The sequence below is a fragment of the Pseudomonas sp. BCRC 81390 genome (genome assembly GCF_030341915.1).
Taxonomy (GTDB): domain Bacteria; phylum Pseudomonadota; class Gammaproteobacteria; order Pseudomonadales; family Pseudomonadaceae; genus Aquipseudomonas.
This window is the reverse complement of record NZ_JATAAG010000083.1, coordinates 258,394-314,622: the sequence shown is the minus strand read 5'-3', so window position 1 is coordinate 314,622 and position 56,229 is coordinate 258,394. Positions and strand designations below refer to the sequence as shown.

49 protein-coding genes and 1 pseudogene (2 of these 50 cut by a window edge) are annotated in these 56,229 nt (G+C 64.6%); 28 read left to right on the top strand and 22 right to left on the bottom strand.

From position 1 onward, the window contains the following. On the bottom strand, nt 1-949 hold the 5' portion of the coding sequence (locus QSV36_RS24590; protein WP_289135533.1) for a LysR substrate-binding domain-containing protein. Its footprint begins 2 nt before the window's first position; the window shows 949 of its 951 coding nt (coding positions 1-949); its start codon is at nt 947-949; the stop codon is cut by the window's left edge — 1 of its three bases falls inside, at nt 1. Between the two features lie 146 nt (nt 950-1,095). On the opposite strand from QSV36_RS24590, the gene QSV36_RS24585 reads away from it, so the two are divergent. After that, entirely contained in the window at nt 1,096-2,472 is a 1,377-nt protein-coding gene (locus tag QSV36_RS24585; protein ID WP_289135530.1) for an L-serine ammonia-lyase, read from the top strand. Nucleotides 2,473-2,629: 157 nt separating this feature from the next. On the opposite strand, the gene QSV36_RS24580 is transcribed toward QSV36_RS24585, so the two are convergent. From QSV36_RS24580 to QSV36_RS24565, 4 genes are all read right to left on the bottom strand, one after another. Further along, nucleotides 2,630-3,310, bottom strand: coding sequence for a DUF3313 domain-containing protein (locus tag QSV36_RS24580; RefSeq protein WP_289135526.1), 681 nt, complete (start codon nt 3,308-3,310; stop codon nt 2,630-2,632). 108 nt (nt 3,311-3,418) lie between these two features. Then, a complete protein-coding gene (locus QSV36_RS24575; protein ID WP_289135523.1) occupies nt 3,419-4,714 on the bottom strand; it encodes an NAD(P)/FAD-dependent oxidoreductase in 1,296 nt (431 codons plus the stop codon). Between the two features lie 12 nt (nt 4,715-4,726). Then, entirely contained in the window at nt 4,727-5,815 is a 1,089-nt protein-coding gene (locus QSV36_RS24570; RefSeq protein WP_289135520.1) for a polyamine ABC transporter substrate-binding protein, read from the bottom strand. 183 nt (nt 5,816-5,998) lie between these two features. Further along, complete coding sequence (locus QSV36_RS24565) at nt 5,999-7,357, bottom strand: glutamine synthetase family protein (protein ID WP_289135517.1); 1,359 nt, start codon at nt 7,355-7,357, stop codon at nt 5,999-6,001. A gap of 181 nt (nt 7,358-7,538) precedes the next feature. On the opposite strand from QSV36_RS24565, the gene QSV36_RS24560 reads away from it, so the two are divergent. After that, a complete protein-coding gene (locus QSV36_RS24560; protein ID WP_289135514.1) occupies nt 7,539-8,435 on the top strand; it encodes a helix-turn-helix domain-containing protein in 897 nt (298 codons plus the stop codon). A 94-nt stretch (nt 8,436-8,529) separates the two neighbouring features. Next, on the top strand, nt 8,530-10,440 hold the full coding sequence (locus tag QSV36_RS24555; RefSeq protein ID WP_289135511.1) for an ATP-binding protein: 1,911 nt from the start codon (nt 8,530-8,532) through the stop codon (nt 10,438-10,440). A gap of 37 nt (nt 10,441-10,477) precedes the next feature. On the opposite strand, the gene QSV36_RS24550 is transcribed toward QSV36_RS24555, so the two are convergent. After that, the gene (locus QSV36_RS24550) at nt 10,478-11,863 is read right to left on the bottom strand and encodes an aldehyde dehydrogenase family protein (protein WP_289135508.1); all 1,386 of its coding nucleotides are present in this window, start codon (nt 11,861-11,863) and stop codon (nt 10,478-10,480) included. 107 nt (nt 11,864-11,970) lie between these two features. Here QSV36_RS24550 and ptrR point away from each other — a divergent pair, with 107 nt between their 5' ends. From ptrR to QSV36_RS24530, 4 genes are all read left to right on the top strand, one after another. Further along, nucleotides 11,971-12,837 (top strand): putrescine utilization regulator PtrR, encoded by an 867-nt coding sequence (ptrR, locus tag QSV36_RS24545; RefSeq protein ID WP_289135740.1) that lies wholly within the window; start codon nt 11,971-11,973, stop codon nt 12,835-12,837. 125 nt (nt 12,838-12,962) lie between these two features. Then, entirely contained in the window at nt 12,963-13,406 is a 444-nt protein-coding gene (locus tag QSV36_RS24540) for a carboxypeptidase regulatory-like domain-containing protein (RefSeq protein ID WP_289135505.1), read from the top strand. Nucleotides 13,407-13,460: 54 nt separating this feature from the next. Then, nucleotides 13,461-14,207, top strand: a complete 747-nt coding sequence (locus tag QSV36_RS24535; protein ID WP_289135502.1) for a phytanoyl-CoA dioxygenase family protein — start codon at nt 13,461-13,463, stop codon at nt 14,205-14,207. Nucleotides 14,208-14,401: 194 nt separating this feature from the next. Then, nucleotides 14,402-14,923, top strand: a complete 522-nt coding sequence (locus QSV36_RS24530; RefSeq protein WP_289135499.1) for an acyloxyacyl hydrolase — start codon at nt 14,402-14,404, stop codon at nt 14,921-14,923. A gap of 216 nt (nt 14,924-15,139) precedes the next feature. Here QSV36_RS24530 and QSV36_RS24525 read toward each other — a convergent pair whose 3' ends face one another. Both QSV36_RS24525 and QSV36_RS24520 read right to left on the bottom strand, forming a co-directional pair. Next, nucleotides 15,140-17,281 (bottom strand): TonB-dependent siderophore receptor, encoded by a 2,142-nt coding sequence (locus QSV36_RS24525; protein ID WP_289135496.1) that lies wholly within the window; start codon nt 17,279-17,281, stop codon nt 15,140-15,142. Nucleotides 17,282-17,460: 179 nt separating this feature from the next. Further along, nucleotides 17,461-18,351, bottom strand: a complete 891-nt coding sequence (locus QSV36_RS24520; RefSeq protein WP_289135493.1) for a universal stress protein — start codon at nt 18,349-18,351, stop codon at nt 17,461-17,463. 126 nt (nt 18,352-18,477) lie between these two features. Here QSV36_RS24520 and hisN point away from each other — a divergent pair, with 126 nt between their 5' ends. The 8 genes from hisN to QSV36_RS24480 all read left to right on the top strand — a co-directional run bounded on the left by hisN (nt 18,478) and on the right by QSV36_RS24480 (nt 26,490). After that, nucleotides 18,478-19,269, top strand: coding sequence for a histidinol-phosphatase (gene hisN, locus QSV36_RS24515; RefSeq protein WP_289135491.1), 792 nt, complete (start codon nt 18,478-18,480; stop codon nt 19,267-19,269). Between the two features lie 172 nt (nt 19,270-19,441). Then, nucleotides 19,442-20,173, top strand: coding sequence for a hypothetical protein (locus QSV36_RS24510; RefSeq protein WP_289135488.1), 732 nt, complete (start codon nt 19,442-19,444; stop codon nt 20,171-20,173). A gap of 268 nt (nt 20,174-20,441) precedes the next feature. Then, nucleotides 20,442-21,398: an AraC family transcriptional regulator gene (locus tag QSV36_RS24505; RefSeq protein WP_289135485.1), complete on the top strand. Its 957-nt coding sequence runs from the start codon at nt 20,442-20,444 to the stop codon at nt 21,396-21,398. Between the two features lie 113 nt (nt 21,399-21,511). Next, a complete protein-coding gene (gene benA, locus QSV36_RS24500) occupies nt 21,512-22,870 on the top strand; it encodes a benzoate 1,2-dioxygenase large subunit (protein ID WP_289135482.1) in 1,359 nt (452 codons plus the stop codon). Continuing rightward, on the top strand, nt 22,867-23,352 hold the full coding sequence (gene benB / locus QSV36_RS24495; RefSeq protein WP_170029966.1) for a benzoate 1,2-dioxygenase small subunit: 486 nt from the start codon (nt 22,867-22,869) through the stop codon (nt 23,350-23,352). The genes benA and benB overlap by 4 nt, the downstream gene beginning before the upstream one ends. Before the next feature lie 73 nt (nt 23,353-23,425). Further along, nucleotides 23,426-24,436, top strand: a complete 1,011-nt coding sequence (benC, locus tag QSV36_RS24490) for a benzoate 1,2-dioxygenase electron transfer component BenC (protein WP_289135478.1) — start codon at nt 23,426-23,428, stop codon at nt 24,434-24,436. A 147-nt stretch (nt 24,437-24,583) separates the two neighbouring features. After that, on the top strand, nt 24,584-25,345 hold the full coding sequence (locus QSV36_RS24485) for a 1,6-dihydroxycyclohexa-2,4-diene-1-carboxylate dehydrogenase (RefSeq protein ID WP_289135476.1): 762 nt from the start codon (nt 24,584-24,586) through the stop codon (nt 25,343-25,345). Between the two features lie 74 nt (nt 25,346-25,419). Beyond that, nucleotides 25,420-26,490 carry a metal-dependent hydrolase gene (locus tag QSV36_RS24480; RefSeq protein WP_289135475.1) on the top strand — a complete coding sequence of 357 codons (1,071 nt, stop codon included), beginning with the start codon at nt 25,420-25,422 and terminating at the stop codon, nt 26,488-26,490. Between the two features lie 44 nt (nt 26,491-26,534). Here QSV36_RS24480 and QSV36_RS24475 read toward each other — a convergent pair whose 3' ends face one another. The 3 genes from QSV36_RS24475 to QSV36_RS24465 form a co-directional block, all read right to left on the bottom strand. Further along, nucleotides 26,535-27,545, bottom strand: a complete 1,011-nt coding sequence (locus QSV36_RS24475) for an aldo/keto reductase (protein ID WP_289135473.1) — start codon at nt 27,543-27,545, stop codon at nt 26,535-26,537. Between the two features lie 71 nt (nt 27,546-27,616). After that, nucleotides 27,617-29,137 carry an FAD-dependent oxidoreductase gene (locus QSV36_RS24470; protein ID WP_289135471.1) on the bottom strand — a complete coding sequence of 507 codons (1,521 nt, stop codon included), beginning with the start codon at nt 29,135-29,137 and terminating at the stop codon, nt 27,617-27,619. 234 nt (nt 29,138-29,371) lie between these two features. Beyond that, the gene (locus tag QSV36_RS24465; RefSeq protein WP_289135469.1) at nt 29,372-30,700 is read right to left on the bottom strand and encodes an MFS transporter; all 1,329 of its coding nucleotides are present in this window, start codon (nt 30,698-30,700) and stop codon (nt 29,372-29,374) included. 164 nt (nt 30,701-30,864) lie between these two features. On the opposite strand from QSV36_RS24465, the gene QSV36_RS24460 reads away from it, so the two are divergent. Then, nucleotides 30,865-31,962, top strand: a complete 1,098-nt coding sequence (locus tag QSV36_RS24460; RefSeq protein ID WP_289135467.1) for a sugar diacid recognition domain-containing protein — start codon at nt 30,865-30,867, stop codon at nt 31,960-31,962. Nucleotides 31,963-32,104: 142 nt separating this feature from the next. Next, on the top strand, nt 32,105-33,244 hold the full coding sequence (locus tag QSV36_RS24455) for a glycerate kinase (RefSeq protein ID WP_289135466.1): 1,140 nt from the start codon (nt 32,105-32,107) through the stop codon (nt 33,242-33,244). A 39-nt stretch (nt 33,245-33,283) separates the two neighbouring features. Here QSV36_RS24455 and QSV36_RS24450 read toward each other — a convergent pair whose 3' ends face one another. The 4 genes from QSV36_RS24450 to QSV36_RS24435 all read right to left on the bottom strand — a co-directional run bounded on the left by QSV36_RS24450 (nt 33,284) and on the right by QSV36_RS24435 (nt 41,204). Beyond that, nucleotides 33,284-34,234: a site-specific integrase gene (locus QSV36_RS24450; protein ID WP_289135463.1), complete on the bottom strand. Its 951-nt coding sequence runs from the start codon at nt 34,232-34,234 to the stop codon at nt 33,284-33,286. A 76-nt stretch (nt 34,235-34,310) separates the two neighbouring features. Continuing rightward, nucleotides 34,311-36,635 (bottom strand): putative bifunctional diguanylate cyclase/phosphodiesterase, encoded by a 2,325-nt coding sequence (locus QSV36_RS24445; protein WP_289135460.1) that lies wholly within the window; start codon nt 36,633-36,635, stop codon nt 34,311-34,313. Nucleotides 36,636-36,716: 81 nt separating this feature from the next. After that, nucleotides 36,717-37,700, bottom strand: a complete 984-nt coding sequence (locus tag QSV36_RS24440) for an SCO family protein (protein WP_289135457.1) — start codon at nt 37,698-37,700, stop codon at nt 36,717-36,719. A gap of 111 nt (nt 37,701-37,811) precedes the next feature. Next, complete coding sequence (locus QSV36_RS24435; RefSeq protein WP_289135454.1) at nt 37,812-41,204, bottom strand: Ig-like domain-containing protein; 3,393 nt, start codon at nt 41,202-41,204, stop codon at nt 37,812-37,814. Nucleotides 41,205-41,651: 447 nt separating this feature from the next. Between QSV36_RS24435 and codB the strand changes: the two genes are divergently transcribed. Together codB and codA are read left to right on the top strand one after the other, a co-directional pair. Beyond that, nucleotides 41,652-42,917 carry a cytosine permease gene (codB, locus tag QSV36_RS24430; RefSeq protein WP_289135452.1) on the top strand — a complete coding sequence of 422 codons (1,266 nt, stop codon included), beginning with the start codon at nt 41,652-41,654 and terminating at the stop codon, nt 42,915-42,917. Between the two features lie 116 nt (nt 42,918-43,033). Then, complete coding sequence (codA, locus tag QSV36_RS24425; protein ID WP_289135449.1) at nt 43,034-44,275, top strand: cytosine deaminase; 1,242 nt, start codon at nt 43,034-43,036, stop codon at nt 44,273-44,275. Nucleotides 44,276-44,287: 12 nt separating this feature from the next. Here the strand turns inward: codA and QSV36_RS24420 are convergent, their stop codons facing one another. From QSV36_RS24420 to QSV36_RS24410, 3 genes are all read right to left on the bottom strand, one after another. Then, entirely contained in the window at nt 44,288-45,235 is a 948-nt protein-coding gene (locus QSV36_RS24420) for an ornithine cyclodeaminase family protein (protein WP_289135445.1), read from the bottom strand. After that, nucleotides 45,232-46,230, bottom strand: a complete 999-nt coding sequence (locus QSV36_RS24415) for a threonine/serine dehydratase (protein WP_289135443.1) — start codon at nt 46,228-46,230, stop codon at nt 45,232-45,234. Before QSV36_RS24415 ends, QSV36_RS24420 begins: the two co-directional genes overlap by 4 nt. 141 nt (nt 46,231-46,371) lie before the next feature. After that, complete coding sequence (locus QSV36_RS24410) at nt 46,372-46,977, bottom strand: helix-turn-helix transcriptional regulator (RefSeq protein WP_289135441.1); 606 nt, start codon at nt 46,975-46,977, stop codon at nt 46,372-46,374. Nucleotides 46,978-47,217: 240 nt separating this feature from the next. On the opposite strand from QSV36_RS24410, the gene QSV36_RS24405 reads away from it, so the two are divergent. Beyond that, nucleotides 47,218-48,204 carry a DNA-binding protein gene (locus tag QSV36_RS24405; RefSeq protein ID WP_289135439.1) on the top strand — a complete coding sequence of 329 codons (987 nt, stop codon included), beginning with the start codon at nt 47,218-47,220 and terminating at the stop codon, nt 48,202-48,204. A gap of 57 nt (nt 48,205-48,261) precedes the next feature. Beyond that, on the top strand, nt 48,262-48,426 hold the full coding sequence (locus tag QSV36_RS24400) for a DUF6021 family protein (protein WP_289135436.1): 165 nt from the start codon (nt 48,262-48,264) through the stop codon (nt 48,424-48,426). A gap of 77 nt (nt 48,427-48,503) precedes the next feature. On the opposite strand, the gene QSV36_RS24395 is transcribed toward QSV36_RS24400, so the two are convergent. Together QSV36_RS24395 and QSV36_RS24390 are read right to left on the bottom strand one after the other, a co-directional pair. Continuing rightward, nucleotides 48,504-48,755, bottom strand: coding sequence for a hypothetical protein (locus tag QSV36_RS24395; RefSeq protein WP_289135434.1), 252 nt, complete (start codon nt 48,753-48,755; stop codon nt 48,504-48,506). A gap of 8 nt (nt 48,756-48,763) precedes the next feature. Continuing rightward, a complete protein-coding gene (locus tag QSV36_RS24390) occupies nt 48,764-49,264 on the bottom strand; it encodes a DUF4142 domain-containing protein (protein WP_289135431.1) in 501 nt (166 codons plus the stop codon). Between the two features lie 152 nt (nt 49,265-49,416). Between QSV36_RS24390 and QSV36_RS24385 the strand changes: the two genes are divergently transcribed. Further along, nucleotides 49,417-50,985 carry a sensor domain-containing diguanylate cyclase gene (locus QSV36_RS24385; protein ID WP_289135429.1) on the top strand — a complete coding sequence of 523 codons (1,569 nt, stop codon included), beginning with the start codon at nt 49,417-49,419 and terminating at the stop codon, nt 50,983-50,985. Between the two features lie 22 nt (nt 50,986-51,007). Here QSV36_RS24385 and QSV36_RS24380 read toward each other — a convergent pair whose 3' ends face one another. Beyond that, complete coding sequence (locus tag QSV36_RS24380) at nt 51,008-51,517, bottom strand: GNAT family N-acetyltransferase (RefSeq protein WP_289135425.1); 510 nt, start codon at nt 51,515-51,517, stop codon at nt 51,008-51,010. Nucleotides 51,518-51,690: 173 nt separating this feature from the next. Here QSV36_RS24380 and QSV36_RS24375 point away from each other — a divergent pair, with 173 nt between their 5' ends. Continuing rightward, entirely contained in the window at nt 51,691-52,158 is a 468-nt protein-coding gene (locus QSV36_RS24375; protein ID WP_289135423.1) for a sterol desaturase family protein, read from the top strand. Between the two features lie 30 nt (nt 52,159-52,188). Here the strand turns inward: QSV36_RS24375 and QSV36_RS24370 are convergent, their stop codons facing one another. Further along, nucleotides 52,189-53,082: a bile acid:sodium symporter family protein gene (locus tag QSV36_RS24370; protein WP_289135419.1), complete on the bottom strand. Its 894-nt coding sequence runs from the start codon at nt 53,080-53,082 to the stop codon at nt 52,189-52,191. A gap of 181 nt (nt 53,083-53,263) precedes the next feature. On the opposite strand from QSV36_RS24370, the gene QSV36_RS24365 reads away from it, so the two are divergent. The 5 genes and pseudogenes from QSV36_RS24365 to QSV36_RS24345 all read left to right on the top strand — a co-directional run. After that, on the top strand, nt 53,264-54,145 hold the full coding sequence (locus tag QSV36_RS24365) for a Dyp-type peroxidase (RefSeq protein ID WP_289135417.1): 882 nt from the start codon (nt 53,264-53,266) through the stop codon (nt 54,143-54,145). Between the two features lie 305 nt (nt 54,146-54,450). Next, a pseudogene (locus QSV36_RS24360) lies at nt 54,451-54,570 on the top strand (KGG domain-containing protein); the annotation flags it as partial. 61 nt (nt 54,571-54,631) lie between these two features. Then, nucleotides 54,632-54,829, top strand: a complete 198-nt coding sequence (locus QSV36_RS24355) for a hypothetical protein (RefSeq protein WP_289135414.1) — start codon at nt 54,632-54,634, stop codon at nt 54,827-54,829. 21 nt (nt 54,830-54,850) lie between these two features. Further along, nucleotides 54,851-56,185, top strand: a complete 1,335-nt coding sequence (locus QSV36_RS24350) for an iron-containing redox enzyme family protein (protein ID WP_289135413.1) — start codon at nt 54,851-54,853, stop codon at nt 56,183-56,185. Beyond that, a protein-coding gene (locus QSV36_RS24345) for a N5-glutamine methyltransferase family protein (RefSeq protein WP_289135411.1) crosses the window boundary here: on the top strand, nt 56,185-56,229 show its 5' end (the start). The gene runs 909 nt beyond the window's last position; only the first 45 of its 954 coding nucleotides appear in the window; its start codon is at nt 56,185-56,187; its stop codon lies off the right edge, out of view. Before QSV36_RS24350 ends, QSV36_RS24345 begins: the two co-directional genes overlap by 1 nt.

Below are 56,229 nucleotides of genomic sequence, written 5' to 3'. Positions count from 1 at the left end.
AGGTGGCTTGGTCCTTGCCCAGCGGGTGCAACTCCCTGAACCCCCGTGCTTCTTCCACCAGCCAGTCATGCACCGCCCGTGCGCCCGGCTGGTTCAGCCCGCCCGGCGGGTAGTGCACCACGTAGCGTTTGTGGTTGGCAATCGGCACCCCGAACGGCACGATCAGCGCACCGCGCTCCAGTTCGTCGTTGAGCAGGGTGCGCCGCGCGATGGCCACGCCACTGCCGGCGATCGCCGCCTCGATGGTCAGGTGGTTGCGGTTGAAGGTATGCCCGCGCCGTACATCGAGACCGGCGGCACCGATGCTTTCCAGGTAGAACTCCCATTCAGCGTATTCCGAACTGCCACGCCAGGCGGTGATGTCGTGCAGCAGCGGGTAGTGCGCCAGGTCCGCCGGCCCGTGCAGCGGCGGGCGCCCGCGCAGCAGGGCGGGCGAGCACACCGGGAAGATCTGCTCGTCCAGCAGCGGCGTCGACAGCATGCCCGGGTAGCTGCCGTCGTTGAGGTCGATGGCCAGGTCGAAATCACCGGGGTTCAATGCCTGGGCACTGTCTTCGGCCACCAGCCGCAGTTCGATGTCCGGGTAGCGTTGCTGGAAGCGCGGCAGGCGCGGCGTGAGCCATTTGGCCAGGAACGACGGGATCGAACGCAGGCGCAAGGTGCCACGGATTTCACCCGCGTCCAGGCGCAGCAGTTCAGCTTCGATGCTGCCGTAGGCTTCGGCCACCGTCTGCGCCAGGCGCTGCCCCTCGGCGCTCAGTTCCACGCCCCGCGCCCGGCGCAGGAACAACCGATAGCCCAGGCGTTCTTCCAGCTGGCGCATCTGTTGGCTGACCGCACCCGGGGTGATATGCAGTTCCTCGGCACAGCGGGTGAAGGACAAGTGCCGGGCCGCACAGGCGAACACATGCAGCCAGACGAACATCTGGCCATTGAGTTGTCGACGCATCGTTTAGTACCGCTAAAGCCTTGCTTAGAAAGTTTCGTTGGTCATCCGTAAGCCAGCGCGGCAGTATCGCGCAAAATCGCAATACCGCTCAATTTTTTCAGAGAACCGTGCTGCGGGTTCACACCGCTTAACGGTCAGGCATTAGCATGGCTATCAGTGTTTTCGACCTTTTCAAAATCGGCATCGGCCCGTCCAGCTCCCACACCGTCGGCCCGATGCGGGCGGCGGCGACCTTTGCCCAGGCCCTGCGTGAGCAAGGGCTGCTGGGCCGGGTCAGCCGTGTCGAGGTGCGGCTGTATGGCTCGCTGTCAGCCACCGGCGTTGGCCACGCAACCGACCGCGCCTGCTTGCTCGGCCTGATGGGGCAGTGGCCGGACCGTATCGACCCGGCCACCATCGAGTCGCGCATTGGCCAGGTCATGCAGGAGCATTGCCTGATGCTCGATGGCAGCCACCCGCTGGCGTTCGAGTACAGCCGCGATCTGCTGCTGCTCGACGAAAACCTGCCGTACCACCCCAACGCCATGAGCCTGGAAGCCCTCGACGGGCAGGCCAGCCTGTTGCGCCAGACCTACTATTCGGTAGGCGGTGGTTTCATCGTCGAGCAGGCCGAGATCGATGCGCCGCGCGGCGAAGCGAACGCGGTGCAGCTGCCGTACGAATTCGACAGCGCTGCGCAGTTGCTGGCCTTGTGCAAGGCCCATGGTTTGAGCGTGGCGCAATTGATGATGGCCAACGAGTGTGCCTGGCGCCCGGAGGCCGAAGTCCGTGAGGGCCTGCTGCGGATCTGGGCGGCCATGCGTGAATGCGTCGACAACGGCCTGCGCAACGAAGGCATCCTGCCTGGCGGCCTGCACGTCAAGCGGCGTGCAGCGCGCTTGCATCGCAGCCTGCAGGAGCTGGGCAAGCCCAACGTGATCGGTTCCACCCTCAGTGCCATGGAGTGGGTCAACCTGTTCGCCCTGGCGGTGAATGAAGAGAACGCCGCCGGCGGGCGCATGGTCACCGCGCCCACCAATGGCGCCGCCGGGATCATTCCTGCGGTGTTGCACTACTACATGAAGTTCAACCCCGGCGCCTGCGATGCGGACGTGGTGGACTTCCTGCTGGGCGCAGCGGCGGTGGGGATCCTGTGCAAGAAGAACGCGTCGATCTCCGGGGCGGAAGTCGGCTGCCAGGGCGAGGTGGGTTCGGCCTGTTCGATGGCCGCTGCCGGCCTGGCGCAGGTGCTTGGCGCGACCCCGCCGCAACTGGAAAACGCCGCCGAGATTGCCCTGGAACATAACCTCGGCCTGACCTGCGACCCGGTCGGCGGCCTGGTCCAGGTGCCCTGCATCGAGCGCAACGCGATCGCGGCGGTGAAAGCGATCAACGCCGTGCAGATGGCCTTGCGCGGGGATGGCGAGCATTTCATCTCGCTGGACCGGGTGATCCGCACCATGCGTGATACCGGGGCGGACATGCATGCCAACTACAAGGAAACCTCGCGCGGCGGTTTGGCTGTTGCGTTCGTGGAATGTTGAGTAACCCCATCGCTTGACGCGGTCTTGCAGGAGCGGCCTTGTGTCGCGAAAGGGCCGCAAAGCGGCCCCAGGCTTTCAATGCAGGTAGATGAAACGGGGCTGCCTTGCAGCCCCTTCGCGACACAAGGCCGCTCCTGCGACTCCTGTGTACGGGCGGTTATTGGCGGGCTTTCTGTTTCGCTTCGAGGAAGCTCGCGCGCATGTCCTTGGCCCAGCCATCCAGCACCGGCTTGACGTCGTTCAGGGTCAGCTTGGTGGTCTTGTTCTCCAGTTCCTGCCCTGTGCCCTTGCGCACTACCTGGGCCAGCACCTTCTGGCTGGCACCATCCAGGAACGCAGCCTCCACACCGACATCCACCTCCTGGTCGCGACCACCCATGGCCGTGTTGACGCCGGCCGAGATCAACGCGATGGGAATGACCTCGTAAGGCTTGAGGCCTTCGTTGCTGGTGGACACCGCCGTGATCGCAGGACGCACCACGAGCACCCCGGGGCCGGGGCCCTTGGCCAGGGGCACGACGCTGCCCATTTCGCGACGCAGGGCCTCATTGAAGTAGCGGGTGATGTCCTGCAGCGTCTGCGCCGAGATGACCTCCGTCGGCTGTGGGCGGGGGTAGAACTGGCTAGGCTCGATGAATACCTGGCTGTACTGGTTGACGTTGACCTTGGGGTCGATCCAGCGCATCACCGGGTCGCCTGAAGGGCTCTTGGTTTCTGCCAGCCGGCTGTAGTCCTTGAGGAAGCCGGAGTAGTCCTTGGGGTCCACGCGGTTGCTAGAGCAGGCAGCAACGGCGAGCAATGCGGCGCACAACAGGGTAATGCGGGGCAATGATTTCATGATGAAAACGCATCCATGATGGGTCGGCCAGAACAACGCTAGCAGGTGCACGACAGATGGCCAGTCCCAGAGTTCAATCGACCTGAAATGGTCATCTGTCGTGGCTGTTCAGCCCAGTGCCTCACGCAAGCGGTACCACAACATGCCCAGCGCCAGCAGCGGCGAGCGCAGTGCCTTGCCGCCGGGGAAGGTCAGGTGCGGAACCGCACTGAACACGTCCAGCCCGCGGCTGTGGCCGAGTGCAATGCTTTCGGCGAGCAGCCTGGCGGTCCAGTGCGTGACGTTCAGCCCGTGCCCGGAGTAGCCCTGGGCGTAATACACGTTGCGTTGCTGGCTGAGGCGACCAACCTGAGGAAAGCGGTTGGCGGTGATGCCGATCATGCCGCCCCATTGGTAATCAATCCGCACCTCGGCCAGTTGCGGGAATACCTTGAGGACCTTGGGCCGCATGTAGCCAGCGATGTCTTTGGGGTCACGGCCGGAATAGTGGCAGGCGCCGCCGAACAGCAGCCGGCGGTCTGCCGTGAGGCGGTAATAGTCCAGGCCGACCTTCTGGTCGCACAGCGCCATGTTCTGCGGGATCAGCTGGCTGGCCAGCGCTTCAGGCAATGGCTCGGTGGCCACCACGTAACTGCCGGCCGGCAGCACCTTGCCGCTCAGCCGCGGCTCCAGTTCATCGAGGTGGGCGTTGCAACCGAGCACCAGGTTACCTGCGCGCACCTTGCCATGGGCGGTGTGTAGCACCACCTCGTTGCCATGCTCGATGCGCAGCACCGGGCTCTGCTCGAAGATGTGCACGCCCAGGCCTTGGGCGGCACGCGCTTCACCCTGGACCAGGTCGAGCGGGTGCAGGTGGCCCGAGCCCATGTCGACCAGGCCGCCGGCGTACTGGTCGCTGGCCACAATCTCGTGCAGCTGGTCGGCGCCGACCAGGCGGGTTTCAGGGCGATAGCCGAGGGCGGCCAGGTCGTCCAGCTCACCCTCGAACGCGGCGAACTGGGCGGCGGTATTGGCCAGTTCGCAAAAGCCCCAGCGCAGGTCGCAGGCAATGCCGTACTGGGCGATGCGGCTGGCCACCAGCGCGACCGAATCGATGCCGGCCTGCTTGAGATAACGCACGCCGTCCTGGCCGACATGCCGGGCAAAACCGCTGACGTCATGACCGATGCCACGGATCAGCTGGCCGCCGTTGCGCCCGCTGGCGCCCCAGCCGATGCGCCGGGCTTCCAGCAGTACCACCGACAGGCCGCGCTCGGCCAGTTCCAGCGCCGTGTTGACGCCGGTCAGCCCGCCACCTACCACGCATACGTCGGCCGTCAGTTCGCCGTCCAGGCTGGGGTAGGGCGCCGCATCGCGTGCCGTGGCGGCGTAGTACGAGGCGACGTGTTGGGTTGTGAAGGACATGGGGTTCTCGGCTCAGCGGTTGGACTTGATCTTGCTCCAGGAGCGGGTCATGACGCGCATGATCTTCGGGCTCGGAGTGCTGGAGATATACAGCTTGTCGAGCACGTCCTGGGGCGGGTAGACCTCGGGGTTGTCGACCAGCGATGCATCCATGTAGGCCTGGGCATCGGGGTTGGCATTGGCGTAGCCGACCGTGGTACTGACCTTGGCGATCACCTTCGGGTCCAGCAGGTAGTTGATGAATGCCAGGGCCTGTTCAGGGTTGTTGGCGTCCTTGGGGATGGCCAGCAGGTCGAACCACAGGTTGCTGCCCTCCTTGGGAATGCTGTACGCGACCTTCACGCCGTTGTTCGCCTCCACGGCGCGGTTGGCGGCCTGGAACACATCGCCGGAATAACCGAAGGCCACGCAGACATCGCCATTGGCCAGGTCGGCAACGTACTTGGAGGAGTGGAAGTAGGTGATGTAGGGGCGCAGCTCGAGCAGTCGGGCTTCGGCCTTGGCGTAGTCGGCCGGCTTTTCGCTGCGCGGGTTCATGCCCAGGTAGTTGAGCACGGCCGGGAACAGCTCGTCGGGCGAGTCCATGAATGCTACGCCGCATTGCTTGAGCTTCTTCAGGTTCTCGGGCTCGAACAGCACGGCCCATGAGTCGACATGATCGACGCCGAGGGCCGCCTTGACCTTGTCGACGTTATAGCCGATGCCGTTGGTGCCCCACAGGTAGGGCACGGCATAGCGGTTGCCGGGGTCGTTCTGTTCAAGCTGCTTGAGCAGCTTGGGGTCCAGGTGCTGCCAGTTGGGCAGCTTGCTGCGGTCCAGCGGCAGGAACGCACCGGCCTGGGCCTGGCGCGCGAGGAAGTGGTTGGACGGTACTACCACGTCATAACCCGTGCGCCCGGCCAGCAGCTTGCCTTCCAGGGTTTCGTTGGAGTCGAACACGTCATAGACCACCTTGATACCGCTGCTGGCCTGGAAGTCGGCCAAGGTGGTGTCGCCGATGTAGTCGGTCCAGTTGTACACGCTGACCGAGGGGGTGGCGTGGCTGGTGCTGGCGAACAGCAGGGTGAACGCGGCGGGTATCAAGGTTTGCAGATGACGCATGGGGACACCTCGTTGGTCTTGTTTTTCGAGTTCGCTGGGGTGTTGCTGTGTGTGCAGGAGCGGCGTTGCGTCGCGATGGGCTGCAAAGCAGCCCAAGGCCTCGGCGCATAGGCACAGATTGTTGGGGCTGCTGCGCAGCCCATCGCGGCGCAAGGCCGCTCCTGCATAGGCGGCATAGGGTTTTCAGACGCTGAGCATCAGGAACTCACGCTCCCACGAGCTGATCACCCGCTTGTAGTTCTCGTGCTCGGCACGCTTGACCGCCACGTAGCCCTGGACGAACTGCTTGCCCAGGTACTGCTGCACGGTCTCGCAGTCTTCCATGTGCTGCAGGGCGTCTTCGATGGTGATCGGCAGGCGCAGGCTGCGCCGTTCGTAGGCACGGCCCTGCACCGCTGCGCTGGGTTCGATTCGCTCGACCATGCCCAGGTAGCCGCACAGCAGGCTGGCGGCAATGGCCAGGTACGGGTTGGCATCGGCACCGGGCAGGCGGTTTTCCACACGCATCGACTCGGGGCTGGAGGTGGGCACGCGCAGGCCGGCGGTGCGGTTTTCCTCACCCCACTCGACGTTCACCGGGGCCGAGGTGTCCGGCAGGAAGCGGCGGAACGAGTTCACGTTGGGGGCGAACATCGGCAGCAGCTTGGGGATGTACTTCTGCAGGCCACCGATGTGGTACAGGAACAGTTGGCTCATGCTGCCGTCTTCATTGGCGAAGATCGGCTTGCCGCTGGCGATGTCGACCACGCTCTGGTGCAGGTGCATGGCGCTGCCCGGCTCGTCGGTGATCGGCTTGGCCATGAAGGTGGCCGCCACATTGTGCTTGAGCGCTGCCTCGCGCATGGTGCGCTTGAACACCGTGATCTGGTCGGCCAGGTCCAGCGCGTCGCCGTGACGGAAGTTGATCTCCATCTGCGCGGGGCCGTCCTCATGGATCAGCGTATCCAGGTCCAGGCCCTGGATCTCGCACCAGTCATAGACATCTTCGAACAGCGGGTCGAATTCATTGGCGGCATCGATCGAGAACGACTGGCGTCCGCTTTCGGCACGGCCGGAACGCCCCAGGGGTACCTGCAGCGGCAGGTCCGGGTCTTCGCAGCGCTGGGTCAGGTAGAACTCCATCTCCGGCGCCACGATCGGCTGCCAGCCTTTGTCGGCATACAGCTTGAGCACCTTCTTCAGGACGTTGCGTGGCGACAGTTCGATGGGGTTGCCCTGCTTGTCAAAGGTGTCGTGGATCACGATCGCGGTCGGTTCGATCGCCCACGGGATCTGGTACACCGCAGTCGGGTCGGGGCGGCAGACCATGTCGATGTCGGCGGCATCGAGCAGGTTGTAGTAGATGTCATCGTCGACGTAGTCGCCGGTAACCGTCTGCAGCAGCACGCTCTCGGGCAGGCGCATGCCGCGCTCGTGGAGAAACTTGGCGGTGGGCGCGATCTTGCCGCGGGCGATACCGGTCAGGTCGCTGATCACGCATTCGACTTCGGTGATCCGGTGTTCTTTCAGCCAGGTGGACAGCTGATCGAAGGGGGCGTTCATACGGACCTCTTGGTTGGGTTTCAGTGTGGGAGCGGGTTTGCGCTGAAACCCGTTACAGGTTTCGAAGCCGTTGCGCTTCCCAGTTGACGCGCTGGAGACTATCTTGGTCGCAGCCCCAGTGGCCGATCTATCCACTTTCTCCGGCAATCAATGCACCAAAAGAGTGCAACTAGGACCGCGCGTGACAACCGCCAATGCCCTGCAAGTCCAGGCCTTCCATACCACCGATGTCACCGAACAGGTGCGTGCCACCCCGGCGTGGCAGCAGCAATACCGGCAGATGTCGCCCGGGCATTTCAGCGGTGAACTGCGTTGTCTGGGGCTGGAGGGGGTGGAGGTGTACGAGGAGCGGCTCAACACCCGGGTCGAGCAGTTTTTCCGCGCACCGAGCGGTTCGCTGGCGTTCTGCTTCGACCGCAGCGAGAACAGCCTGTACCTGTTGAACGAACACAGCCGCAACATCTGGATCACACCGGAGAACTACCAGGAAGTGGCGGTGGTGTTCGACCAGGCCTTCCTGGCCGGCCATGGCCTGGACCCACAGCGTCTCGAAGGGTTGTACATGGTGCCGCTGGGCAGCGGCCAGAACGCGCTGTTCGGCAGCTGGCTGAGCGCCACGCTGACCCGCCTGGGTGAAGCCGATTGCCCGCTGCAGGGGCAGGCCCTGGCAGAACAGCTGCTGGATGACTGCCTGTTCATCCTCGACAACGCTTGCCAACGCCTGCAGGGCGTGGCCCTGGGGCGGCGTGACGAAGAGCGGGCGATCATGCGGCGGGTCAGCGAGTGGGCAGCCGACTGCCCGGAGGAGACCCTGAACCTGGTGGAACTGGCGGCGGTTGCCGGGGTTTCCCTGCGTCAGTTGCAGCAGGCGTTCAAGGCGTTTACCGGAATGTCTCCGGCGCACTGGTTGCGCCTGCGTCGGCTCAACGGTGCGCGGCGCGACCTGCGCAACGGCGGAGCGACCGTGGCCGAGGTGGCGATGCGCTGGTCGTTCTGGCATTTGGGAAGGTTTTCAGAGAGTTACCGGCAGTTATTCAAGGAGTTTCCCAGTGAGACCTTGAAGCGGGGCAGGGGCTGAGCATTGGAACAAGGCTGCCCTCCCAGCAGCACTGAACCCTGCATCGCCAGGCAAAAATTGCTATCGTGCCGGCCTGTTTCCACCCGAGGTGCCGATGTTCTACCTGCCTTTGCCCAGCGACCAGGCCGACCGCCTCGCCAGCGAGCCCGCTACCGCGTTCTTCAGTACCGCCAGCCTGCTGGAAGCCGCGACCGTGCTGTTCGTGCAAAACCTGCCGCGCCAGCCCGCCGCGGCCTCGGCGGACGTACAGGAGCGCCGTTTCGCTGAAATCGTGCGCATCGCCAACGAGGTCGAGAGCGCCGCACCCGGGCGTTTCCAGGGCCAGGTGGCGCAACACTTCGACCGTGAGGCCTTCGCGATGGGCCTGGGCATGCTCGGTGAAAACGGCATCGCCCTGTTGTCCAGCGAGGTGGCGTACCAGGCCGACGAGCTGCTGGACGGCGAAGGCCAGTGGAACTTCCGGTTCGCCGACAGCTACCGCCAGCGCGCAACACCGCTGCACCCGGTATACCTGCCCGCGCTGGCCAGCGACCTGATGCTCAGCGACCAGCAGCACCGGCTGCTGCGCGAGTTTCTCAGTGGCATCGACGAATCGGTGGCCGTGCAGGGTTTCGCCGGTACCGGCAAGACCTTCCTGATTCATCAGTTCGCCCGCCTGCTCGACCCCCAGCGCACGCTGCTGCTGGCATTGACCGAAGGCCAGTTGCGCGCCTTGCAGGCACGGGTCAAGGACGCGGCGGCCTATACGGCGCTGACCTTCGGCCAACTGGCCGACGAGCTGCTCAACCGCGACCTTACCAGCAACGGTTGGCGCCTGCGCGACCCCTACCGCACCAAGCTGTCGTGGCGCCCGCAGGAGGCGCAGGTGGTGCGCTGGCTGGGCATTCCCGACATCGGCCCGCTTGCTGCCCGCCAGGTGGTGGCGTTGTGCATTCGCGCGGTGCGGACCTTCTGCCACAGCGCCGATAGCCAACTGCAGCTGCACCATCTGCCGTGGGCCGGGCCGGGCACCACGCCGCTGGATCAAGAAGTGCTGCTGGAAAAGGCACGGTTGTACTGGCAGGAGCTGATTCGCCCGTCCGCCCGGGAAATCCAGTTGCCGGTACGCGACTACCACCGGGTCAAACTGTTGTCATTGACTGCTGACGTGATCGACAGCCGCTACACCCACGTCATCGTCGACGAGGCCCACGAACTGTCGGCGCCGATGCTCGCCGTGCTCGACCGCAGCCCGCAATCGATCATTGCCCTGGGTGACGAGTTGCAGAACCTCAACGGCCTCAGCCCGCACCATGGCAGCTTCATTCGCCAGCGCTGCATCGACCGCTCACTGCGCGCCGGGCCGGCCATGGACAAGGTGCTCAACCCACTGATCCAGGCACATCCGGCGGCGATCCAGGGGGCCTTCAGCGGCAGCGCCGAGCATTACACCCGGGTCAGCTTCTTCGACACGGTCAGCGTTCCGGAACAGCCCACCGCACTGATCGTCGACGACGAGTGGGGCCTGTTCGGCTGGTTCCAGCGCCTGACGCACCTGAACGTGCCGTTCGTGCTGCTGAAAAGCGCGCGCAAGGACTTCGAGCTGTTCGTCGAGGACTGCATCGAACTGTATCGCCATGGCACCCGGCCCCGTCACCCGATGCTGTTCCGTTATGCCAGTTGGCAAGCGCTGGAGCAGGACAAGGGCGATGACAAGGCATTCGTTGCCGTGGCCAACATGCTGCGCAAGGGCTACACCCCCGAGCACTTTGCCAGGGCCAAGAGCCGTTACCGCTGGGACAAGGCGCCCAAGCTGTTCCTGGGGCGGGTGCGGGATGTGAAGAACATGGAGTTTGCCCGGGTCATGGTATCGCCGGAACTGATGGTGGCGCCGCAGGTGGCAGGGAACCGCAACGAGCGCGCGCGGATGCTGGCCGGGTTGTACACCGCCTGTTCGCGGGCGCGGCATGAACTGATCGTGCCGGGGGGAATGCTGGACTGGGTCAAGGACCAGGTTCGGGATTGAGCTAGATGGGGCTGCTTTGCAGCCCCAGGGCATCAGATCAATTACGATCCAGCCAGACCGTTTGCGCATTGGTGAACTCACGCACACCAAAGTGCGACAGCTCGCGCCCGAAGCCGCTCTTCTTCACCCCGCCGAACGCCACGCGGGGGTCGGAAGCGCAGTAACCGTTGATGAACACGCCACCGGTATCCAGGGCTGCGGTCATGCGCTCGGCCAACGCGTAGTCGGCGGTATAGATGGTCGAGGCCAGGCCGAAGTCGCTGTCGTTGGCCAGCTCCACCGCATGGTCCGCATCACGGGCGCTGATGATCGCCGCCACCGGCCCGAACAGCTCCTGGCGGAACGCCGTCATGTCCGGGGTAACGTCGGCCAGCACGGTCGGCGCATAGAAGTTGGCCACACCGTCGACCTTGTGCCCGCCCAGCAGCAGGATAGCGCCTTCGGCGAGGCTCGCCTGGACCTGGCCATCCAGCTCGTCACGCAGGTCGAAACGGGCCATCGGGCCGATGTAGGTGTCGTCTTCCAGCGGGTTGCCCAGTTTCAGCTCACGCGTGGCGGCGACGAACCTGCGGGTGAATTCCTCCACGACGCTGGCTTCGACGATCAGGCGCTTGGCCGCTGCACAGACCTGGCCGGTGTTCTGGTAGCGGCCGATCACCGCCGCCTTCACGGCGGCATCCAGGTCGGCGTCGGCCAACACGATGAACGGGTCGGAACCGCCCAGTTCCAGCACACACTTCTTCAGCGCCGCGCCAGCCTGCGCACCAATGGCCATGCCGGCCCGCACGCTGCCAGTCAGGGTCACGGCGGCGATGCGCGGGTCGTTGATGGCCCGGGTGACACCGTCCGGGGTCACGTTCAGCACCTCGAACACGCCTTCTGGCAGGCCGGCATCCTTGAACAGCTCGGCCAACAGGTAAGCGCTGCCCATCACGTTCGGGGCATGCTTGAGCACGTAGGTATTGCCAGCCAGGATCGCCGGCACGGCACCGCGCAGCACCTGCCATACCGGGAAATTCCACGGCATCACCGCCAGGATCGGGCCCAGCGGGCGGTATTCGATGCGGGCCTTTTCCACCTGGGTCGGCTCGGCAGCGAGCATCGCCGGGCCGTGCTCGGCGTACCAGCGGCACAGGCCGACGCATTTGCTGACCTCGCCACGGGCCTGGGCGACCGGCTTGCCAATTTCGCGGCTGATCATCTGCGCGAAGGCTTCGGCCTTGGTTTCGAGCGTGCCGGCCAGCGCCAGCAAGTACTCGCTGCGCTGACCCAGCGACACCTGGCGCCACTGGCGGAAGCCAACCTTGGCACGTTGCAGCGCCGCTTCCAGTGCGGCGTCGGTGTCGAACGGGTAGGCGCCGATCTGCTCACCGCTGTACGGGTCGAGGGAGATGGCGTGGGTCAGGCTGCTGATCGCGCTCATGGCGGGACACTCTCGTTGTCGTTGATCCGAGTCGCCAGACTAGTGGGCTAGGGCTTTAATGAAAACTGAATAATAATGAGCGAAACATTCACGTTTGGAGAATGGCTGTGGACCTGGTGCAACTGGAAATCTTCAAGGCGGTCGCCGAGCAGGGCAGCATCAGCGCCGCCGCGCAGCACATCCATCGGGTGCCGTCGAACCTGACTACACGCATCAAGCAGCTGGAGGAAGACCTTGGCGTAGAACTGTTCATTCGTGAAAAGAGCCGCCTGCGCCTGTCCCCGGCAGGCTGGAACTTCCTCGAATACACCCGGCGTATCCTCGACCTGGTTCACGAGGCGCGCCTGACGGTGGCCGGCGAGGACCCGCAAGGCACCTTCGCCCTGGGGTCGCTGGAAAGCACGGCGGCAGTGCGCATCCCGGCCTTGCTGGCGGCGTACAACCAGCGCTACCCCAAGGTCGACCTGGACCTCTCTACCGGGCCATCCGGGACCATGCTCGAGGGCGTGCTGTCCGGGCGCCTGGTGGCGGCATTCGTCGACGGGCCGGTGCTGCACCCGACACTGGAGGGCATGCCGGTATTCGAGGAAGAGATGATGGTCATTGCACCGCTCAACCATGCCCCGGTAACCCGCGCCCGGGACGTCAATGGCGAGAACATCTATGCCTTCCGCGCCAACTGTTCGTACCGCCACCACTTCGAGAACTGGTTCGTCCAGGACCAGGCGGTGCCAGGCAAGATCCACGAAATGGAGTCGTACCACGGCATGCTGGCCTGCGTCAGTGCTGGCGCCGGCCTGGCCATGATGCCACGCAGCATGCTCGACAACATGCCCGGGTGCAGCACGGTCAGTGCCTGGCCGATGTCGGAGGACTTCCGCTACCTGAAAACCTGGCTGGTGTGGCGACGGGGTACGGTGTCGCGCAGTCTGAGCATGTTCGTGAAATTACTTGAAGAACGCCGCACAAGCTGATGTCCAAGCGGGAAAAACTGCGCATTAAAGCGAATTTCATGCAGGCGACCACGCGTCTGCACGAACACTGTCTGTTCAGGAGGATCAGATAATAGGTAAGCCATCCTCGAACGGAGGGTCGTACCATGCGTAATCATCACTATGCCCTGGGCGCGGCACTACTGGTCGCCCTGGCGCTGCCCTGGACCCTGGCGGCCGCCGCCGACCTGAATGCCCCGATCGACATGCAGGCCGTGCAGTTGCAGCCACAGGAGCAGAATGGCGTACGCTACCTGCAAGGCGGCATTGGCCAGGACGAGGCCAATGCCCTGCGCCAGACCCCGGGCTATGACCTCCACGTCGAACTCTCGACCGGCCCGGAAGGCAAGTTCCAGAGCGGTGCCAACGTGGATATCCAGAATGCTCAGGGGCAGCCTGTGCTCAGCATCCCAGATGCCGGGCCGCTGCTGTACGTACAGTTGCCGCCGGGCAAATACAAAGTCACTGGCAACGCCCAGGGCGAGACGGTGCAACAGGTGGTGACGGTCAACGGCAAGTCACCGGCGACCGTCAACCTGAACTGGCGTTGATGATGCACGCGGCGGGAGTACAGTTGTACTCCCGCCTGCAGGAGGCACATTGTCATGAGCCTGGAGCAGCAACTGCAAACGTTGGACGAGCAGGGCTATGTACTGCTGCCCGCGGTGCTCGACCCCTTGCGCATCGCCTTGTTGCGCTGTGCCATCGATGACTTGCAGCCGATCCACTGGGACTACCAGGGGCTGCTGGAACACTACAAGTGCGTGTTCAACCGCAACCCGTTGTGGTTGCCGTTTCTCGACCTGCCAGCGCTGATCGCCCTGGCCGAGGCGGCACTGGGCGCTGACTGCCATGTGATCGGGCAGACCGCATGGCGCAGCCACCCGGGCTACCCCGGCATCGCCTTGCACCTGGACCACCTGCCCATGCAGTTGCCCGACTGGCTCAGCGAACGCGGCGACTTCGTGCAACCCGTGCAGATCCTGACGGCGCAGCTGTACCTCAGCGACATCGACCAGGCGATCGGGCCGACCTGGATCGTGCCCGGCAGCCACCGCGCGGCGCGGCCGCCGCAGGCTGGCGAGGACCAGTGGCAGGGTCGCAAGGCCGAGCCGGTGCTATGCAGGGCAGGGGATGCGCTGGTGTTTCGCAGTGATGTCTGGCACAGCGGCGGGGCCAATTGCAGCCATGCATGTGAGCGCGACATGCTGCAGGTGCACTACGGCCGACGCATGGTGGCGCAGAAGTTTTCACCCTACCTGAACTGGCGCTTCAACCCGCAGGTGCTGGAGGCGGCAACGCCCCGGCAGCGCCGCCTGCTGGGTGAGCATGCCGAAGCGGAATACGACTGAGGCGCCAGGCCCGGCATGCCCGATACGGATCGAAGGAATTAGCCAATAGTGGCAATACACTTTCAACTTTCTGATTATCTGGACAATAATCAGGAAAGTATTACTTCATGTGACCGGTGCTCAGGTAGCGGTCACCCAGAATATCGAGGGGCACAAGCCCCCGCTTGTTGTATGACCATCAGGAGAAGTCATTGATGAAAACCCGCCTAGCAGCTTCGCTGGCCGCTGCAGTGCTGGCGTTTGCCGGGGCCAATCTGGCCCAGGCAGCGCAGGTGTCCGGCGCCATTGGCGCCACCGGCCAAGGCGACATGACCTACCGTATCGGGCTGTCGTTCGACTGGGACAAGAAATGGCTGGAAAGCAGCACCGGCTACGTGAGCGGCTATTGGGATGCCGCCTACACCTACTGGGAGGGCGGTGAAGCCAGTGGCGCCCATTCGCTGTCGCTCAGCCCGGTATTCACCTATGAATTCAGCGGTTTCAGCTACACCCCGTACATCGAGGCCGGTATCGGCCTGGCGGCGTTTTCCAAGACCGACGTGGGCGATCAGCGCCTGGGCTCGTCGCTCAACTTCGAAGACCGCATCGGCTTTGGCCTTAAGTTGCCGGGGGAGCAGAAGGTCGGGATCCGCGCGATGCACTACTCCAATGCCGGGCTCAAGCAGCCTAACGACGGGATCGAGTCGTACTCGCTGTTCTACAGCAAAGGCTTCTGAGACCCCGCGGGCCGCTTCGCGGCCCATCGTGACACAAGGCCGCCGCGCTTCCTGTCAGCGGCCTCAGCCGCGATCACCGGCGCAGCCGGTGCCAGCCACGTCGCCTGCTTCGTGGATAAATCCGCTTCTGCATGGGTGGCTGCACCGGCTTCGATTTGACGCGGTACCTGTAGCGGCCTTGTGTCGCGATGGGCTGCAAGGCAGCCCCGGGAACTGTCAGAAGGTATACGAAACCCCGGCCTGCACCGTGCGCGGCGCCCCCGGATAGACGTAGTTGTTGAACGCTCCCTCGTCATAGCCTTTGTTGAACAGGTTCTTCACGTCCAGGTTCAAGCGCACGTGTTCGTTGACCTTGTAGAAGCTCAACAGGTCGACCACGCTGTAGCTTTCCATGGTGTAGGTACTGGCCGCCGTCTGCCCGGCCCGGTCATCCACGTACTTCACGCCGACGCCCACACCCAGTCCCTTGGCCAGGCCATCCTGAAACTCGTAGGTGTTCAGCAGGCTGAAGCTGTTGCGCGGGATATTGGCCAGGTGGGTGCCCTTGGGCAACGTCGTGTCCTCGGTCACTTCGGCGTCAACGTAGGCATAGCCCCCGATCATGCGCCATTCCGGGGTGAGGTTGCCGGCGATGTTGATATCCAGGCCACGGCTGCGTACTTCGCCGGCGGCGACCTTGTAGGTACCGGTGGGGTCGTTCGGGTCGTTGGCCAGTACGTTTTCCTTGACGATGTGGTAGATCGCCGCGTCGACGCTCAGTTGGCGATCGAGTGCCTCCCATTTCACACCCAGCTCGTAGGACTTGCCTTTTTCCGGGTTGAAACCACCGCTGCCGCTGCCGGCAGGTGTGCCAGTGTTGGGTTTGAACGAACGGGCGGTGTTGGCGTAGACCGCAACGGTATCTGTCAGATCGTAGATCGCGCCGAAGCGCGGCGTGACGCCGTTTTCGGCCTTGCTGAAGTCGCGGTTCGCCGGCAGCTTGTCGTCGTAATCATGCTCGAAACGTTCGAAGCGAACCCCGGCCAGCACTTTCAGCCGCTCGGTGAGGGCCACCTGGTCCTGGATGAATGCAGCCCAGGTCTTGAGGTTTTCCTTGTCGTGGGTGGAGATGCGGGTCAGAGCCGGGCGGGGCTGGCCCAGTACCGGGTCGAAGAGGTCGATCGGATAGGCGCCGGCACCACTGGCGGAGCGCTGAATGATCGAGTTGTAGTCGTAGTCTTCGTATTCGATACCCGTCAGCAGGGTATGGCTGAAGCCGCCAGTGTCGAAGTGGCCCGTGAGGTTGAGTTGGTAGTCGCGGTCGGTCCACTCCAGTTTGCGGTAGTTGAAGTTGCGCCCCAGTGTACGACCGTCGGCCTGCAAGGTGTTGGCCTCCACGGCGTTGCCCTTGAGCGAGCCGTCGAGCCACTGCATGCCGCCGCCCAGCGTCCAGTTGTCATTGAGCAGGTGCTCGAAGCGCAACTGGGCCATGTTGTTGTCGTTGTGCAGCAGGTTGTCGCTGCCTTTCTCCCAGATGTTGGTGTCGCGCGAGGCTGTGCCGAGCTGGCCGGGCAGGCGGGTCAGGCCACGGTCCAGCGGGTGATTGTTGCGCATGAAGTCGCCCTCGAAGACGACCTTGGTGCTGTCGTTGACCTGCCAACTGAGCACCGGCGCCACGTCGTAGCGCTCGCTTTCCACGTCGTCGCGGAAGCTGTCGCCGCCTTCACCCAGCAGGTTCAGGCGGTAGGCCAGCGAGCCATCCTGGTTCAGCGGCCCCGTAGCGTCCAGGGTGGCACGGTGCATGCCCTGGTCATCGAACTGGCTGCCCAGGGTAACCTTCGACTCTGGCAGCGGCTGCTTGCTGACCACGTTGAAAGTGCCGCCGGGGTCACCGCGGCCATACAGGCTGCTGGCCGGGCCACGGAGCACCTCCAGGCGCTCGACGGTGTTGGCGTCCGGGGCGTTGGGGTAACCGCGGTTGATCGGGAAGCCGTTGCGGTAGAACTCGCCGCTGGTAAAGCCGCGCACGGTGAAGGTGGTCAGGCCCTGGCCACCAAAGTTGTTGGCGCGGCCGACGCCGCCGGCGTAGTCAAGGCCGTCCTGCAGGCGCGTGGCGCCCGTGTCTTGCAGAACGTCCTTGGGCACCACGCTGACCGATTGCGGGGTTTCATGCAGCGCGGTGTCGGTGCGGGTGGCGCTGGCCGAGCGGGTGGCCTTGTAGCCGTCCACCGGGCCATCGGCACGTTCACTGTCGGCGCTGCTGGTAATGCTCAGGGCCTGCAGTTCGATCTGGGAGGGCGTGGCGAGCGATTCTGGCTCGGCAAAGGCCAACGGGGAGACGGCATGAAGCACACAAAGCGAAACGAACGTGCGACGCATCGACGGGACGATCCTGAAGTAGAGCGCTGAAGGTAAGGGGCTGGAGCGGCGCAAAACTACTACGAATCATTATCAAATGCATTATTTTTATGTGGCACTGTTGTACCAGATACCAAGCAGGCGATTCGGAGCGGGCCTGTTCGCGGGCACGCTCGCGAACAGGCCAGCGAGACCCACATTCAACGAAGCGCCTTGATCGCCAGCACATTGCACAGCGGATGTTCCAGGACATGCGCGGTGGTCCCGCCCAGGAAGGTCTGCAGGGCGTCGTGCCGGTGGCTACCCATCACGATCACATCTGCCCGGTTATGGCCGACGAACTGGGCAATCGCCTTGATCGCAGGGCCTTCCAGAAAGTGCCGACGCTCCAGCGGGATCTGATGGTGGTCGCCCAGGCGGTTGAACGCCGCGTGCTGGGCGGCCCGCAGGCTGCTGTCGAAGCCGGGCATGGTGACCGTGCCGGCGCCGAAGTCGGCAATGTGGGCCTTCGCCGCATCGCACACATGCAGCAGGTGCAGCTCGGCGTTGCACTGCAGGGCCAGCGCATGGGCACTGTGGATCACCTGCTGGTCCAGGTGCTCGCCGGGGCCGTGGCTGTTCAGGTCCACTGCAGCAGCGATCTGCCGGGGCAGGGGCAGGCGGATATCGCTGACCAGGTGCACGGCCACCGGGCTGTCCTTGAGCAGCTGCCAGTCCAGTGGCGTCACCAGCAGGCGCTTGAGCACCGGTTCGTGCTGCACGTCCTTGATCAGCAGGTCGCAGCCCAGGCGTTCGACCCGTTCCAGCACACTGCTCAGCGGGTCACGGGTCAGCAGCAGCTCGGTGGACACATCCAGGCCGGCATTGGCCAGTTGTTCGGCTTCGTCCGCCAGCCATTGGCGGTTGTCGCTGAGCAGCCGTTCGCGTTCGCGGCTATCGCTCATCAGGCCGAACGTGTCGACATCGTCGACGAACACATTGATGTCCAGCAGGGCCCCGTTGGATTCCGCCAACGCCGCCGCGCGCTGCAGCGCCGGCGTGTGACGCATCTGCGGGCCGAGCATGACGAACAGACGCTTGAACTGGCTCATCGCACACCTCCACGTGTGGCAGCCCCCCGGTTGATCTGGTCATGTTCAGTCTAGACCGGTGCAGCGTACAGCGGGGCGATGGGTCGGGTATGATGCGTGCCCCATCTTTGTCACGAGGCCCGTCCCATGTCCCTGAGTGCTGCACAGATCGGCGAGTACCGCGCCTTTGCCGAGCAGTTGGCCGATGCTGCCGCTGAAGCGATCAAGCCCTACTTTCGCGCCAGCCTGGCTGTCGAGGACAAGGGCGGGCGTTTGTACGACCCGGTGACCGTGGCCGACAAGGCGGCCGAAGATGCCATGCGCGCGCTGATTCAGGCGCATTACCCCGAGCATGGCATTCTCGGCGAGGAGGCCGGGGTGGCGGTCGGCAGCTGCCCGCTGACCTGGGTGCTCGACCCGATCGACGGCACCCGCGCCTTCATCACCGGCCTGCCGCTGTGGGGCACACTGATTGCCCTTAACGACGGCACGCAGCCGGTGGTAGGGGTGATGAACCAGCCATTCACCGGGGAGCGTTTCGTCGGCACGCCGGAAGGCGCCTGGCGCAACGGTACGCCACTGAAGACCCGCGCCTGCAGTGACCTGGCCTCGGCCACGCTGATGTGCACTACCCCGGACATGTTCGATACCGCTGAACGCAAGGCTGCATTCGAGGCGGTTGCCGGCAAGGCGCGGCTGATGCGCTACGGCGGCGATTGCTATGCCTATTGCATGCTGGCCAGCGGGTTTGTCGACGTGATCGTCGAGGCCAGCCTGCAGCCGTATGACGTCCAGGCGCTGATGCCGATCATCGCAGGGGCGGGTGGGGTGATCACCGCATGGGATGGCAGCAGCGCGCAGAATGGTGGCTGCGTGGTGGCTTGCGGTGACCCTGCGCTGCATGCGCAGATGGTGAAGATGTTACGCAATGCCATGTGAGCGGCGTGCTGCTTGTGCAGGCCTTGTCGCGGGGACTGCACATTGTCCACGGATTGTAGGGGTGGAGGCTCGCTAGCTCCCCAGGCACTGCACTTTTTCCCGTTTCCGGGCTCTATGCTTGGCCAGGCTGTGCCGATCCCCGGTACAGCCGCTGAATATCGACCCGGTGCCGATGGTTGCAAGCAGTCCCAAAATCCTCTCGCGCCTGCTGCTGGTTGGCGCCTTCAGCTGCCTGTGCGCCTGCACCCAGGAACAAGGCCGCGACATGCTCGACCAGTTCGGCAAAGGCAAGCCCAGCGAGCTGTTCCAGACCAGCGTCGACCGCATGGCCACGCTGTCCATGCGCGATAACCTGCAGAGCTTGTACCTGCTGATGAACAAGCTGTACCTGCGCAACCCCAGCCAGTGGAAACTGTCCGGCTACGTGGACGCGGCCACTGCCGAGCGGCAGATCCGCATCGCCATCGAACAACGCCAGCCGCTGCCGCAACTGGGCCAGCGCCGTGACCTGGCGGCCTTGAGCTATGCCCTGAGCCCGGAGTTTCGCGGCGACCGGGTAGGCGCGTTCATCTACGCGATTGGCAGCATGCTGATCACGGCGCATGGCGGGCGTACCGAGTTCTACATGACCGATACCATCGACCCGCTGTTCGTCAACAACGCTGCACGCAATATCGAAAAGGCTACCTGGATGCTGAGCCAGCGGCAGGATGCCAACGGCGAACTGCTGCTGTTCTCCAATGAAATCTCCGAAGACGGCAGCAACCTCAGTTTCGCCGTGGAGTTCGGCAAGATCGTGGCACGCCTGGATTTGCTCGCCGAGTTGCTGGACGAGCGGTATCGGCGGATTGGTCTGAATTATGCGCAGAGCCTGTTGTTGATGAACTTCTTGCCTGTGCAGTGAATGCAGCAGAGGCGAGCAGCCGCTACACGGAAATACCGTTCGATAATCGAACGCCTGCGGCAACGAGCTGTGCGCTATCCGCCCGTCATTCGCGCAGCTGCGTTGCCCACCCCCGGCCAATTTGCTTAAGTGGGCCCATGCACCGGTTGTCGCTTGCCCCGCGCCTGCGCCAGCCGGCTCGATAGACTGACCGTGACGACCGCAACCACAGCCCACCGGGCCGTAGGAAGCGGCGACCAGAACAACAACGATACCGAGTGCCTTGCCTATGGAAAGCCGCCTGCTGAGCGAGCGCAGTAGCGTGTTTCATCACGCCGACCCCTATGCTGTGTCCGATTATGTCAACCAGCATGTAGGCCAGCATTGCATCGGTCTGTCCCGCACCACCCATCCGCAGGCCAGCCTCAGCCACCGCAAGTTTGCCGAACTCGACTTGTGCCGCATCAGCTACGGCGGCAGTGTGCGGGTCACCTCGCCAGCGCTGGAAACCATCTATCACCTGCAGGTACTGATCAATGGCAACTGCCTGTGGCGCGGGCCCAAGCATGAGCAGCACCTGGCGCCGGGCGAGTTGCTGCTGATCAACCCGGATGACCCGGTCGACCTGACCTATTCGGAAGACTGCGAAAAATTCATCCTCAAGGTGCCGACCCGGCTGCTCGAATCGATCTGTGACGAACAGCGCTGGCAGCGGCCAGATGGCGGCGTGCGCTTCCTGCGCAACCACTACCGGCTGGAGGAGCTGGACGGTTTCGTCAACCTGCTGGCAATGGTCTGCCATGAAGCGGAAGCCAGTGGTTCGCTGCCAAGGGTGCAAGGCCATTACAGCCAGATCGTCGCCAGCAAGCTATTGACGCTGATGAGTACCAATATCCGCCGCGAGAGCCTGGGTTCCCCCGGTGCAAGCCTGGAACGGATCCTCGACCACATCGAACGCAACCTGAAGCTCGAGCTTTCCGCCGAAGCATTGGCAGAGCAGGCATGCATGAGCCTGCGCTCGTTGTATGCATTGTTCGACCGGCAGCTGGGCACCACGCCCAAGCAGTATGTACGCCAACGCAAGCTGGCGCAGGTGCATGCCTGCCTGGGCGACGCCAGTTGCTCAGTGCGCAGCGTGACCGAACTGGCCATGGACTATGGCTTCCTGCACCTGGGGCGGTTTTCCGAGGTGTATCGGCAGCAGTTCGGCGAGCTGCCATCGGAAACCTTGCGCAACCGGCGCTGAACACACCCACCACCTGCACAAAACGGATAGCACCGCGCACAAAGCGGATATTGCTGCCGCCTACCAATCCCTAACCTGACTAGGTCCAGACAATAACAAGGGAGACCCTGGCCATGTCCCTGGGATTCGACTACCTCAATGCCTTGCTCGAGGATGACCGTGAAAAGGGCATCTACCGCTGCAAGCGCGAGATGTTCACCGACCCACGCCTGTTCGACCTGGAGATGAAACACATCTTCGAGGGCAACTGGATCTACCTGGCCCACGAAAGCCAGATTCCCGAGAACAACGACTTTCTCACCCTGACCATGGGGCGCCAGCCGATCTTCATCGCGCGCAACAAGGACGGTGAGCTGAATGCTTTCCTCAACGCCTGCAGCCACCGTGGCGCCATGCTCTGTCGACACAAGCGCGGCAACCGCTCCAGCTACACCTGCCCGTTCCACGGCTGGACGTTCAACAACAGCGGCAAACTGCTGAAAGTGAAGGACCCCGGCAATGCCGGCTACCCCGACAGCTTCAACTGCGACGGTTCCCACGACCTGACCAGGGTGGCGCGCTTCGAGTCGTACCGGGGCTTTCTGTTCGGCAGCCTGAAAGCCGACGTCAAACCGCTGGTCGAACACCTCGGCGAGTCGGCGAAAATCATCGACATGATTGTCGACCAGTCGCCAGAAGGCCTGGAAGTGCTGCGTGGGGCCAGTTCCTATATCTACGAAGGTAACTGGAAGCTCACTGCCGAAAACGGTGCCGACGGTTACCACGTCAGTTCCGTACACTGGAACTACGCCGCCACCCAGAACCAGCGCAAGCAGCGAGAGGCGGGCGAGGAGATCAAGACCATGAGCGCCGGGGCCTGGGCCAAGCAGGGCGGTGGTTTCTACTCCTTCGACCACGGCCACCTGCTGCTGTGGACGCGCTGGGCCAACCCCGAAGACCGCCCGGCCTACGAGCGCCGTGAGCAGCTGGCGGCCGACTTCGGCCAGGCGCGTGCCGACTGGATGATCGAGAACTCGCGCAACCTGTGCCTGTACCCGAACGTGTACCTGATGGACCAGTTCAGCTCGCAGATCCGCATCGCCCGGCCGATTTCGGTGAACAAGACCGAAATCACCATCTATTGCATCGCGCCGAAAGGCGAGAGCGCCGATGCCCGCGCCAAGCGCATTCGCCAGTACGAAGATTTCTTCAACGTCAGCGGCATGGCCACCCCGGACGACCTCGAAGAGTTCCGCTCGTGCCAGACCGGCTACGGCGGCGGCAGCGGCTGGAACGACATGTCCCGCGGGGCTGCGCACTGGGTGCAAGGCGCCGACGAGGCGGCCAGGCAGATCGAGCTCAAGCCGCTGTTGTCTGGCGTGCGCACCGAGGACGAAGGCTTGTTCGTGCTGCAGCACAAGTACTGGCAGGACAGCATGATCCAGGCCCTGAAGGACGAACAGCAACTGATCCCCGTGGAGGCCGTGCAATGAGCCTGTATGACACCGTGCGCGACTTCCTCTACCGCGAGGCGCGCTACCTGGACGACGCGCAATGGGACCAGTGGCTGGAGCTTTACGCCAGCGATGCCACCTTCTGGATGCCGAGCTGGGACGATGACGACACCCTGACCGAGGACCCGCAAAGCGAAATCTCGCTGATCTGGTACGGCAACCGCGGCGGCCTGGAAGACCGCGTGTTCCGGATCAAGACCGAGCGTTCCAGCGCGACCGTGCCCGACACCCGCACCTCGCACAACATCAGCAACATCGAGATCGTCGGGCAGGCTGACGGGCTGTGCCAGGTGCGCTTCAACTGGCACACCCTGAGCTTCCGCTACAAGACCACCGACAGCTACTTCGGCAGCAGTTTCTACACCCTCGACCTGCGCGGCGAGCAGCCGCTGATCAAGGCCAAGAAGGTGGTGCTGAAGAACGACTACGTGCGCCAGGTCATCGACATCTACCACATCTGAACCAGGGTTTTGCCAGTGCTGCCCGGTGCGTCCTGCGATGCGCCGTGGCCCGGCTCGCCCCGCGAGGTGCAACATGAGCTACCAGATCGCATTGAATTTCGAAGACGGGGTAACCCGCTTCATCGAAGCCAGCGGCCATGAAAGCGTGGCCGACGCTGCCTACCGTCAGGGCATCAACATTCCACTGGACTGTCGCGACGGCGCCTGCGGTACTTGCAAGTGCAAGGCCGAGTCCGGCCGTTACGAGCTGGGCGACAACTTCATCGAGGACGCCCTGAGCGAAGACGAAATCGCCGAAGGCTACGTGCTGACCTGCCAGATGCGCGCTGCAAGCGACTGTGTGATCCGCATTCCGGCCTCGGCGCAGCTGTGCAGGACCGAGCACGCCTGTTTCGAGGCTGCGATCAGCGACGTGCGCCAGCTGTCGGCCAGTACCATCGCCCTGTCGCTCAGGGGGGAGGCGCTCAACCGCCTGGCGTTTTTGCCCGGGCAGTACGTCAACCTCAAGGTACCGGGCAGCGAGCAGAGTCGCGCGTATTCGTTCAGTTCGCTGCAGAAGGACGGTGAAGTCAGCTTCCTGATCCGCAACGTGCCGGGCGGGCTGATGAGCAGTTTCCTGACCAACCTGGCCAAGGCCGGCGACAGCATGACCCTGGCCGGGCCACTGGGCAGCTTCTACCTGCGGCCGATCCAGCGCCCGCTGCTGTTGCTGGCCGGTGGCACCGGCCTGGCACCGTTCACGGCAATGCTGGAGAAGATCGCCGAACAGGGCAGCGAGCACCCGTTGCACCTGATCTACGGCGTGACCAACGACTTCGACCTGGTCGAGCTCGACCGTCTGCAGGCCTTGGCGGCGCGCATCCCCAACTTCACCTTCAGCGCCTGCGTGGCCAACCCTGGCAGCCAATACCCACGCAAGGGTTACGTGACCCAGCACATCGAGCCGCGCCACCTCAACGATGGCGATGTCGACGTGTACCTGTGCGGCCCGCCGCCGATGGTCGAGGCGGTGAGCCAGTACGTGCGTGAGCAAGGCATCACCCCGGCGAACTTCTACTACGAGAAGTTCGCGGCGGCGGCCTGATCCCTTTTATTCCGAACATTACACCGCCCCCTGTGGGAGCAGGTTCACCCGCGAAGAGGCCAGCAGATACAGCGGCTTTGGGTCGTCGGACCATTCGCGGGTAAACCCGCCCCCCACAGGGACTGCGGGCAGGCGGAGATGTGCAAGATGAACAACAGATTCCAAGGCAAGGTCGCCCTGGTGACCGGCGCCGCCCAGGGCATTGGCCGTGGCGTGTGCTGGCGGCTCAAGGCCGAAGGCGCGCAGGTGGTCGCGGTAGACCGCTCCGAACTGGTCCACGAACTGGCCGGCGAGGGCATGCTCACCCTCACTGCCGACCTCGAACAGCATGCCGACTGCGCGCAGGTGATGGCCAGCGCTGTGGCCGCCTTCGGCCGCCTCGACATCCTGGTCAACAACGTTGGCGGCACGATCTGGGCCAAGCCTTTCGAGCACTACCAGGTGGAGCAGATCGAAGCCGAAGTGCGCCGCTCGCTGTTCCCCACGCTGTGGTGCTGCCACGCCGCCTTGCCGTACATGCTCGAGCGTGGCAGCGGCGCCATCGTCAATGTCTCGTCGATCGCCACCCGGGGCATCAACCGCGTGCCGTACGGGGCGGCCAAGGGCGGCGTCAACGCGCTCACCGCCTGCCTGGCATTCGAAACGGCGGGCCGCGGCATCCGCGTCAACGCCACCGCGCCCGGCGGCACTGAAGCGCCGCCCCGGCGCGTGCCGCGCAACAGCGCCGAACAGACCGAGCAGGAACAGCGCTGGTACCAGCAGATCGTCGAGCAGACCCTCGACAGCAGCCTGATGCACCGCTACGGCAGCATCGACGAGCAGGTGGGCGCAATTCTGTTCCTCGCTTCCGACGAGGCCTCGTACATCACCGGCGTGACGTTGCCGGTGGGCGGCGGCGACCTCGGCTGAATGCGAGCGGGGAATTGCACCTCGCGGCTGGATGAGGGTAGCTTGCGCAAACCTACCCTTCAGGAATGCCACCTTTGGACTCCATCACCCAAGCCGTTCTCGGCGCCGCCCTGCAAGGTACCGTGCTGGGCCGCATCCAGGGCCGCCGTTCGCTAGTGTATGGTGCAGCGCTGGCCACGCTGCCCGACCTGGACGTGATCATCCGCTACGCCGACCCGGTGTCGCAGATGACCTACCATCGCGGCTTTTCCCATTCGTTGTTCGTGCTTAGCGGGCTGGCCTTGCTGCTGGCCTGGCTGGTCGGCAAGTGCTGGCCCGGCAAAGGCTACACCTTGCCCAGGCTGTTCCTGGCATTCTGGCTGGTCCTGGTCACCCACCCATTGCTGGATGCGTTCACGGTCTACGGCACGCAATTGTTCTGGCCGTTGCAGACCACTCCGCTGAGTTGGGCGGCGGTATTCATCATCGACCCGGTCTACACCCTGCCGCTGCTGGCAGCGGTCATCTATGCGAGTATCCAGGGGGTGACGGCCAAGGCGACGCGGTGGCTGAGCCTGGCCCTGCTGTTCAGCACCGCCTACCTGGGTTTCGGCCTGGCCGGGCGCATGGCCGCCGAGCAGCGCTTCGAGGCAGCGCTCGACCAGCAAGGGATTGTCGCAAGCGAGGTACGTGCGGTGCCCATCGCGTTCAACAGCCTCATCTGGCGGGTGCTGGCCAAGACCCCGGATGGCGGTTACTACGAAGGCATCAGCAGCCTGTTCGACCGGCAAGCTCCGGAAATGCAGCATTTGCCGCGCAACCTCGAACTGGCCGGGGCACTCGCCGACCACCCTTTGCACCAACGCTTGCGCTGGTTCACCGATGACTGGCTGCGTTACGACCGGGTCGGCGACGCACTGGTGGTGACCGACCTGCGCATGGGGATACCCGGTAACTATACGTTCCGCTTCAGCATGGCTCACCGCGACAGCCTGGGACGCTGGATTGCCGATGTCCCGTCGCTGTGGCAGGGCGCCGGGCCGGGGTCGATGTTCAATGGCGATGACCTGGTGCTGATCTGGCGACGTATCGTCGAACAGCAACCGCCGTTGCCGCTGGCTACCTGGACCGGCCGTTACCTGGGGGGCGGTACGGCCGAACGCTGACGGCCTGTGCTGCGTGCAGTTTCATGCCGGATCAAGCCGGAGAGTCAACTGCGGGCCAACCGCCCACTCACATAATGCGCCACATCATTGAACCCGGGCGTCGAGGCATGCCCGGGCGTTACCAGCGAGTCAATGAAGGCTTCATCCTCGGCAGTGATCTGCACCGTCAGGGCGCCGCCATAGGTATCCCACTGTTGTTCCGTCCGCGGCCCGACGATCGCCGAACTGACCAGCCGGTTGTTCAGTACCCAGGCAATCGCGAACTCGACCATGCCTACGCCCTTGGCCTGCACATAGGCCTGGATCTGCCGGGCGATGGCCAGCGACTCCTGGCGCCACTCCACTTCCATGATGCGCTTGTCCTGACGCCCGGCACGGCTGCCAGTGGCCGGTGCGGCGCCCGGGGCATACTTGCCGCTGAGCACGCCACGCGCCAGCGGGCTGTACGGCACCACGCCCAGGCCATGGGCGGCGGCGGCAGTCAGTTGCTCGGCTTCCGCCTGGCGGTTGACGATGTTGTACAGCGGCTGGCTGATCACCGGCCTGGGGACGCCCAGGCGCTCGGCAATGTGGCACACCTCGGCGATCCGCCAGCCGCGGAAGTTGGATACGCCCCAATAGCGGATCTTGCCCTGGCGCAGCAGGTCGCCAATGGCCTGCACGCTTTCTTCCAGCGGCACCTGATGGTCTTCGCGGTGCAGGTAGTAGATGTCCAGGTAGTCCGTGTCCATGCGCGTCAAGGTGGCGTGCAGGGCATTGAAGATGTGCTTGCGCGACAGCCCGCTGCGGTTGGGCAGGCCATCGGCCGGGCCGAAGCCGACCTTGCTGGCGACGATCCAGTCCTGGCGTTGGCGGGCGACCGCTTCGCCGACGATTTCTTCCGAGCGCCCGGCGTTGTACACGTCGGCGGTGTCGATGAAGTTGATGCCCTGGTCCCAGGCCTTGTCGATGATGCGCAAGGCGTCCTCGGTGCGGGTCTGTTCGCCGAACATCATGCTGCCCAAGGTCAGGGCGGAAACCTGCAGGCCACTATGGCCGAGGCGGCGGTAGATCATGCGCGTGGTCCTTTTGCAGTCGGCTGAGCTGCTTGTTTTACACGCAACCGGGGCGCATTGAAAGGCGCCGCTCAGCCGATCAGGGCCAAGGCCTGCGCCAGGCTCAATGGCCGCTTCATGCGCTGGGACAGCGTCGCCATGGCATCGGAATAACCTTTGGCAATGACCGCTTCGACCTGTTCATCGACACATTGCAAGGCGATGAAGTCGCCTTGCTCCGGCGCGCCGACGAATTCGATTCGGTTCCAGTCCCGGGCATGCCCCAATACCTCATAGGTGCGGCCGTGCTGGTAGGTCCAGAAGAACGGCACGTCGGCGTAGCGGCGCTGTTCGCCGAGCATGTTGGCAGCGGCAATCACCCCGTGCTGCTGGGCCAGGCGCCAGTGCTCGATACGCACCGGGCGCCCGCCGAGCGGGAAGGTGGCGATATCGCCGGCGGCCCACAGGCCCTCTGCGACGCGCATTTCGGCATTCACTTGCAGCGATTTGTCGGCGCCCGGCAGCACACCCTGCAGGAACGCAGTGGCCGGCCTCACCCCGGTACCCAGCAGTACCAGTGGCGTCTGCAAGCGCTCGCCGTTTGCCAGCAACACGGCTTCGACCTTGCCTTGGCCTTCGATGCGCTGGACTTCGGTCGGGCCATGGAAGACGACCCCTTTGCGCTCATGCAGCTCGCGGATACTGCGGCCGATACGCTCGCCCAGCTGGCGGGCCAGGGGCACCTGATGGCGGGTAACCAGGTGCACCTGCAGGCCATACTTGCGCAACGCCGAGGCCGCTTCCAGGCCGATGAAACCGTCGCCGACGATCACCGCCGGCTGGCCGGGTTCGGCAGCGTCAAGCAACTGCGCGGCATCCTCCCGCGAGCGCAGGGTGAACACCCCAGGCAGCTCGACACCTGGTATCTCCGGCCGCTGCGCCTTGCCACCGGTGGCCAGCAGGCAGGCGTCATAGTCGATCTGCTGGCCGTCGGCCAGGGTGAGCTGGCGCTTCTCGCTGTCCAGTATGCGCACCTTGCCATGCTTGCGTTCCAGCCGGCCCTTGCGCAGGACGTCGGCGCCGAGCAGGGCTGGTACTTCGTCGGGCGACATCTGCCCGGCGATCACGAATTTGCTGAGTGAGGTACGGTCGTAGGCGGGCTGGCGTTCCTGGTCGATCCAGACCAGGCGGCCGGCGAAGCCATGCGCCAGCAGGGTGGCGACCGCGGCGCTGCCGGCGGCACCGGCGCCGACCACCACGAAGCAGCGGGCGTCGCTGTGCCGGGGTGGTTCGATGGCAGGCAAGGGCTGGTCATCGACCCACACCTGGTCGCCTTCGACCCAGGCCTTGTAGCGGCGCAGGTCGGCCAAGGCCGGCGGCTCGCACAGCGCGCCTTCGTCAACCGCGAACGCGGCCTTGTGCCAGGGGCAGACCAGCAGGCCGCCACACACCACGCCTTCATCGAGCGGGGCGCCTTCATGGGGGCAGGTGGCCTGGTAGGCGTGCACCTGGTCGCCTTGGCGGATCAGGATGAGTTCTTCGCTGCCGGCCTGGACGCGCAGGGGGCGGTGTTCGTCAAGCTGGGCCAGGCGGGCCACGGCGTGCTGGGTCATTGGCGTTCTCCTGAGGGCCTTTGCAACCATTTGACGCCTGGGCCGGAGCGGGGATGCGCCAAGCTGACGATCGGAGAGGGCACGCCACTGCTGGCGGTAGGAGCGGATTTAGCCGCGAAGCAGGCGACGCGGTGGCTGGCACCGACTGCGCCGATGATCGCGGCTAAAGCCGCTCCTGCAGCTACGGCAACAAATCGCGGCCGTGTGTAGGAGCGGCTTTATCCGCGAGGCAGCTCAACTGGCCCGCGCTGTGTTCAACGCCCCGGCGCGCGTAACGCGCAAGGCCACCAGGCTACCGAGCACGATCAGCGCCGCCAGCGAATACAGCGCGGCATCGGTGGAGCCGGTTTGGTCCTTGATGAACCCGACCAGGTAGGGGCTGAGGAAGCCGGCCATCTGCCCCACCGAGTTGATGATCGCCAGGCCGGCAACGGCTGCACTGGCGCTGAGCAGCGCGGTCGGCATCGGCCAGAACATCGGCAGGCCGGTGAGGGCGCCCATGGTGGCGATCGACAGGCCGAGGATGGCGATGGCCGGGCTGCCGGCGAAGTTCACCGCGATCAGCAGGCCGGTGGCGCCCATCAGCATCGGTACCACCAGGTGCCAGCGACGTTCGTTGCGCAAGTCGGCCGAGCGCCCGCAGAGGATCATGAACACCCCGGCCAGCAAGTACGGGATGGCGCTGAGCCAGCCGATCAGCAATGGGTTGTCGAAGCCCATGTTCCTGATGATCGACGGCAGCCAGAAGTTGATCGCGTAGACACCGCTCTGGATGCAGAAGTAGACGAAGCCGAAGGTCCAGATCAACCGGTTGCCCAGCACGGCGAGCAGACCGTCGCCGGTGGTGCCCGGCTTGTTGTCGGCGTCGGCCTGCAGGTCGGCGGCGATCAGTTGGCGTTCTGCCGGGCTCAGCCAGCTGGCTTTGTGGTAGCCATCACTGAGCAGGAACACCGCCAGCACACCCAGCGCAACGGTTGGCAGGCCCTGGATCAGGAACATCCATTGCCAGCCGGCCAGGCCGTGCTGGCCGGCCGCGAAGTGCTCGAGGATCCAGCCGGAAAACGGCCCGCCGAGCAGGCCGGATACCGGGATCGCCGACATGAACAGGGCCATGATGCGGCCGCGGCGGGCGCCCGGGAACCAGCGCGAAAGGTACAGCACCACGCCGGGGAAAAAGCCGGCTTCGGCGGCGCCGGTCAGCAGGCGCAGGGCGTAGAACTCGGCAGGGGTGGAAACGAACAGCAGGCAGGTGGAGAGGCTGCCCCAGGCAATCATCATCAGCGCGATCCAGCGCCGCGGGCCGAAGCGGTTGAGCGCCAGGTTGCTCGGCAGGCCGCAGAGCACGTAGCCGATGAAGAAGATGCCGGCGCCAAGGCCGTACACCGTTTCGCTGAATTGCAGCGCGTCGAGCATCTGCAGCTTGGCAAAGCCGACGTTGACGCGGTCCAGGTAGTTGAACAGGTAGCAGATGAAAATGAACGGAATCAGCCGCAGGGTGATGCGCCGGTACAGCGCATTGCGGTGAATGTCCGTGCCTTGGTCAGGGGCGGGGCTGTATGCCATGATCGGGTTCTCTGTTGTTATGGTTGTCGCCGCGTCGCCTGTTCCGGCGCTCGCCCTGACGAGTCTCGGGGACGGCGGCGTGCCTGTCTTTGTGCTTTTGCACAGTGCTCGTGCCGCACTGCTGTGCCCCAGCCCAAAAGCCTAACACCGCAAGGACCCCTTGAATGTTCGAACTCGACCATGACCTGGCACAGGATATCGTTGACCGGGCGATGGCCATCCTGCCGTGCAACGTCAATGTGATGGACAGCCAGGGTCTGATCCTTGGCAGCGGCGAACCGGAGCGCATCAACACGCGCCACGAGGGCGCGCAACTGGTGCTGGCCAACGGCCGCATCGTCGAACTGGATACTGACGCGGCCAAATGCCTGAAGGGCGTGCAGCCGGGGGTGAACCTGCCGCTGATGCTCGATGGCCGGCTGATGGGCGTGCTTGGACTGACCGGCGACCCGCAACAGTTGCGCACGTACGGCGAGCTGGTGCGCATGACCGCTGAAATGTTGCTGGCCCAACGCCATTTGCAGGCCGACCAGCAATGGCGGCGGCAGCGCTGCGACGACTTGCTGGCGCTGCTGCTTGGCGGCAGCGGCGATTCGCCCCGGCTGCTTGACGAAGCCCGCCAGCTGGGGCTGAAACCCCAGCTGTCACGTGTGCCCTGCCTGTTCGAGCTGGCCTCGGGGGCACCTGGAGAAGCGCTGGCCGCATGGCTGACCAGCCGCTACCCGGACAGCTGGTGCGTCAGCCCGGCCCGCCAGTCGTTGCTGTGGTGCCGCCCCGCCGGGGTGCCGCTCGACGAGCCGCGCCTGCTGGAGCGCCTGGAACGTCATGGCTGGGTGGTGGAGCGTCTGGCCCTGGGCAGCGCCGCACAAAGCCTGGAGCAACTGCGCCGGGGCTACCGTCGGGTCCGTGACCTGCTGGCCTATGGCCGCGAGGTCGTGCCTGGCGAGCGCCTGCTCAGCCTGCAACGCTACCGGTTGCCGGCACTGTTGTGGCGGCACCGCAACGATGATGCGCTGGACGAATTGCTGCAGCCGTTGCAGCGTATCCGTGCCAAGGACGGCAACGGCCAGTTGCTCGCCACCCTGCGCGCCTGGTGTGCCCATGACGGCCAGAGCCAGGCCTGTGCCGATGCGCTGGGTATCCACCGCAACAGCCTGCGCTACCGCCTGGAGCGCATCGCCGAGTTGGCTGAAGTGGACCCGCTGCGCATGGAGGGTATGCTCAGCTTGTACCTGGGCTTGCAGTTGCTGCCGGCCGACTGAGCGCTGGCCGCTCCTGGCAAAAAGCCTGCGCCGGGCCCGCAGGCATTTGCCCAAACAACGCGTCCCTGGTTTTGTGCAAGCGACCGAGGCCAGCGTGGCGACCACCTGTCAGCATGCCGCTGATCAGGACAGGAGAATCCCCATGAAGATCGTCATCGCCCCCGACTCGTTCAAGGACAGCCTCGACGCTGCCGGTGTCGCCCGCGCCATCGCAGCGGGCCTGGGCGAAGCCTGGCCGCAAGCCGAGCTGCTCGAGTGCCCGATGGCCGACGGTGGCGAAGGGACCATGCAGGCCATTCTTGCCGCCAGCCATGGCGAACTGCGCCGGCAGACCGTGCGCGGGCCATTGGGGCAACGCGTCGAAGCCGGCTGGGGCTGGTTGCCACAAAGCCGTACGGCAATCATCGAAATGGCCCAGGCCAGTGGCCTGCAACTGCTGCCGACCGGCCAGCGCGATGCCTGCCGCAGCAGCACCTGGGGCACTGGCGAACTGGTTGCCGCTGCCCTGGCCGCCGGCGCGCAACGGGTGGTGCTGGCGATCGGCGGCAGCGCCACCAACGATGCAGGCAGCGGCATGCTGCGCGCGCTGGGCCTGCGCCTGTTGGACGCCGACGGGCAGGCGCTGGAAGAGGGCGGCCTGGCCCTGGCCGGGCTGGCCCGCATCGACGCCAGCGGCCTCGACCCGCGCCTGGCCGAGGTGCAGTTCGAGGTGGCCGCAGACGTCGACAACCCGCTGTGCGGCGCCAACGGCGCTTCGGCGATCTTCGGCCCGCAGAAGGGTGCCAGCCCGCAACAGGTACAGGCGCTGGACCAGGCCCTGGGGCACTTTGCCGACCACTGTGCGCAGCTACTGGGCAGCGACGTGCGTGACTACCCTGGCTGCGGCGCGGCCGGTGGCATGGGCTTCGCGGCCCGGGCATTCATGGGCGCGCAGTTCCGCCCCGGGGTGGAAGTGGTGGCCGAGCTGGCTGGCCTGGACGCGCTGGTGCAAGACGCTGACCTGGTGATAACCGGCGAGGGGCGTTTCGATGCCCAGACCCTGCGCGGCAAGACGCCGCTGGGTGTGGCGCGGGTGGCCAGGCGCCATGGGGTGCCGGTGGTGGTGCTGGCCGGCACCTTGGGTGAAGGCTACCAGCAGCTGTATGCCCATGGCATCGACGCTGCCTTTGCCCTGGCCGGCGGGCCGATGAGCCTGGAGCAGGCCTGTGCCGATGCTGCCGAACTGCTGCGCACGCGTGCCTGTGACATCGGCCGCTTGTGGCGCCGTGCAAGGCAAAGCTGACCGCGGGGATGGCGTTGGCGCAGGCGCTGGCCGGCAATCTCAGGGCAGCAGCGCCTGGGCCTGATTGGTCGGGAGCACGGCCAGCTCGCCAAAGCGCTGCGCTGCGTCGATGTAGCGCAAGGCTGACTTGGCGTCCTTCCAGCCCACGTAGCTCATCAATGCCTTCAGTTCCCAGCCGTTGGCCGTTGCCCAGGTGGCGAAACCACGGCGCAGCGAATGACCGGTGTACAGCGCCGCCGGCACCCCGGCGCGTTCCAGCATGCGCCGCAGCAGGCCGACCAGGCTATTGCTGTTGAGTGCGGTTTCACTCAGGTTGCCCCAGCGGTCGAGCTTGCGGAACACCGGCCCGTGGGCGATGCCGGCCACCTCCAGCCATTGCAGGTAGGCCGTGACCGGGCACAGCGCCTTCAGCGCCGGGGTGCGGTGTTGCACGCCCAGCGCTTCCCGGTCGCCCTTGCTGCGCGGCAGGAACAAGGTGATGCCGACACCGGCCTGGGCCTGGATGTGCTCGACGCGCAGCCGCGCCAGTTCATCACCACGAAAACCGCGCCAGAAGCCCAGCAACAGCAAGGCCGCGTCGCGGCGGGCCCGACGCAGGGCAGCCAGGTCATGCCGTTCCCGGGCCTGGCGGGCCTCCGCTTCGAAGTACTGTACGGCGGTTTGCAGGTGCTGCAGCAACAACGGCGCGGCCTGCCTGGGCGGGTTCGGGTGCAAGGTGCGGATGCCGCGCAGCACCTGGCGTACCAACGGGGCCTTGGTCGGGTCGGGGAAGCCTTGGGCAAGGTGCCACTGGCTGAGTGCGGCGAGCCTTTGGCGCAGGGTGCTGACGGCGTGCTGGTCGGCGTGGTCGGCCAGATAGCGGGCGATGCTCTCGGCCGTGGCCGGGAGGAAGCCGCCCCAGTGGGTTTCGAAGTGCTCGATGGCGGCCTGGTAGCTGCGCCGGGTGTTGTCACGGGTGGCGGCGCGCAGGTAGCGCTCGATGTCGGTCATGGTGCGAGGGTCGGTTGGTGATGGACACCACAATAAACCGAAATGCTGTGCCTGTCCTGCGCTGCAGGCGCCAGCATCACACGCAAGCGCTGGCCCCGCTGCGCTTGAACGGTGGGTAGTCACGCAGCTGCGTCGGCGACAACGGCCGACTGAAGTGGTAGCCCTGGGCGATATCACAGCCGGCGAGCTTCAGGCATACCACCTGTTCACGGGTTTCCACGCCCTCGGCCACCACCTCCAGGCCCAGGCGCTTGGCCAGGATGATGGTGGAGGACACGATCGGGCTGTCGTCATGGCTGTTGGACAGTGGCGCGATCAGCGAGCGGTCGATCTTCAGCTTGCTCAGCGGTAGGCTGTGCAGGTGAGCAAAGCCGGCATAACCACGGCCGAAGTCGTCCAGGCTGATGCCCAGGCCAGCACTGCGCAGGCAGTGCAGGTGCGCCACTGCCGTGCCTTCGGGGTCGAGAATGGTGGTTTCGGTAATTTCCAGCTCCAGCCGCTGTGGGGCGATGCCGTACTGCTGCAGTTGGTCCAGCAGCTGCGCCGCGAAGCCCGCCTGACGCAGTTGCAGGGCGGAGACGTTCACCGCCAGCCGCGTCTCGGCGCCCTGCGCGGCCCAACCCGCCAAGGCTTCGCAGGCCAGGCGCAGCACCTCCCAGCCCAGCTCGACAATGAAACCGCTGCGTTCGGCCAGGCCGATGAAGCGGTCCGGGTAGAGCAGGCCGAACTCGGGATGGTCCCAGCGCACCAACGCCTCGTAACCCAGCACCTGCTGGGTGTCGAGGCGAATCTGCGGTTGGTAGTGCAGCACGAACTGGTGCTCGGCCAACGCGCTGCCAAATGCCTGTTCCAAGGTGAAGGCCTGGATATCGGCCAGGTTCAGTGACGGGTCGAAAAAGCGGTACTGGGCGCGCCCGGCCTGCTTCGCCGAGTACATCGCCGCGTCGGCGCTGCGGATCAGGCTGTCGATGTCCTGGCCATCGCGCGGGCAGATGCTGACGCCAACGCTGGGGCTGGTATTGACCTCCTGGCCATCCAGGGCGTAAGTGGCCGAGAGTTTCTGCACCAGTTCACGCACCCAGGCATTGATCTGCTCTTCACTGCGTTCGCCTGCCAGCAGCACCACGAACTCGTCGCCACCAAAGCGCGAGGCTTCGTCGCCGGGCTCCAGCAGGCGCTGGATACGCCCGGCCACGGCTTGCAGCAGCAGGTCGCCGACCTTGTGCCCCAGCGAGTCGTTGATCGACTTGAAGCGGTCCATGTCGATGAACAGAATCGCCATCAGCCGGCGCCTGCCGCGCTGACGGGTCAACACCTGGCCGGCGACCTCGACGAACTGGCGGCGGTTGTGCAGGCCGCTGAGGTGGTCGGTGGCGGCGGCGTGGCTGCTGCGCCGGTGCTCGTCCTCGAGGCGCTCGATCAGTTGCCGGTTGACCTGCTGGGCTTGCTCCAGCGCGCTGAAGGCCTCCTGGCGCTTGCGCAACAGGCGCAAGGTCCACAGCAGGCTGGCGAGGATCATCAGGGTCATGCCCAGGGTGAGCCAGAACTGCCGGGCATAGGCCTGCATGACAGGCGCCAGGATCTCATCCTGGCGCTGGCTGACCACGATGCTGAAGCCCCGCTCGGGTACGCGCCGGAACAGGCTCTGGTACGTGACGCCGGTCGCGTACTGGGTGAACATGCCCGTCCCGCTGGCGCTGCCGGGCAGCCCTGGCTGCAACGCGTCATCGGGCACGCGCACGCCACGGCTGTCGATGCGCAGTCGCGCCCGGCCATCGCCCTGCAGCAGGCGCACCAGCCCGCTGCCGCCCAGGTCGACGTGCTGCAGCAGCGCTGCCAGGTAGCCGATGTCCAGCTGCACCACCAGGATGCTGTCGATGGCATCACCTTGCAGGTTGGTCAGCGGCAGCAGGAAGGGAAGCTGCCAATCTGGCCCGGTGGCCGCCTGGCTGGGGGCCTGCATGCTGGGCAGGAACGGCTTGAAGCCGTAATCGGCGACGTGTCGTTGCAGCTGCTGCAACCAGCTTCCGGGCAGCTCGGCGGCCACGTCGGCATGGCTGGCCGACAGCAGCCGGCCTTGGCGGTCGTACAGGCCCATGCGCTTGAACACCGGGTCTTCGCCAAGCAGCTTCGCCAGGCCTGGATTGCCCGGGCGCAGCGTTTTCATGTCCTCCCGCCTGGCCCGGCCTACCGCCTGGGCGCGGTCGACCAGCTGGCGCAGGCTTGCGCCAACCAGGCTGGCCAGGTTCAGCTGCTCGGCAGCCTTGGCCGCCAGCGCGTCCCGCCTTGCACCAGCCTGCTGCGCAAGGTGCAGCCCCCAGAGGAAGGCCAGGGTCGCGGCGCACAGCATCAGGATCAGCAGCCGCAGAAGGCTGGCGGAGGAAAGCGAACGGCGAATCACTGCTGACAGTTCCCGACCCTGGGTAATGGCCAGAAAATACGACAGTAAGATGACAGCTTCATGACTGATGGCCAATGGCCTTTAAGGATTGCCCTTGTCCGCCAGCGGCGCCTGCAGGCGCGCGGTTTCTTCCTCCAGGTAATTCATCAACGCACTGACTTCGCCGTCGCTGAGGCGCAGGTTGGGCATGGCCAGGCGGTTGTACTGCTCATACAGCAGCATCGCCAGGGGGTCTTTCTGCGCCAGCATCTGGTCGGGCTCCTTGAGCCAGCGGGCCAGCCATGTGGCGTCACGCTGGCGAGTCACACCCAGCAGGTCGGGGCCGATCGCGCGCTGCCCCGGCTCGCTGTTGCCCACGGTATGGCAGGACGAGCAACGCGTGCGGAACAGCTGCTCGCCACTGCTGAGCGGGCGAACCTCCGGCGCCTGGGCATAGTCCAGCGGCTTGGCGTTGGCCTGTTTCCAGTTGTGCAGGCTGTTGCCCAGGCGGTCGGCGAGGATGTACGGGCTTTCAAAAGGCGAAGCCTTCATCCAGCGGCCGCTGGCCTGGTTGCCAATGATCAGGCTCAGGTTGTGGTCCTTGGAGCGGCCGTTTTCCAGGCCTTCGATATACAGGCCGAGGCTACGGCGCAATTGTTCGATGTCGGCCGGTTCGCCGGTGAGCAGCGTCCAGCCGGGGCCGATGCCGAATTTTTCGGCGTAGCGCTTCAGGGTAGCGGGGGTGTCGTTGAAGGGGTCGATGCTGATGGAATAGAAAAAGATGTCCTGACCCACCCGGTCACCGAGGATCTTCTGCACCTGGCGCAGGCGTGCGGTTTCGACCGGGCAGGAGTCGGAACAGCCGGTAAAGATGAAATTGATGGCGACCACTTTGTCCTTGATCAGGTCGTCAAAGAAATACACTTTCTCGCCGTCCTGGGTCAGCAACGGAATGTTGGGGAAATAGTCGGCTCCCCAGGGCGATGCAGCTTGTGCTGCTTTGGGCTGTTGTGGCTGTAGCGGCCAGAAGGGGATGCTGGCCGCGAACAGCGAGAGCACGAGCAGAATGCGCCATGTGCCGGGCATGATACGGTTCTCCGGTTACCGGTCGCCCGACCGCAAGCACACTGTCCGCAGGCCGTGGGCAATGGCGGTGGGCGCGCCGGCGAGGGGCCGCTTGGCGGCCCCGGCTGCCAATTACTTGTACCTGACCGGCGCTGTCACGCTCTGGCCGAGTGCCGATTTCACGGTCACCGTCGCTGGCGTCGCCGGGCCATAGCCACTGGTGGTCACCAGCAAGCGCCAGGTGGCGCCGCTGCCGCTAGCCGTCATGGCGGCGGCGCCCAGGTTCAACGGGCCGGCGGTGGTGGCTGCGGTCACGCTGATGCTGTTGCCTGCGGCCACCGTGGTGGTCCCGGTGACCTCCCAGGTAAACTGGTTGGCGCTGAGCACCTGCACCGTGGCACTGGTCACCTGGATCTGGTCCATCACCGTAGCCGGGCTGACCGCGATGCTGACCGTGGCCGGGGCCACGGATTCGGCACCCTTGGCGTCCCGTGCCGTGTAGTTGAAGCTGGCGGTGAACGGCGTCGCCACGCTCGCGGGTGGGGTGTAGACCACCGTAGTGCCATCGGTATTGGTATTGCCCTGGCCGGAGTCCGGCTGGCTGAGGCCGACAACGGTCAAGGGCAGGTTGTTTTCCGGGTCGGTGTCGTTGGCCAGCACGTTCAGGGTCAGCGGCTTGCCGGCCGTGGTCGCGGCGCTGTCGTTGGCTGCAACCGGTGGTTTGTTGTCCGGCTCGTTGTTGCCCTTGTTGTTGGTGCGGAAGGTTGGCAGGCCAACCGATGCCACGTACGCCACACCGTCCCAGCCCGGTAGCGGGGTCGGCATGACCTGGAACTGGCCCGGGTGTTCGAGGTCCCAGCGCAGCAGCATGGACGTGTCCTCATGCTGGGTATTGTGGCAATGCTCCATGTAGGTACCGGCAAACTCGCGGAAGCGGATGGCCATTTCCACTTCTTCCGACGAGTCGGCATCCGGGCCGATGCGGTACACGTCCTTGCGCGCCCATTTTTCCCACTCTGGCGGGGCCTTGCCATCGCGGCTGAGGATCACGCCTTCCTCGAAGTGCACATGCACAGGGTGGCTCCAGCCATTACCGCCGTTGATGATCTTCCACACTTCCAGGGTGCCGTCGCCGCTGAAGCCGGCATCGGTGGACTGGTTGGCCAGTTGCGGCGCAGCGGCTATGCGGCGCGGGTCCATGCTGTAGCCGAAGCTGCCTTCGCTCTTGATGGTCCAGGGCTTGCTGTCGGTACCGTCGGAGCGGCCGAAGATGAATTCGCGGTGGCGGGCTTCCTTGAGCTTGGCCAGGTCGGTAGCCGAGTTGCGGTCGATCGTCAGCGGCAGCATCTTCATGCCTGCAGCCTTGCCTGGCCTGGCCGGCTCGTAGGCCGCCGGGTTCATGCTCAGGTCCTGGCCGCTGTAGGGCTGCACCACCAGCTGCAGGAACTTGCCGATCGCCGGATCGCCGTTGTCCCACTGCGGGCCTTTGCTGGTCTGCTTGATCACGGCCTTGTACTTTTCCGAAAGCACGTCGGCCAGCGCAATGGCGCCTTCCGGCCCTTTGCCGCTCTGGTGCTCCTCGAGGTTGACGAAGTACAGCTTGTCACCAACCTTGATGCCGTTCTTGGCGAAGTTGATGATGATGTCGTAGCGCTCGGCAATGCCCTGCAGCGGCAGGATGCCGTTGTTGTCCTGCAGGTTGCCGTCGCCGTTGAGGTCCATGCTGCCGTCGAACGGCACAGCATGTTCCATGATGTTGCCGTCATTGGCGATCATGTGGAACGGCACCCGGGCATACGACAGGTTGGAGCCGACCGGGCCTTTGAACTCGCCACTGGTGCCGGCGATTTCGCGAACCACGGCAAACTTGAAGTAGCGCGACACCGAGCCGTTGAGGATACGGAAGCGATAACTGCGTGCGCGAACCTTGAGGGTGGGCCGGAACTGCCAGTTGACCAGGACCTGGTCGCCAAGGAAGCCGTCAGTGTTGAACGGGTTGAACCACAGCTGGCCTTTTGCATCCCAGGCCTTGTCGGCGATCACCAGGTTGACGTCGTAGTCGCGGTTACCCCACGGCATGCCCGAGCCGCTGGGGAAGCGCAGGTTCACGCCATCCTGCAGGGCCTCGTTGCCACGGTCCAGGGCGCTGTAGTAGTTCATCATCACGGCGTTGCCCTTGTAGACGTTCTGCGCCGTGAAATCCATCATGTGGTCGTGGAACCAGTGGGTGCTCATGGTTTCGCGCCAGTCGCCGCGAATCTTGATGCTGCCGTTCTGGCAGGTCTTCAGGCCGGGGCTGGCATCGTTGACAAACAGGGTCTCACCCGGCGAGCAGGGGAATGCGGCCCGTGGGTCCTGGGCGCGGGTGTTGATGGTGTCGTAGCCGGCCAGCTGCAGCGGCCAGCGGTAGTCGTAGTACTGGCCCGGGAAGAAGTAGGCGTTGGCAAAACCGTCGCTTTCAGCGGGCGAATGGCCGTTGTGCTCGTGGGTGGAAAGGGTGTGCAGGCCAAACCCGTTGTTCGCGGCAGGGTCGATGGGCAAGGCGTTGTAGTGGCGCATCAGGATTGGCTGGCCATAGCGCACCATCAGCAACTTGGGTGGGAAGGTGCCGTCGAAGGTCCACACCGACTTGTGGTTCTGCAGCGGCATTTTCGGGTGGAAGCGGGTGTCGATGCCGCGGGTGGTGCCCTGCGTGTTGGGGATGTCGGAGGTCTGGTAATACAGGCCGCCCGGGGCGAACTCGCCAACGGCATAGTTGTGCAGCTGCTTGCGGTCGCGCAAACCAAGGTTGATGCGCGCGCCGGCCTGGGCGGTCTTGAACCCGGCCTGCGGATAGAACTCGTTCCAGCGCTGGTGCGACCAGCCTTTTCCTGGTGGCCGGCCTTCCGCCGGCGAGCCGACAGGGTGCCGGTTGAGGAACATTTCGATCTGCGCCTTCCACGGGTTGCGGTCGAGCACATTGGCATACTGGGTCGGGAACGGGTACAGGCCCGGTTGCTTGAGGAAGGCTTCCAGCGCGCTGCCGCTGGGACCACTGCGGGCGACCACGTCCGGGTCCTGCGCCGGTGCGGCACCCAGGGTGGGTACCGGGAAGGTCAGCGTTGCAGGCGGCAGCGTCGGGTCGAGTTTTTCCGTGCCGAACTCTTCGAACAGGAGCAACTGCTGGGTAAACGGCAATGCCCCGAACAAGGGGCTGGGTTTGCCGTTGGTGGGGTACTTGTTGGCGGTTTGCAAGGCCGGTGGCAATACATTGTTGGCGAGTACCGTGTTGCGGTCGCCGTACACGCCATTGCTCAACTCGAGCGAGCCCTGGTTGGCCTCTGGCATGTTGTAGAGGTCGAGCAAGGCCTGGGTCGGGTCGGCCGGCTGGTCGGTATAGGCCGACGGGTCGGTCGGCGGCGGCATGCTGTTGTCATCCAGGGGGGCAGCCACCGCCGTGGCCAGGCCGAGGCCAAGCATCAGCGCAGTGACGGAGGAGAGCGGGAATACATGCCTGCATGGGCGGATCGCGACGGGTGTTTTCATGGGCTTGTGCCTCGCTCACGGCTTCGTGGCGTTTTGCTAGTTACCACGGCCCGAGCAACGCCTGTGCCAAGTGTCCGGGATGTAACGCCCAGCCAATCAAGCCCTTGTGGCGCCTGAAGCGCGTTGAAAGCCACGGCGTCAAAAACGGGGCTAGCCCCCCACTAGCGGGTTACCCATTACCCAACGTCTGGGGCATGGGCGCCTGGCTGCTCCTTCGCGCCCTGTCGCGCTGGACGCCAACGACACGATCCCGTCCTGCTTTGGTGCGCCTACGCCATAAATGAAGCCACCGGGCACACTTTCAATTCCCGTTTTCTGCGCTTTAATGTGCAACGTGCACACCGCCTGTAGTGCGACGCGCCTGCTCCGGGGCGCGGCGGCCGCCGTAGTCAAAGCGGCCTGCATCTTGCTCTCCCTGCTGCCGACTACAACCCGGAGCCCCGTGCAATGAGTTCATCCAGCGAATTTCCGCTCAGCGAAGCCCCGCAGTCCGCTCGCAAGGGCCTGCTGCCGATCGCGATGGTCCTGTTCAGCTTCACCTTCTTTACCGGCACGATGTTCGCCGGCGGCAAACTGGGCATGGCCTTCGATTTTGTCGAGATGTTATGGGTAGCCGCCATCGGCAACAGCCTGCTGGCCCTGTATGCCGCAGCCTTGGCGTTCATTGCCTCGCGCAGCGGGCTGAATACCGTGCTGATGGGGCGCTTCTGCTTCGGCGAGGCGGGTAGCCGGGTTTCCGACGTCCTGCTGGGTTTCGCCGAACTGGGCTGGTATGCCTGGGGCACGGCCACGGTGGCCATCGTGCTGGTCCGGCTGCTGGGGCTGGCGGACGGCTTCAGCATGCCGTTGATGGTGCTGTTCGGCCTGGGCTTCAGCATGACGGCCATCATTGGCTTCAGGGGGCTGGATGTGCTGTCGCGGCTGTCGGTGCCGTTGATGTTCGTGCTGCTGTTGGTGTCGATGTACATCGCCACCCGCGATGCCGGTGGCCTTGCCGACCTGGCCGCGGTGCTACCGCACGAGACCATGACCTTTTCGGCTGCCGTGACCATGGTCTTCGGTACCTTCGCCAGTGGTGCCACCCAGGCGACCAACTGGACACGGCTGGCGCGTAGCGGCCGCGTGGCGGTGATTGCCAGCGTGGTGGCGTTCCTGCTGGGCAACGGCTTGATGGTGGTGGCCGGGGCCTGGTGCGCGATGGTCTACCAGCAGGCCGATATCGTCGAGGTGATGATGCTGCAAGGCCTGTCGTTCGCGGCGGTGGTCATGCTGTGCCTGAACCTGTGGACTATCCAGGGGCCGACCCTCTACAACGTGTCGGCCGCCGCTTGCCACCTGCTGCGCAGCGAGCGTCGGCGCAGCGCAACGCTGGTGGCAGCCGGGGTCGGGATCGTGCTGGCGATCGGCGGCATGTACGAAATGCTGATCCCGTTCCTGGTACTGCTGGGCTCGATCATTCCGCCGGTGGGCGGCGTGATCATGGCCGATTTCTGGTATCGCCATCGCGGCAGGTTCCCGGCACTGGCCACGGCAAGCCTGCCGCGCTACAACCTGACCGGGCTGCTGGCCTATGCCGTGGGTGCGGTCCTGGCCTGCGCCTCGCCGTGGATCGCCCCGCTGGTTGGTATCGGCGCTTCGGCCCTGTGCTACGTCGTCCTCGTCGAGCTGGACGCACGGCGCCGGGCACCAGGCCAGGCAGGCACCGAGCCGTGAGCCCTGGCGCTGGAGCAGATCCTGCAGTTGCCCGGCCTGCACGCACTTTCGCATGAATGCTTCGGTCGCTCTGTTGATAGGGCGTATGAGCGAAGACCACCGCAAGGAGTAACAGCATGAACATTATCAACGCACGCCTGCGCGGCAAGCCTGGGTTGTTCCGCATCGAACTGAACGGCGAGCGCATCGCCGCCATCGTGCCCCAGGCCAATGGGGTGGCGCCCACGCCTGCGGGTGACCTGGATGCCGGGCAGAACCTGGTGGTGGCGCCTTTTGTCGAGCCGCACATCCACCTCGATGCCACCCTGACGGCAGGCGAGCCGAAGTGGAACATGAGCGGTACCCTCTTCGAAGGCATCGAACGCTGGGCCGAGCGCAAGGAAATCACCACCCATGAGGACATCAAGAGCCGTGCGAAAAAGACCATCGGCATGCTGGTGGACCATGGCATCCAGCACGTACGCACCCATGTCGATGTTACCGACCCGAAGCTCACCGCGCTCAAGGCCATGGTCGAGGTGCGTGATGAAGTGCGCCACCTGGTCGACCTGCAGATCGTGGCCTTTCCCCAGGAAGGCATCGAGTCGTACGCCAACGGCCGGGCGCTGATGACCGAGGCGGTAGCCATCGGCGCCGACGTGGTGGGCGGCATTCCGCATTTCGAGAACACCCGCGACCAGGGCGTGGCGTCGGTGAAGTTCCTCATGGACCTGGCCGAGCGCAGCGGCTGCCTGGTGGACGTGCATTGCGACGAAACCGACGATCCGCAGTCGCGTTTCCTGGAAGTGCTGGCCGAGGAGGCCCGGGTGCGCGGCATGGGGGGCCGGGTTACAGCCAGCCACACGGTAGCCATGGGTTCCTACGACAATGCCTACTGCTACAAGCTGTTTCGCCTGCTGAAGCTGTCGGGTATCAATTTCGTCTCCTGCCCGACCGAGAGCATCCACCTGCAAGGGCGTTTCGACAACTACCCGAAACGCCGAGGCGTGACCCGCGTGGCCGAGATTGACCGCGCCGGGATGAACGTGTGCTTCGGCCAGGATTCCATCGTCGATCCGTGGTACCCGTTGGGCAACGGCAACATCCTGCGTATTCTCGAAGCCGGCCTGCACATCTGCCACATGCTCGGTTACGAAGACCTGCAGCGTTGCCTGGACCTGATCACTGACAACAGCGCCCGTACACTGAACCTGGGGGAGGGCTACGGCATCGCGGAGGGGCGCCCGGCGAACCTGCTGCTACTGTCGGCGCCGGACGATTACGAGATGGTACGCAGCCAGGGGCACGCGCTGGTGTCGCTGCGCCATGGCAAGGTGCTGATGCAGCGAACACCGGCGCACGTGCAGCGCTTTGCCTGAGGCGGCGTGGCCTCAGGCGCTCATCGCCGCCAGGGCACAGCTTGAGATCTGCGCATCCTGTACTGCCACACCGGTCAGGTCCGCCAGGGTAATCTGGTCAGCATGCTCCCGCCCAGGGGCGCCGCTGGCCAGCAAGGTACCCAGTTCGATCAGTTGCGTCGTGTCGATCTGGCCGCTGCGCAAGGCGTGGGCAACCTCGCCGTACTGGCTGCACTGCGCGACCGAGTCGACGACGATGCGCGCTGCCCTGGCCACCAGCGCCGGGTCCAATTCCTGCTTGCCAGGCCCGTCGGCACCCACAGCGGTGATGTGCGTGCCGGGCCGGACCCACTCGCTACGCAACAGCGGCTGGCGGGAAGGCGTGGTGCAGACAATCAGGTTGGCTGCCCCCGCGACCTCGGCAGCATCCTGCGTGGTGCGCACGTCATAACCCTGCGCGCGGGCAAACGCACGGTAGGCAGCCAGCCCGCTGTCCTGCCGGCCCCAGACCACGACCTGACGGCAATCGGTAATGGCGCCCAGCTGTTCAAGCTGCATCCGCGCCTGCATGCCGGTGCCCAACATGCCGATGGCAGTGACCTGCGGCGGTGCCAGCAAGCGTGCGGCAATCCGCCCGGCCAGGGCGGTGCGCATGCCGGTCAGCCAGCCCTCGTCCTGCAGCAGCGCCAAGGGCTGCCCGGTGTGCGCAGACAGCACCAGCATCAGGCCATCGTTGCTCGGCAGGTCTTTGCCCGGGTTGTCATAGAAGCCGGTCGAGATTTTCACGGTGAAGGTGGCGCTGCCCTCCACATAGGCCGACTTCACGCAGCAGTCGCCATTCGCGCCTGGGAAGCTGAAGCCCTGGACCGGTGGCACCTGGACCTTGCCCGCCGAGAAGGCGATGAAGCCTTGCTCCAGGCAACGCAGTGCGACCTCGGGGTCGAGGCTGGCGACGATCTGTGCCTTGCTGAAGCACCTCACTGGATAGCCCCGAGGAACGCGTCCAGCACGATGTTGCGGCCACACAGGATGACCGCGACGCGCTTGCCGCGGTAACGCTCGGCAAGCTTCTGCATGCCGGCGACGGCGACGGCCGCGGCACCTTCGATGATCCAGCGTTCACTGCTGGCGATCTCGCGCATGGCGGCCTTGATTTCGGCCTCGCTGACCAGCACGGTGTCGGTCAGCAACGCCTGGCACAGCGGGAAGGTAATGCTGCCGGGCTCGACGCCGCCGGCTGTACCATCGGACAGCGTTTCGCGGGCGGCCACGTCGATGATCTTGCCAACCTTGAGCGACTGCTCCAGCGCCGGGTCGTTTTCCGGCCAGCAGCCGATGATATCGGTACCCGGCTTGAGTACCCGCAGGGCTGCAGCAATACCGGAGATCATTCCACCACCACCGACGGCCACGAACACGGCGTCCAGGTCCGGCGCCTGTTCGAACAGCTCGAAGCCGATGGTGCCTTGCCCGGCAATGACCTGCGCGTCGTTATAAGGTGAGACGAATGGCTTGCCATGGACCTGGGCCTGCCTGGCAGCCTCCAGTTCAGCCCCCAATGGGTCGGTGGGCAAGCCGACCACTTCAGCGCCAAGCGCGCGCATGGCCTGTACCTTGTAGGCAGAAGCGCCATTGCTGGTATACACGGTGACCGGCACCCCAGCGCCTTTACCTGCCAGTGCCAGCGCCTGTCCGTGGTTGCCGGAAGAAGCAGCAATCACCCCTTTACCGCGCTGCTCCTCGGGCAACAGGCGGATCTTGTTGCTGGCGCCGCGAAACTTGAACGAGCCTGTGTGCTGCAAATGCTCGCATTTGAGCAGTACGTGACAGCCGCTGATGGCCGAGAGGCGGGCGCTGTAGGTCAGCGGTGTGATGCTGACGGCTGGGCGCAGTGCCACATGGGCATCCTTGATCGCCTGGTATAGCGTGTCGAGGTAAGTGGCATCGACCAGGGGGAAACCTGTAGCGGTGGACATGATTGCACTCCAGAACAATCGTAGAAATTCAGTCCACCATAGACATATCGTCTATTTCTGGCAAGGGGGTGAACCTGACCACGCGCGCCACTGCCTGGCTCGCCGATGTCATGGAAAAAAACGCAAGGCGTTGCCTGGCGCCTAGGCGCGCAGTTCCTTCAGGTACTTGTACACCGTGGCCCGGCCCATGTTGAGCACTTTGGCGATGTAGTCGGCAGCGCTACGCCCCTCGAACGCGCCCTCGGCATGCAGCGCCTGCACCAGGCTGCGCTTGTCTTTTACCTGCAATGTCTGCAGGGACAGGTTGCGTTCCCCCAGCCAAGCATGCAGGAAGGTATTGATGCGTTCCTGCCAGTCGTTGCGGAACAGCGAATCGGGCTGCGGCACCAGCCGGCTCATCTGGAAGAACGCATCCAGCGCCGCGCGGGCCTGCTCCAGCACCGACACATTCAGGTTGATGCACATCAGGTGCTCCGCTTCACCCGCCTGGTTACGCAGCACGCTACTGATGGAGCGGATCTTCTGGCCGTTCCAGTTGAGCTTTTCGTACGGGCCCAGGTTGACACCGTTGAGCAAGTCTTTGAGTTCGTGGTCGATCGCCGAATCATCGCCCAGTTGGCGCTGGGAGAAATTGTTGGCGATGTGAACGACGGTCTGGCTGCGCAGTTCGTGAAGGATGACTTCTGCGTGCGGGTACAGCAGCAGCGCGATGCTGTCGGCGATTGCCTTGTAGTTTTCCAGGGTCATTTTCTGTCGCGGGTCGAGTGCCAGGCACCATGGTGGCTGCAAAGCAGCACCGACACAAGGCGTCTTGCAAGGGTGGCAGCGTACATTTGCTGCCCACCAAAAACCGCATGTTTTGCCTATCACATTCGATAAGCCGTGATTATTCATTGTCAGCGAGGGTTTGCCAGGGTGACCGCTTGCCCGCATAATCGGTATGTAATTACATGGTACATATCACATTACAAAATCGTAGGAGCACGCATGGCCCGCGGCGGCATCAACAAGGTGGTAGTGCAACAGGCGCGTCAGGCGCTGATTGCCCGGGGCGAAAACCCCAGCATCGATGCCATTCGTATCGAGCTGGGCAACACCGGGTCCAAGACCACCATTCACCGCTACCTGAAGGAGCTGAGCGGTCAGCAACCTGTAGCCGCCGCGGGCGGCCTTGCGCTGAGCGAGGTATTGAGCCGAATGGTCGGGCAGTTGGCCAACCAGCTGCAGGATGAGGCCGACCTGAAGGTCGAGCAGGCCGAGAGCCGCTTCATCGAACAGCGCGAGCAGCTCGAAGCGCAGTTGGCGACCACCCGGCAGGCGTTGGCTGCGGCGCAACAACAGCATCAGATCGACGCAGCCGCACTGGCCGCCGAATCGGAACAGTTGCGTTCTACCCAAAGCACCTTGCAGGCCGAACAGCTGCGTAGTGCCAGCCTCAACCAGGCGCTGGGCGAGTTGCAGCTGCGCCTGGCCGACAAGGACGAGCAGGTGAAGTCGCTGGAAGACAAGCACCGCCATGCCCGCGACGCGCTGGAACACTACCGCACCGCCAGCCGCGAACAGCGCGAGCAGGAACAACGCCGCCATGAAGCGCAACTGCAGCAATTGCAGGTGGAAGTGCGCCAGTTGCAGCAGGGCATGATCGTCAAGCAGGACGAGCTGACCCGCCTGCACCGTGATAACGAGCGCTTGCTGGCTGAGCACCGCCAGGCTGCCAGCGCGTGCAGGGCACAGGATGAATTGCTGGAGCAGCGTGACGCGCAGATTCAGGGCCTGCGTACGATCCTGGCCCAGGCGCAGGGCGCCAGCGAGGAGATGCGTCGGCAGCTGGATGCTCAGGCGCAGCGCCTGGAGCAGCACCGCGACCTGTGCGCGGAACAGGCGCAGCAATTGCAGCAACTTGCCCAGCAGCTGAAGCAACGTGATGAAGCGTTGGCGCAGGTCAAGGCGCAACTGGCCGAGGCTGCAGATTGATCAAACTTTTTCGCGCCGGGGCTTTCTTCCCTATACATTCCCGGTGGAGATAGTGCCATGCCTGAAACCCGACCCGAACGCAAAGAAGGGCCTCATTCGTCCGAGCAGGCCGATAACAACGCTGACCTCGGCTTCGACCCCGATTCACCCGATGTCGACGACCCGCAAGTCGACCCACAGGGGCCGGCCAAGCCGCCCAGGGACGTCGAGAAAAAGCGCTAGAAGTGAATTGCCGGCAAGCCAGCCACCCCAAAGGGCACTGACTTGCCGGCATCAGCAAGGGCCGAGCGAGCCGGCACTCAACTGTCGGCTTGCCTGGCAGCCTCCACGCCCGCCGCCGACAGCTTGATCGGGTAGTTCACGCTGATCTGATGGTCGCTGCTGACCGCCACGCTGCCGTCCTGGATCAGGCCGGCTTCCTGCAAGGTCTTGAGCATGCCGGCCACCGCTTTCTCCCCGCGGTAGTTGTCCAGTACTTCCTTGCCAAGCCCCTCAGGGTGGGCATGCAACAGGCGGGTCAGCACTTCGGCTCTCAATGCATCGTTACTCATGGCGGGCCTCACTTGCCGTGCTTGGCCTGAAGTGTCTTGGCGTGTTCCAGATGCTGTTCGAGTTTGGGCAGGGTTTCGCTGGCGAAAGCCTTCAGTTCGGCCTTGTCAGACGAGGCGGCCTCTTTCTTGAACAGTTCCACCGCCTTTTCGTGAGCATCCACCTGGTTGTTGATGTAGGCCTTGTCGAAGGACTCCTCGCGCCATTCCAGGATCATTTTCTTGACCTTGTCAGTGATCGCAGCCTCATCGGGTACGGAAATGTCCAGCTTGCGGGCGATGTCACCGAGTTTCTGGTTGGCCTGGGTGTGGTCAGTGACCATTTGCTGGGCGAATGTCTTGATCTCGGTGTTCTGGCTTTTCTCCTGGGCCAGCTTACCGGTAACCACTTCGGCAATGCCGGACTCGGTGGCGGCCTCGACAAAGTCATCGGAACTCGCCGCCAGCGCATGTACCGATGCCAGGCCCAGCACCATGGAAAAACCGACGCGCTTGATGAAGAGATTGCTCATGCCTCACTCCTTAAACCGTGACGCGACCTCAGTGTCGCGTACGGTTGAGGGTGATTGCGGGACAAAGGTTTAATCTTTTTCCTGGCCGGCGGTGTCCAGATGCTGGTCAACTATAGTGAACAGCGGCAAACGCGGGGTGGCCAGGGATTTCAATGTGCGCAGCCAGGAATAAGGACGAAGACGGGCTTTTCGCCATAACCGGTGAGGGCCGTGCCGTGGCGCTGTTCCGTCTGGTTCTGGCGTTCATGCTGATGGTGATGCTGGCCTTCGTCGTGGTCGAAGGCTGGCGCATCTGGCGCGATTACCGGCATGCCTTCACCAATGCCGGGAACATGGTCACCAACCTGGCCAGGGCCACGGCGCAACACGCCGAAGACGCCATCCGCCAGGTGGACGCGATCACTGCAGCGCTGGCCGAGCGGCTGGAGGGAGATGGTTTCGACCATATCGACCGGCCGCGCTTGCATGCCTTGCTGGTACAGCAGAAAAATATCATGCCGCAGCTGCATGGTTTGTTCGTGTACGACGCACAGGGCAACTGGATCGTCACCGACCAGGCAGCGGTACCGCCCAATGCCAACAATGCCGACCGCGACTACTTCATCTATCACCGCACACACAGCGACCGGCGTGTACATATCGGCTCGGTGGTGCGCAGCCGCTCCACGGGAGCCTTGATCATTCCCATTTCCCGGCGCCTGGAGCGTGCCGATGGCAGCTTCGCCGGGGTGTTGCTGGGAACGATCAAAGTCGACTGGTTCGTGCATTACTACGGCGACTTCAAGATCGACGAACGTGGCGCGCTGGTCCTGGCCATGCGCGATGGCACCATCCTGGTTCGGCGGCCCTTCGTCGAACAGGTGGTGGGCCGCAGCCTGGCCAACAGCGAGATTTTCCGCAACCACCTGCCATACGCAGCAGAAGGTGTGGTGGAAGCGGTCGCGGTGGTGGACGGCACGCCACGGCTGTATGCCTATCGTGCCCTGTCGAGCTACCCATTGGTGGTGGAGGCAGGCTTGTCGCGCGAGTCGATCGTCGCGCCCTGGCGGCACGACGCGATCAAGTCGATGGCCGTGTTGCTGCTTTTGCTGCTGGGGCTGGCGGTTTTTGGTGGCGTGGTACTGCGCCAGTTGCGCGAGCGGATCGTCATCGAGCGGGCGCTGCACCAGGCACACCAGACCCTCAAGTCCCTGGCCTTGACCGATAGCCTGACCGGGTTGGGCAACCGTCGGCGGCTGGATGCGGTGTTCGAAGCCGAGCTGCGGCGGGCGCGCCGCCAAGGCTATGCGCTGAGCCTGGTGATGCTCGACCTGGACCATTTCAAGGCCTACAACGACCGCTATGGCCACCCGGCGGGCGACCACTGCCTGCGGCGCATTGGCGAAGTACTGCAACAGGCGCTGAAACGGCCGGCCGACCTGGCGGTGCGCTATGGCGGCGAAGAGTTCACCCTGCTGCTGCCCGACACCGACGCCCGAGGGGCGGAACTGCTGGTGCAAGAGGTACAGCAGCTGTTGCGCCGGCAAATGCTGGAACATGCAGGCAGCCCACTGGGGCGGGTATCGTGCAGCGCCGGCATAGCCACGGGGCACCCGGCGCGGGAAGAGGTGACCGCCGAGCGGCTGATGGCCGCAGCGGATGCGGCGTTGTACGAGGCCAAACGTCAAGGCCGGGACAGGTACTGCGTGGCGCAAGACAGCTGGGCAAGTGCGCATTCCTGAGCGGCGCGTCGCGCGCCAGGGCTCAACGCCCTAAACCCAGGCGCATCGCGCAGCGTCCGACGAGGCCATGGGCACGTTCATCGGCAAGGATGCTTCGCAGTCGCGGGTCCAAGTGTGCCTCGTCAACCGTTTCGAAGCCGAAACGCGCATAGAACGGCGCATTCCACGGCACATCGGCAAACGTGGTCAAGGTCAACTCATGGGCACCTGCCTGGCGCGCCGTATCCACCACCTGCCGCAGCAAGGCGCGCCCGACGCCTTGCCCCTGGGCCTGCCGACATACTGAAATCTCGCACAGGTGCAGCGCCGGCCGCTCGAACCGGGCACAGGCGAAACCGAGCACACGCCCTTGCAGATCGTCGGCAACCCAGCTGGTGCCCGTAGCGACGAAAGCCCGGTGCGCATCGATGTCCAGCACATCGGCCTGCGCCAGCCACGCCAGTGTTGGCCAGTCAGCGAAAGCCTGGGCCGCCGAGCGTTCAATCGCTGGCAGCCACTGGATATCGCGCTCGAGGGTAGGGCGGATGCGCATGGGCTCACTCCTTTGAAAGCGCTACGTCTTAATCCTGAGCGGGCAACCGGTCAAGGGTTGAAAGGTGACAATGACTTCATCGACCAGCGCCGCCAAGCGGACACGCCCGCATGGAAAAAATGCCAGGCAATCGGTACCCTTGCGCCTTCCTTCGCCATCACCCGGACCGTTCCATGCTGTTCAATCTCGCCGTGCTGTTCGCCACCCTGGTGGCCATGGAGGGTGTCGGCACGCTGGCCCACAAGTACATCATGCATGGCTGCGGCTGGTGGCTGCACCGCTCGCACCATGAGCCACAGCTGGGCATGCTCGAAACCAACGACCTGTACCTGCTGGCCCTGGGGCTGATCGCCACGGCGCTGGTTGCCCTGGGCAAGAGCGGTCATGCGCCCTTGCAGTGGGTTGGCGCTGGCGTGGCGGGCTATGGGGTGCTGTATGTCGTGGCCCATGACGGGCTGTTTCATCGGCACTGGCCGCGCAAGCCTCGCCCGGTCAACCGCTACCTCCAGCGCCTGCACCGCGCGCACCGGCTGCACCATGCGGTGAAGGGGCGCACCGGGAGCGTATCGTTCGGGTTCTTCTACGCACCGCCATTGCAGGTGTTGAAACGGCAGTTGCGCAGCAGGCGCAGCCAGCCGTGACAATCGCGGCTGGCCCGGTCGCCGGCGCGCTCAGTTCACGGCCTCACCCTTGGCCTGCAGCGCCACATGCCCGCGGCTGACCCACCAGCCGAACCCCGCCGCGGTGAAGAACATGATCAGGCTGTACAGCGCCGCCGGCACTGCCATGGTCGCGTTGTTCAGCAGCGAAGGGCTCAATGCCAGGGCAATCGCCAAGGTGCCGTTGTGAATACCGATCTCCATGCCGATGGCAATCGCCTGGCGCTTGGGAATCGCCAGCAAGCGCGGCAACCAGTAGCCCACGGCCAGGCTCAGCAGGTTGAACAGCAGCGCGGCCAGGCCCACCAGCGGTGCGTACTCGACCACGGTCTGCCAGTCCTTGGCCAGGGCCAGGACGATGGTAAAGGCCAGGAACAGCGCCGCCACCAGCTTCATCGGTTTCTCCATGCGCGCGGCAAAGGCAGGCGCAAAATGACGCGCCAGCATACCCAGGGCCACGGGCAACAGGACGATGGCAAATACCTGCATGACCTTGGCGAACTGCAGCGGGATGGCCTGGTCCGAGGCCATGAACCAGCTCAGCGACAGGTTCACCAGCAACGGCATGGTCAGGATCGCTATCAGCGAATTGACCGCCGTCAGGCTGATGTTCAACGCCACGTCGCCATGCGCCAGGTGGCTGAACAGGTTGGCCGTGGTGCCGCCAGGCGAGGCGGCCAGCAGCATCAGCCCGACCGCCAGCGCGGGCTCGAGGGCAAAGCCGTTGGCGATCAGGAAGCACACCAGCGGCAGCAGCAGGAGCTGGCAGGCCAGGCCGACCACCACCGGTTTGGGGTACTTCACCACGCGGGCGAAGTCGGCCAGGGTCAGCGACAGGCCGAGGCCGAGCATGATGATGCCCAGGGCCAGCGGAAGAACAGCAGTGAGCAACGGAGAAGCAGTCATGGCAGGTCCCGCGGCGATAGGTCGGCAGAAGTGTAGGCCGGCCGTGACTGATCGCTAATCGCAAAGCGCCAGCTTTGGTAACCATTTGTTGCCGTTACACCGCCCGGCGAGGTGGCATGTCGCGTTGCAGCACGCCTGCCGGCACAGTAGCATTCCCGGTTTTACCGAGGATTAGCCTGTCATGCCGTTTCAGCAAGGTCTGCTTGCCACGCCGGTGCCGGTTCACGCCCGCCACCTGTTCTTCGCCATCGAAACACTGGAAGCGGTGCCGGCAGCGCTGGATGCGCTGGCCAGCCAGGTTGACGGCGTGCGCCTGTCGCTGGGCGTCGGTGCGCCACTGGCAAAAGCCCTGGGCAGCCTTGTCGATGGCTTGAAGCCGTTTCCGCAACTGGACGCTGTGGTGGAGAACCCCAGCACCCAGCATGCCCTGTGGCTGTGGCTGCGCGGGGAGGAACGTGGCGACCTGTACCTGCACGCCCAGGCGCTGGAACAGCTGTTGAGCCCGGCGTTCAGCCTGGTCGACCACGTCGATGGCTTCCTCCACCAGGGCGGCCGTGACCTGACGGGTTATGAAGACGGCACCGAGAACCCACGTGATGAGGCAGCGGTCGAGGCCGCCATCCTCAAGGCCGCCCAGCCAGGCCTCGACGGCTCGTGCTTTGCTGCGTTCCAACTGTGGAAGCACGACCTGGAATACTTCAAGTCGCTGCCCCAGCAGGCGCAGGACGACATCATCGGCCGCCGCCTGAGCGACAACGAAGAACTGGATGACGCGCCGGCGTCTGCGCATGTCAAGCGAACCGCCCAGGAGAGCTTCGCGCCGGAGGCGTTCATGGTCCGTCGCTCGGTGTCCTGGGCAGACACCCGTGGAGCAGGCCTGGCGTTCGTTGCGCTGGGCCGTAGCTTCGACGCCTTCGAGGTGCAGCTGCGGCGCATGAGCGGCCTGGAGGACGGCATCATCGATGGCCTGTACCGCTTCAGTCGGCCGCTGAGCGGTGGCTATTACTGGTGCCCACCGATGACCGCAGCGGGTGTCGACCTGCGCCTGTTGCTGACGGCCTGACAGCTGAACATCCCGCCCCTGGCGCATTCGCCAGGGGCATTGCGGTGGCGCAAGGCCGCCGCTGGGCTGCCGACTGCCGAACGCCCCACCGAGCGACTCTGTGGCGCGCCAAATATGGCGTTGCCGCTTATTTAATGCCGCTGGTCCGAACGCTTCGCAATAAACCGAATCCCGCGATATGACCGAACTCCGAACAGGTGTACGGCAGTTAATGCCGTGCATTCCGAAGTCATATGAGGTTTAAGACCATGGCCAACAAAGAGAACAGCCGTAGCGGCAATCAACAAGGCAGCCAGGGTGGTAACAAGAACCCAGGCAACTTTGCCAATGACCGCGAGAAAGCCTCCGAAGCCGGGCGCAAGGGCGGCCAGCATTCCGGTGGCGGCCGCAGCAGTGAATCGAGCCGCAAGGGCGGCCGTTCGTAAGTGAGGCTACGCAGTGCCGGGGCAGCCTGGCACTGCGATTCATGCCGAAAAGGAGTGCCCCATGCGATTGCCTTCCCTGATAGCCCTGATGAGCGCCCTGGCCCTGGTCGGCGGTTGTTTCGACCGTGACAACGATCACCCGGCCAAGGATGCCGACCAGAGCAAACCGTCCCTGCAGATGCAGCAGCCCGGCGACAAGCCGGCTGCGCAACCTGCGCCGGACCCTGAACCGATGCCCGGACAGAAACCCAGCCAATAACACCCGCAAAAGGAATACGGCATGACGGTCATGACCCGCAAGACCGCCGCGAAGGTACCGGTTTCGGTAACAGCGCCCAGCCTGCAGGCCCGTTACCAGGCATTGCTGGCCGACAGCGACGCGGACAGCGCCGCGTGGCTGCACGAACAATTGGCTCGGACGCAAGCTTTGCAGGATGACCTGCCTGCCGACCCCGCGCACCTGGAAGCCTGGAGCGCCGGGCACGCTGCCGGGGTCGCTCAAGCCTACGCCGCCTACCTGGCGCAACGCCGTCAGGGTAGCCCGCGGCGCTATTTTGCCAATCGCGCCCAGGCATTGTGGTTCCTGCAGCAAGTCGCGCCCACCAAGGCAGTGGACGGCGCATGGCTGCATGGCACCTTGCGCCACTGGCGGGATCCGCGCTATCACGGCCTGATCCGCACCTACCTGGAAGAACTGGGCGGTGGCGATCCGCGCTGCAACCACGTGCTGATCTACCAACGCCTGCTGAGCCGGCTGGGCTGTCTCGAGCTGCCTGAACTGGACGACCAGCGCTACCTGCAAGGCGCCTTGCAGCTGGCCCTGGGGCGGCATGCCGATGACTTCCTGGCCGAGCTCATCGGCTACAACCTGGGCTACGAACAACCGCCACTGCATTTGCTGATCACCACCTACGAACTGGCGGAACTGGGCATCGATGGCCATTACTTCCAGTTGCACGTGACCATCGACAACGCCGCCAGCGGGCATGCGCACCTGTCCATCCAGGCGCTGCGCCAGCTGCGCCCGGTGGATGATGCAGGGGCTTTCTACCAACGCGTACGCCTGGGCTACCGCCTGAATGACCTGGGGGTCGATACGCCCAGCCTGATCAACAGCTTCGAGCTGGAGGCCGAGCTGTTGCGGGTACTGGAGCACAAGCGCCACTTCGGCCAGTTCATGCATTCCGACCATTGCCGCCTGCAGAAACGCACCGTCAACCAGTGGCTGGCCGAGCCAGGCGGCATGCCGGCGTTCCTCGACGCGTTGCAAGCGCAGGGCTGGATCCAGCGCGGAGAGGCCCCTGCGAACAGCCGTTGGTGGGCCCTCATCGAAGGCCCGACGGCGCCCATGTACGGTGTGTTCACCGCCTACGAAAAACAACTGTGGCACGACTGGATCGCAGCGGGCTGGCAAGCCCCTGGTTCACGGGTGATGCCTGGCAGCTGGGAGGCGCCATTGCAGCTGGATGCACCACTGGAGCGTGCAGCACCGGAAACCGACATCGAGACCTTGATCGACGGCATGGCCGGTAACCGTCATGCCACACCGCAAGGATTGCTGGCGACCCAGGGCTACCTGCGTGCCACCGGCCTGGCCCAGGAGGAACCCCGCTGATGCAGCTTGACCCACAACAGATCCAGGCTGACCAGGCTTTGCTG

What these genes read in the sequence shown, in the direction of transcription:
- QSV36_RS24585 (WP_289135530.1), top strand. Translation starts at nt 1,096, where the DNA reads ATGGCTATCAGTGTTTTCGACCTTTTCAAAATCGGCATCGGCCCGTCC.
- QSV36_RS24580 (WP_289135526.1), bottom strand. Translation starts at nt 3,310, where the DNA reads ATGAAATCATTGCCCCGCATTACCCTGTTGTGCGCCGCATTGCTCGCC.
- QSV36_RS24575 (WP_289135523.1), bottom strand. Translation starts at nt 4,714, where the DNA reads ATGTCCTTCACAACCCAACACGTCGCCTCGTACTACGCCGCCACGGCA.
- QSV36_RS24570 (WP_289135520.1), bottom strand. Translation starts at nt 5,815, where the DNA reads ATGCGTCATCTGCAAACCTTGATACCCGCCGCGTTCACCCTGCTGTTC.
- QSV36_RS24565 (WP_289135517.1), bottom strand. Translation starts at nt 7,357, where the DNA reads ATGAACGCCCCCTTCGATCAGCTGTCCACCTGGCTGAAAGAACACCGG.
- QSV36_RS24555 (WP_289135511.1), top strand. Translation starts at nt 8,530, where the DNA reads ATGTTCTACCTGCCTTTGCCCAGCGACCAGGCCGACCGCCTCGCCAGC.
- QSV36_RS24550 (WP_289135508.1), bottom strand. Translation starts at nt 11,863, where the DNA reads ATGAGCGCGATCAGCAGCCTGACCCACGCCATCTCCCTCGACCCGTAC.
- QSV36_RS24540 (WP_289135505.1), top strand. Translation starts at nt 12,963, where the DNA reads ATGCGTAATCATCACTATGCCCTGGGCGCGGCACTACTGGTCGCCCTG.
- QSV36_RS24535 (WP_289135502.1), top strand. Translation starts at nt 13,461, where the DNA reads ATGAGCCTGGAGCAGCAACTGCAAACGTTGGACGAGCAGGGCTATGTA.
- QSV36_RS24530 (WP_289135499.1), top strand. Translation starts at nt 14,402, where the DNA reads ATGAAAACCCGCCTAGCAGCTTCGCTGGCCGCTGCAGTGCTGGCGTTT.
- QSV36_RS24525 (WP_289135496.1), bottom strand. Translation starts at nt 17,281, where the DNA reads ATGCGTCGCACGTTCGTTTCGCTTTGTGTGCTTCATGCCGTCTCCCCG.
- QSV36_RS24520 (WP_289135493.1), bottom strand. Translation starts at nt 18,351, where the DNA reads ATGAGCCAGTTCAAGCGTCTGTTCGTCATGCTCGGCCCGCAGATGCGT.
- hisN (WP_289135491.1), top strand. Translation starts at nt 18,478, where the DNA reads ATGTCCCTGAGTGCTGCACAGATCGGCGAGTACCGCGCCTTTGCCGAG.
- QSV36_RS24510 (WP_289135488.1), top strand. Translation starts at nt 19,442, where the DNA reads ATGGTTGCAAGCAGTCCCAAAATCCTCTCGCGCCTGCTGCTGGTTGGC.
- QSV36_RS24505 (WP_289135485.1), top strand. Translation starts at nt 20,442, where the DNA reads ATGGAAAGCCGCCTGCTGAGCGAGCGCAGTAGCGTGTTTCATCACGCC.
- benA (WP_289135482.1), top strand. Translation starts at nt 21,512, where the DNA reads ATGTCCCTGGGATTCGACTACCTCAATGCCTTGCTCGAGGATGACCGT.
- benB (WP_170029966.1), top strand. Translation starts at nt 22,867, where the DNA reads ATGAGCCTGTATGACACCGTGCGCGACTTCCTCTACCGCGAGGCGCGC.
- benC (WP_289135478.1), top strand. Translation starts at nt 23,426, where the DNA reads ATGAGCTACCAGATCGCATTGAATTTCGAAGACGGGGTAACCCGCTTC.
- QSV36_RS24485 (WP_289135476.1), top strand. Translation starts at nt 24,584, where the DNA reads ATGAACAACAGATTCCAAGGCAAGGTCGCCCTGGTGACCGGCGCCGCC.
- QSV36_RS24475 (WP_289135473.1), bottom strand. Translation starts at nt 27,545, where the DNA reads ATGATCTACCGCCGCCTCGGCCATAGTGGCCTGCAGGTTTCCGCCCTG.
- QSV36_RS24470 (WP_289135471.1), bottom strand. Translation starts at nt 29,137, where the DNA reads ATGACCCAGCACGCCGTGGCCCGCCTGGCCCAGCTTGACGAACACCGC.
- QSV36_RS24465 (WP_289135469.1), bottom strand. Translation starts at nt 30,700, where the DNA reads ATGGCATACAGCCCCGCCCCTGACCAAGGCACGGACATTCACCGCAAT.
- QSV36_RS24460 (WP_289135467.1), top strand. Translation starts at nt 30,865, where the DNA reads ATGTTCGAACTCGACCATGACCTGGCACAGGATATCGTTGACCGGGCG.
- QSV36_RS24455 (WP_289135466.1), top strand. Translation starts at nt 32,105, where the DNA reads ATGAAGATCGTCATCGCCCCCGACTCGTTCAAGGACAGCCTCGACGCT.
- QSV36_RS24450 (WP_289135463.1), bottom strand. Translation starts at nt 34,234, where the DNA reads ATGACCGACATCGAGCGCTACCTGCGCGCCGCCACCCGTGACAACACC.
- QSV36_RS24440 (WP_289135457.1), bottom strand. Translation starts at nt 37,700, where the DNA reads ATGCCCGGCACATGGCGCATTCTGCTCGTGCTCTCGCTGTTCGCGGCC.
- QSV36_RS24435 (WP_289135454.1), bottom strand. Translation starts at nt 41,204, where the DNA reads ATGAAAACACCCGTCGCGATCCGCCCATGCAGGCATGTATTCCCGCTC.
- codB (WP_289135452.1), top strand. Translation starts at nt 41,652, where the DNA reads ATGAGTTCATCCAGCGAATTTCCGCTCAGCGAAGCCCCGCAGTCCGCT.
- codA (WP_289135449.1), top strand. Translation starts at nt 43,034, where the DNA reads ATGAACATTATCAACGCACGCCTGCGCGGCAAGCCTGGGTTGTTCCGC.
- QSV36_RS24415 (WP_289135443.1), bottom strand. Translation starts at nt 46,230, where the DNA reads ATGTCCACCGCTACAGGTTTCCCCCTGGTCGATGCCACTTACCTCGAC.
- QSV36_RS24410 (WP_289135441.1), bottom strand. Translation starts at nt 46,977, where the DNA reads ATGACCCTGGAAAACTACAAGGCAATCGCCGACAGCATCGCGCTGCTG.
- QSV36_RS24405 (WP_289135439.1), top strand. Translation starts at nt 47,218, where the DNA reads ATGGCCCGCGGCGGCATCAACAAGGTGGTAGTGCAACAGGCGCGTCAG.
- QSV36_RS24400 (WP_289135436.1), top strand. Translation starts at nt 48,262, where the DNA reads ATGCCTGAAACCCGACCCGAACGCAAAGAAGGGCCTCATTCGTCCGAG.
- QSV36_RS24395 (WP_289135434.1), bottom strand. Translation starts at nt 48,755, where the DNA reads ATGAGTAACGATGCATTGAGAGCCGAAGTGCTGACCCGCCTGTTGCAT.
- QSV36_RS24390 (WP_289135431.1), bottom strand. Translation starts at nt 49,264, where the DNA reads ATGAGCAATCTCTTCATCAAGCGCGTCGGTTTTTCCATGGTGCTGGGC.
- QSV36_RS24385 (WP_289135429.1), top strand. Translation starts at nt 49,417, where the DNA reads ATGTGCGCAGCCAGGAATAAGGACGAAGACGGGCTTTTCGCCATAACC.
- QSV36_RS24380 (WP_289135425.1), bottom strand. Translation starts at nt 51,517, where the DNA reads ATGCGCATCCGCCCTACCCTCGAGCGCGATATCCAGTGGCTGCCAGCG.
- QSV36_RS24375 (WP_289135423.1), top strand. Translation starts at nt 51,691, where the DNA reads ATGCTGTTCAATCTCGCCGTGCTGTTCGCCACCCTGGTGGCCATGGAG.
- QSV36_RS24370 (WP_289135419.1), bottom strand. Translation starts at nt 53,082, where the DNA reads ATGACTGCTTCTCCGTTGCTCACTGCTGTTCTTCCGCTGGCCCTGGGC.
- QSV36_RS24365 (WP_289135417.1), top strand. Translation starts at nt 53,264, where the DNA reads ATGCCGTTTCAGCAAGGTCTGCTTGCCACGCCGGTGCCGGTTCACGCC.
- QSV36_RS24355 (WP_289135414.1), top strand. Translation starts at nt 54,632, where the DNA reads ATGCGATTGCCTTCCCTGATAGCCCTGATGAGCGCCCTGGCCCTGGTC.
- QSV36_RS24350 (WP_289135413.1), top strand. Translation starts at nt 54,851, where the DNA reads ATGACGGTCATGACCCGCAAGACCGCCGCGAAGGTACCGGTTTCGGTA.